This window comes from Chryseobacterium sp. UNC8MFCol (assembly GCF_000482305.1).
GTDB classification, from domain to species: domain Bacteria; phylum Bacteroidota; class Bacteroidia; order Flavobacteriales; family Weeksellaceae; genus Chryseobacterium; species Chryseobacterium indologenes.
In genome coordinates this window covers 115,343-173,013 of sequence record NZ_KI535293.1, presented here as the reverse complement: position 1 = coordinate 173,013, position 57,671 = coordinate 115,343, and the positions used below count along the sequence as shown (strand labels likewise).

At 37.8% G+C, this 57,671-nt stretch carries 47 protein-coding genes and 1 tRNA gene (2 of these 48 running past the window's edge); 14 read left to right on the top strand and 34 right to left on the bottom strand.

The genetic code is table 11. The features are described from left to right. The 3 genes from M030_RS0122690 to hutI all read right to left on the bottom strand — a co-directional run. Nucleotides 1-280: the 5' end (the start) of a BCCT family transporter gene (locus M030_RS0122690; protein WP_027375507.1), read on the bottom strand. 1,736 nt of this gene lie to the left of the window's left edge; 280 of the gene's 2,016 nt are visible here — the first part of the coding sequence; the start codon lies at nucleotides 278-280; its stop codon lies off the left edge, out of view. Between the two features lie 285 nt (nucleotides 281-565). After that, nucleotides 566-1,630 (bottom strand): DUF695 domain-containing protein, encoded by a 1,065-nt coding sequence (locus M030_RS0122685; RefSeq protein WP_027375506.1) that lies wholly within the window; start codon nucleotides 1,628-1,630, stop codon nucleotides 566-568. A gap of 13 nt (nucleotides 1,631-1,643) precedes the next feature. After that, a complete protein-coding gene (hutI, locus tag M030_RS0122680) occupies nucleotides 1,644-2,870 on the bottom strand; it encodes an imidazolonepropionase (protein WP_027375505.1) in 1,227 nt (408 codons plus the stop codon). A gap of 266 nt (nucleotides 2,871-3,136) precedes the next feature. Between hutI and ruvB the strand changes: the two genes are divergently transcribed. Genes ruvB through coaE form a run of 4 tightly spaced genes read left to right on the top strand, consistent with a single transcriptional unit; the run spans nucleotide 3,137 to nucleotide 6,327 of the window. Further along, nucleotides 3,137-4,159: a Holliday junction branch migration DNA helicase RuvB gene (gene ruvB, locus M030_RS0122675; protein WP_027375504.1), complete on the top strand. Its 1,023-nt coding sequence runs from the start codon at nucleotides 3,137-3,139 to the stop codon at nucleotides 4,157-4,159. 37 nt (nucleotides 4,160-4,196) lie between these two features. Further along, nucleotides 4,197-4,808 carry an FMN-binding negative transcriptional regulator gene (locus M030_RS0122670; protein WP_027375503.1) on the top strand — a complete coding sequence of 204 codons (612 nt, stop codon included), beginning with the start codon at nucleotides 4,197-4,199 and terminating at the stop codon, nucleotides 4,806-4,808. A 13-nt stretch (nucleotides 4,809-4,821) separates the two neighbouring features. Continuing rightward, a complete protein-coding gene (locus M030_RS0122665; protein WP_027375502.1) occupies nucleotides 4,822-5,688 on the top strand; it encodes an MBL fold metallo-hydrolase in 867 nt (288 codons plus the stop codon). 9 nt (nucleotides 5,689-5,697) lie between these two features. Further along, the gene (gene coaE, locus M030_RS0122660; protein WP_051585220.1) at nucleotides 5,698-6,327 is read left to right on the top strand and encodes a dephospho-CoA kinase; all 630 of its coding nucleotides are present in this window, start codon (nucleotides 5,698-5,700) and stop codon (nucleotides 6,325-6,327) included. 131 nt (nucleotides 6,328-6,458) lie between these two features. Here coaE and M030_RS25135 read toward each other — a convergent pair whose 3' ends face one another. The 12 genes from M030_RS25135 to lpxB all read right to left on the bottom strand — a co-directional run bounded on the left by M030_RS25135 (nucleotide 6,459) and on the right by lpxB (nucleotide 31,262). Next, entirely contained in the window at nucleotides 6,459-11,459 is a 5,001-nt protein-coding gene (locus tag M030_RS25135; RefSeq protein ID WP_081806370.1) for a GEVED domain-containing protein, read from the bottom strand. Nucleotides 11,460-11,712: 253 nt separating this feature from the next. After that, nucleotides 11,713-16,575, bottom strand: coding sequence for a fibronectin type III domain-containing protein (locus tag M030_RS0122650; RefSeq protein ID WP_081806369.1), 4,863 nt, complete (start codon nucleotides 16,573-16,575; stop codon nucleotides 11,713-11,715). A gap of 285 nt (nucleotides 16,576-16,860) precedes the next feature. Then, nucleotides 16,861-19,899, bottom strand: coding sequence for a reprolysin-like metallopeptidase (locus tag M030_RS0122645; RefSeq protein ID WP_027375499.1), 3,039 nt, complete (start codon nucleotides 19,897-19,899; stop codon nucleotides 16,861-16,863). 181 nt (nucleotides 19,900-20,080) lie between these two features. Next, a complete protein-coding gene (locus M030_RS0122640) occupies nucleotides 20,081-20,749 on the bottom strand; it encodes a DUF6048 family protein (RefSeq protein ID WP_027375498.1) in 669 nt (222 codons plus the stop codon). After that, nucleotides 20,715-21,191 (bottom strand): hypothetical protein, encoded by a 477-nt coding sequence (locus M030_RS0122635; protein ID WP_027375497.1) that lies wholly within the window; start codon nucleotides 21,189-21,191, stop codon nucleotides 20,715-20,717. Before M030_RS0122635 ends, M030_RS0122640 begins: the two co-directional genes overlap by 35 nt. Before the next feature lie 66 nt (nucleotides 21,192-21,257). Then, the gene (gene rlmD, locus M030_RS0122630) at nucleotides 21,258-22,664 is read right to left on the bottom strand and encodes a 23S rRNA (uracil(1939)-C(5))-methyltransferase RlmD (protein ID WP_027375496.1); all 1,407 of its coding nucleotides are present in this window, start codon (nucleotides 22,662-22,664) and stop codon (nucleotides 21,258-21,260) included. Between the two features lie 110 nt (nucleotides 22,665-22,774). Further along, nucleotides 22,775-24,316, bottom strand: a complete 1,542-nt coding sequence (locus tag M030_RS0122620) for a TlpA family protein disulfide reductase (RefSeq protein ID WP_034722982.1) — start codon at nucleotides 24,314-24,316, stop codon at nucleotides 22,775-22,777. A 307-nt stretch (nucleotides 24,317-24,623) separates the two neighbouring features. Further along, nucleotides 24,624-25,391 carry a succinate dehydrogenase/fumarate reductase iron-sulfur subunit gene (locus M030_RS0122615; protein ID WP_027375494.1) on the bottom strand — a complete coding sequence of 256 codons (768 nt, stop codon included), beginning with the start codon at nucleotides 25,389-25,391 and terminating at the stop codon, nucleotides 24,624-24,626. Between the two features lie 24 nt (nucleotides 25,392-25,415). Next, nucleotides 25,416-27,428, bottom strand: coding sequence for a fumarate reductase/succinate dehydrogenase flavoprotein subunit (locus tag M030_RS0122610; RefSeq protein WP_027375493.1), 2,013 nt, complete (start codon nucleotides 27,426-27,428; stop codon nucleotides 25,416-25,418). Nucleotides 27,429-27,443: 15 nt separating this feature from the next. Further along, nucleotides 27,444-28,106: a succinate dehydrogenase cytochrome b subunit gene (locus M030_RS0122605; RefSeq protein WP_027375492.1), complete on the bottom strand. Its 663-nt coding sequence runs from the start codon at nucleotides 28,104-28,106 to the stop codon at nucleotides 27,444-27,446. Nucleotides 28,107-28,249: 143 nt separating this feature from the next. Beyond that, nucleotides 28,250-30,022 carry a ComEC/Rec2 family competence protein gene (locus M030_RS0122600; RefSeq protein WP_027375491.1) on the bottom strand — a complete coding sequence of 591 codons (1,773 nt, stop codon included), beginning with the start codon at nucleotides 30,020-30,022 and terminating at the stop codon, nucleotides 28,250-28,252. Between the two features lie 136 nt (nucleotides 30,023-30,158). Beyond that, the gene (gene lpxB / locus M030_RS0122595) at nucleotides 30,159-31,262 is read right to left on the bottom strand and encodes a lipid-A-disaccharide synthase (protein ID WP_027375490.1); all 1,104 of its coding nucleotides are present in this window, start codon (nucleotides 31,260-31,262) and stop codon (nucleotides 30,159-30,161) included. 78 nt (nucleotides 31,263-31,340) lie between these two features. Between lpxB and M030_RS0122590 the strand changes: the two genes are divergently transcribed. Further along, the gene (locus M030_RS0122590) at nucleotides 31,341-31,850 is read left to right on the top strand and encodes a DUF2480 family protein (protein WP_027375489.1); all 510 of its coding nucleotides are present in this window, start codon (nucleotides 31,341-31,343) and stop codon (nucleotides 31,848-31,850) included. 102 nt (nucleotides 31,851-31,952) lie between these two features. Beyond that, nucleotides 31,953-32,612, top strand: coding sequence for a DUF937 domain-containing protein (locus M030_RS0122585; RefSeq protein ID WP_027375488.1), 660 nt, complete (start codon nucleotides 31,953-31,955; stop codon nucleotides 32,610-32,612). A 58-nt stretch (nucleotides 32,613-32,670) separates the two neighbouring features. On the opposite strand, the gene M030_RS25340 is transcribed toward M030_RS0122585, so the two are convergent. Both M030_RS25340 and M030_RS0122575 read right to left on the bottom strand, forming a co-directional pair. Further along, the gene (locus tag M030_RS25340) at nucleotides 32,671-32,790 is read right to left on the bottom strand and encodes a 30S ribosomal protein THX (RefSeq protein ID WP_081806368.1); all 120 of its coding nucleotides are present in this window, start codon (nucleotides 32,788-32,790) and stop codon (nucleotides 32,671-32,673) included. Nucleotides 32,791-33,004: 214 nt separating this feature from the next. Then, nucleotides 33,005-34,399 (bottom strand): MATE family efflux transporter, encoded by a 1,395-nt coding sequence (locus tag M030_RS0122575; protein WP_027375487.1) that lies wholly within the window; start codon nucleotides 34,397-34,399, stop codon nucleotides 33,005-33,007. Between the two features lie 112 nt (nucleotides 34,400-34,511). Here M030_RS0122575 and M030_RS0122570 point away from each other — a divergent pair, with 112 nt between their 5' ends. The 3 genes from M030_RS0122570 to M030_RS0122560 all read left to right on the top strand — a co-directional run bounded on the left by M030_RS0122570 (nucleotide 34,512) and on the right by M030_RS0122560 (nucleotide 37,332). Then, nucleotides 34,512-34,871 carry an ankyrin repeat domain-containing protein gene (locus M030_RS0122570; protein ID WP_027375486.1) on the top strand — a complete coding sequence of 120 codons (360 nt, stop codon included), beginning with the start codon at nucleotides 34,512-34,514 and terminating at the stop codon, nucleotides 34,869-34,871. 137 nt (nucleotides 34,872-35,008) lie between these two features. Continuing rightward, nucleotides 35,009-36,763 (top strand): aspartate--tRNA ligase, encoded by a 1,755-nt coding sequence (gene aspS, locus M030_RS0122565; protein WP_027375485.1) that lies wholly within the window; start codon nucleotides 35,009-35,011, stop codon nucleotides 36,761-36,763. Between the two features lie 35 nt (nucleotides 36,764-36,798). After that, complete coding sequence (locus tag M030_RS0122560) at nucleotides 36,799-37,332, top strand: hypothetical protein (RefSeq protein WP_027375484.1); 534 nt, start codon at nucleotides 36,799-36,801, stop codon at nucleotides 37,330-37,332. Between the two features lie 14 nt (nucleotides 37,333-37,346). Here M030_RS0122560 and M030_RS0122555 read toward each other — a convergent pair whose 3' ends face one another. Both M030_RS0122555 and M030_RS0122545 read right to left on the bottom strand, forming a co-directional pair. Next, a complete protein-coding gene (locus tag M030_RS0122555; RefSeq protein ID WP_027375483.1) occupies nucleotides 37,347-38,615 on the bottom strand; it encodes an adenylosuccinate synthase in 1,269 nt (422 codons plus the stop codon). A 293-nt stretch (nucleotides 38,616-38,908) separates the two neighbouring features. Further along, entirely contained in the window at nucleotides 38,909-39,481 is a 573-nt protein-coding gene (locus tag M030_RS0122545; protein WP_027375482.1) for a Crp/Fnr family transcriptional regulator, read from the bottom strand. 142 nt (nucleotides 39,482-39,623) lie between these two features. On the opposite strand from M030_RS0122545, the gene M030_RS0122540 reads away from it, so the two are divergent. From M030_RS0122540 to ligD, 3 genes are all read left to right on the top strand, one after another. Then, nucleotides 39,624-40,409 (top strand): Ku protein, encoded by a 786-nt coding sequence (locus tag M030_RS0122540; protein WP_027375481.1) that lies wholly within the window; start codon nucleotides 39,624-39,626, stop codon nucleotides 40,407-40,409. Beyond that, nucleotides 40,409-41,014: a DNA polymerase ligase N-terminal domain-containing protein gene (locus M030_RS0122535; protein ID WP_027375480.1), complete on the top strand. Its 606-nt coding sequence runs from the start codon at nucleotides 40,409-40,411 to the stop codon at nucleotides 41,012-41,014. The genes M030_RS0122540 and M030_RS0122535 overlap by 1 nt, the downstream gene beginning before the upstream one ends. A 71-nt stretch (nucleotides 41,015-41,085) precedes the next feature. Next, nucleotides 41,086-42,963, top strand: coding sequence for a DNA ligase D (gene ligD, locus M030_RS0122530; RefSeq protein ID WP_027375479.1), 1,878 nt, complete (start codon nucleotides 41,086-41,088; stop codon nucleotides 42,961-42,963). A 99-nt stretch (nucleotides 42,964-43,062) separates the two neighbouring features. Here ligD and M030_RS0122525 read toward each other — a convergent pair whose 3' ends face one another. The 5 genes from M030_RS0122525 to M030_RS0122505 form a co-directional block, all read right to left on the bottom strand. Further along, nucleotides 43,063-43,908: a mechanosensitive ion channel family protein gene (locus tag M030_RS0122525; RefSeq protein ID WP_027375478.1), complete on the bottom strand. Its 846-nt coding sequence runs from the start codon at nucleotides 43,906-43,908 to the stop codon at nucleotides 43,063-43,065. A gap of 354 nt (nucleotides 43,909-44,262) precedes the next feature. Continuing rightward, nucleotides 44,263-44,997 (bottom strand): SDR family NAD(P)-dependent oxidoreductase, encoded by a 735-nt coding sequence (locus M030_RS0122520; protein ID WP_027375477.1) that lies wholly within the window; start codon nucleotides 44,995-44,997, stop codon nucleotides 44,263-44,265. Nucleotides 44,998-45,189: 192 nt separating this feature from the next. Next, a complete protein-coding gene (gene yajC, locus M030_RS0122515) occupies nucleotides 45,190-45,543 on the bottom strand; it encodes a preprotein translocase subunit YajC (protein ID WP_027375476.1) in 354 nt (117 codons plus the stop codon). 10 nt (nucleotides 45,544-45,553) lie between these two features. Further along, the gene (locus tag M030_RS0122510) at nucleotides 45,554-46,060 is read right to left on the bottom strand and encodes a DUF1573 domain-containing protein (protein ID WP_027375475.1); all 507 of its coding nucleotides are present in this window, start codon (nucleotides 46,058-46,060) and stop codon (nucleotides 45,554-45,556) included. 1 nt (nucleotide 46,061) lies between these two features. Continuing rightward, on the bottom strand, nucleotides 46,062-46,967 hold the full coding sequence (locus M030_RS0122505) for a transcription antitermination protein NusB (RefSeq protein ID WP_027375474.1): 906 nt from the start codon (nucleotides 46,965-46,967) through the stop codon (nucleotides 46,062-46,064). Nucleotides 46,968-47,058: 91 nt separating this feature from the next. On the opposite strand from M030_RS0122505, the gene M030_RS0122500 reads away from it, so the two are divergent. Next, nucleotides 47,059-48,720, top strand: a complete 1,662-nt coding sequence (locus tag M030_RS0122500) for an ABC transporter ATP-binding protein (protein ID WP_027375473.1) — start codon at nucleotides 47,059-47,061, stop codon at nucleotides 48,718-48,720. A 99-nt stretch (nucleotides 48,721-48,819) separates the two neighbouring features. Then, nucleotides 48,820-49,155, top strand: a complete 336-nt coding sequence (locus tag M030_RS0122495) for a DUF3276 family protein (protein WP_027375472.1) — start codon at nucleotides 48,820-48,822, stop codon at nucleotides 49,153-49,155. A gap of 413 nt (nucleotides 49,156-49,568) precedes the next feature. Here the strand turns inward: M030_RS0122495 and M030_RS0122490 are convergent. From M030_RS0122490 to leuS, 10 genes are all read right to left on the bottom strand, one after another. Continuing rightward, nucleotides 49,569-49,644: transfer RNA gene (locus M030_RS0122490), tRNA-His, on the bottom strand. Nucleotides 49,645-49,679: 35 nt separating this feature from the next. Next, entirely contained in the window at nucleotides 49,680-50,399 is a 720-nt protein-coding gene (gene bshB1, locus M030_RS0122485; protein WP_027375471.1) for a bacillithiol biosynthesis deacetylase BshB1, read from the bottom strand. Between the two features lie 81 nt (nucleotides 50,400-50,480). Further along, complete coding sequence (locus M030_RS0122480; protein ID WP_027375470.1) at nucleotides 50,481-52,133, bottom strand: tetratricopeptide repeat protein; 1,653 nt, start codon at nucleotides 52,131-52,133, stop codon at nucleotides 50,481-50,483. A 90-nt stretch (nucleotides 52,134-52,223) separates the two neighbouring features. Next, nucleotides 52,224-53,099 (bottom strand): PstS family phosphate ABC transporter substrate-binding protein, encoded by an 876-nt coding sequence (locus M030_RS0122475; protein ID WP_027375469.1) that lies wholly within the window; start codon nucleotides 53,097-53,099, stop codon nucleotides 52,224-52,226. Further along, nucleotides 53,089-53,283, bottom strand: coding sequence for a DUF308 domain-containing protein (locus M030_RS0122470; protein ID WP_027375468.1), 195 nt, complete (start codon nucleotides 53,281-53,283; stop codon nucleotides 53,089-53,091). Before M030_RS0122470 ends, M030_RS0122475 begins: the two co-directional genes overlap by 11 nt. A 78-nt stretch (nucleotides 53,284-53,361) precedes the next feature. Continuing rightward, nucleotides 53,362-54,201 (bottom strand): energy transducer TonB, encoded by an 840-nt coding sequence (locus M030_RS0122465; RefSeq protein WP_027375467.1) that lies wholly within the window; start codon nucleotides 54,199-54,201, stop codon nucleotides 53,362-53,364. A gap of 28 nt (nucleotides 54,202-54,229) precedes the next feature. Then, a complete protein-coding gene (locus tag M030_RS0122460; protein ID WP_027375466.1) occupies nucleotides 54,230-54,796 on the bottom strand; it encodes an ExbD/TolR family protein in 567 nt (188 codons plus the stop codon). Between the two features lie 11 nt (nucleotides 54,797-54,807). Then, a complete protein-coding gene (locus M030_RS0122455; RefSeq protein WP_027375465.1) occupies nucleotides 54,808-55,416 on the bottom strand; it encodes an ExbD/TolR family protein in 609 nt (202 codons plus the stop codon). A 62-nt stretch (nucleotides 55,417-55,478) separates the two neighbouring features. After that, nucleotides 55,479-56,342 carry a MotA/TolQ/ExbB proton channel family protein gene (locus M030_RS0122450; protein WP_027375464.1) on the bottom strand — a complete coding sequence of 288 codons (864 nt, stop codon included), beginning with the start codon at nucleotides 56,340-56,342 and terminating at the stop codon, nucleotides 55,479-55,481. 240 nt (nucleotides 56,343-56,582) lie between these two features. Then, on the bottom strand, nucleotides 56,583-57,671 hold the 3' end of the coding sequence (leuS, locus tag M030_RS0122445; protein ID WP_027375463.1) for a leucine--tRNA ligase. Its footprint extends 1,725 nt past the window's final position; the window shows 1,089 of its 2,814 coding nt (coding positions 1,726-2,814); its start codon lies beyond the right edge, outside the window; its stop codon occupies nucleotides 56,583-56,585.

The following is a 57,671-nucleotide window of genomic DNA, read 5'->3' as shown; positions in this document are numbered from 1 at the left end:
ATGAGAAAAAAGAATACTCCGGCTTACTATCGTTGGCACCGAGTTTTATATTGGCATATTTACTAAAGAGCAGATACACTAAAAATATGACAAACAGAGTGACCGACCATACATATACCCAGTTTAAATTGACAAATATGAATTGTTTAATTTCATTCAGAATACTCTCTGTCTTTATGGGATAGAGTGCAGAAAGAAAACAGGTTCCTATAATAAAGATTAAACTTGGAACGGTAACTCCTTTGTTAAAAGTAGATTTAACATTTTTAAAATTCATCATTTTTATTTTCGCGTTTATTGTGTAGACAAGTTCACCTGGTAAAGTGTATAGCTGTACTGAAAGCACTGAGAATGGAGAAAATATCCAGGTTTTCCCCTATCTGAAGCGTACTTAAGAACTATAGAGCATCGTCATTTTTGAAAAAATCAACGGCAATCGCAGCACAATATAAGGAAACTTCCATAAATATAAAAAAGGCAGGAGACTTTTATGGTTTCCACCTGTTGCCTCCTGCCTTTTAGTATTAATTGTTGGATAAATACCTATTCACTGCAAAACATGCTTTTAGTGACCGGTATAATATTTAAAATACTGCCAGTACTTATCTTTAAAAATTCTGACAGAGACTTTGTACTCAGGATTATTCAGTTGGATGGCGTTGAAGACTTTTGAAATTTTTCTAAAATCCTTGCCTGCAAAATAACTTTCTTTAACATTATCTGCAGTCTCGCGTCCGATATACAAGTATCCGTATCCTTTTAATTCTTCAATGGCCTGATCTTCTATAGCACCAAGTTTTTCAAAATCCCCTTTATCAGGAAGCCCGTCATTGAGCTCTCCGTTGAAATGAAAAGTAAGCACTGAGATCCATGGATATGATGCTTTTGCGTCATATTCCAACAGATGCATATTCATACAGGCAATGAGAGGTCTCCCGTTTTCGAGATCAGCCCTGAGAATGGAGAATTCGTCTTCGGCATCATCCCTTTTTACACTTTTATACTTTTCTATGAATTCCCTTTCTCTCCATAACAAAAAGTCCTGTAATTTTTCAATGGGAACAAGTTCTTTCTGTGCCTGATCTATTCCTATGACTGTAAAAGTATCAATCTGTGTGGCGAAGTTTAATTCTCCCAAAAAGTTATCTAAGAATATACAAACTCCTGTAGTAACAGCATCTTTATTCTCAACTTTATCATGATACACGAAAACAAGATCAATCTCATCCCGGAAATCTTTCAGTTCATTGGAATAAAAAGAAATATTATCTTTCGAGAACTCATAATCGCCCATATTCACCCTCACCTTTTGTATATCCATTGAAGGTTTCAAAGCGGTAAATTTCCAATGATCAAGCTTACGAGCGAGCTCAACAAGCTCTTCCGCAAAGACAATATTCGTAATTTCCCCATCTACAGTGATAATCAGTTCTGCAGTATGCTCATCGGCCATTCCGGTCAGGAAATAATATCCGTCTTTTATCTGGTTAAGCACAGGTGTCATAACGTCAAAAAAATCTTTTTCGATAGAATCCTGTCCGCCTTTTTTAACAACGTTATAAAATTTCTTTTCCATTGTTAAAAACCAGTCCCAGAAATCTCTATACTGCTTTTCCTCTGTTCTCTGCATTTAGTAGTTTTAATTAATCTACAATATTTCCGTCAATGTAAACATGTTCAGCTTTGAGGCTCCCTTGATTATAAAGTACATTTTGAAAATTATTGGTTTTAAAAGTCACAAAATCTGCTTTTTTACCAGCCTCTAATATTCCTCTGTCTTCGAGATTAAGGGCATAAGCAGCCCGGAAAGTCATTCCTGCTAAAACCTCAGCAGTCGTAAGTTTTTGAAAAGTAGCCAAAACAGAAGCCTGTGTAATTAAATTGCCCATTGGAGCTGACCCGGGATTCCAGTCACTTGCAATGGCCAGAATTGCTCCTGCATCTAATAATTTTCTTGCAGGAGTAAATTTTTCTCCCAGTCCTAAACTCGCTCCGGGAAGTGCGGTAGCCACAGTATCTGATTGTGCTAAAAATTCGATATCCTCATCAATGGTTGCTTCCAAATGATCTGCAGATTTTGCTCCGACTTCTACTGCAATCCTTGAGCTTCCCGGCGTAAACTGATCTGCATGAACGGTAATTTCAAAACCTAAATCTTTAGTTTTAAGAAGAAACTCCTTACTTTCTTCCGGCTGGAACGCTGATTTCTCAATAAATATATCCACACGATTCGCAAGGTTTTCTTCTTTTACTTTTGGTAAAATCTGAGTAAGGATATACTCCAAATATTCAGGATTGCTTCCTTCAAAATCTTTTGGTTTCAAATGGGCAGAAAGGCATGTAGGAACTAATGTCGCTTTGGTGGATCCTTGTGCTTTTTTAATAATTCTAAGCATTTTAAGCTCATTTTCCACATCTAAGCCATAACCGCTTTTTACTTCAATAGTGGTAATTCCCAAACCAACAAGGAAATTAATTCTCTCGAGTAACGTTTTTAATAATTCCTCTTCTGAAGCATTTCTGGTATGTTGTACCGAACTCCATATTCCGCCTCCGCTTTCGGCAATTTCAAGATATGTCTTTCCGGCATTACGCATTGCGAAATCATTAGCACGGTTTCCTCCAAAACAAATATGGGTGTGGGCATCTACAAATGCAGGAAGAACGATCTGTTCACCTTGTACCTGTTGGATTTCTATTGCCGGATTTTCTGTTTTTAAGGTTTCAAAAATTCCGATTTTTTGGATCATATTGTTATCAACTACAATTCCTCCGTCAATAATAATTTCAAGTTGCTCATCGGTTAATTTTCCTCTCAGTGGTAAATTGGCAAGTGTCACGACCTGCTTAAATGGTCCTATTAATTTCATGTATTTAGGCTAAGGGTTAGAAGATGAACTGTTTTTATAATGTATGACATCCGGTTATACAGAATATCTGTTATTCTGAGGCATAATACATTCATTGTTCAAACTTTGATTTTCCTCTCAAAAATACTTAAAATATCTCAATTGATTCATCTTCTCCCCGTTATTCTCAGCTTTAGCATAAACCTAAACCTTAAATTAACCTTTTCACAATCCTCCCTGAAATCTTAGTCTAAATTTCCTATCTTTGAGGTAAATGAAATGAATTAATGCCAGATTTTTTACATCCAGATAAGGAAAACTACTCAGATGAGGAATTGATGCAGGAAGAGCAAATCCGTCCCCAGAGCTTTAAAGATTTTGCGGGACAGAGAAAAACGCTGGAAAACCTTGAAGTTTTTGTATCCGCTGCCAAAAGGCGTGGCGGAGCACTTGATCATGTACTATTGCATGGTCCTCCGGGTCTGGGAAAAACAACCCTGGCCAATATTATTGCCAATGAGCTGGGAGTCAATTGTAAAATCACTTCAGGGCCTGTTTTGGATAAACCGGGAAGTTTAGCGGGATTATTAACAAACCTGGAAGAAAATGATGTACTCTTCATTGATGAGATTCACCGTCTTTCTCCAGTGGTGGAAGAATATCTGTATTCTGCCATGGAAGACTATAAAATCGATATTATGCTGGAGACCGGTCCAAATGCACGAAGTGTTCAGATCGGGCTTAATCCTTTTACGCTGGTAGGGGCCACTACAAGAAGTGGTATGCTGACTAAACCCATGCTTGCAAGATTTGGTATTCAAAGCAGGCTTGAATATTATTCCATCGAGCTTTTATCTATGATTATTCAAAGAAGTGCAAGAGTTTTGGGGGTTACTATTTATGAAGATGCCGCTATAGAAATTGCCAGAAGAAGCCGTGGAACTCCAAGAATCGCCAACGCCCTGTTAAGAAGGGTCCGCGACTTCGCTGAAATTAAAGGAAATGGAGAGATCGAGATCAATATTTCTCAATATGCTTTAAATTCTCTTAACGTAGATGAATTCGGCTTGGATGAAATGGATAATAAGATCATGCGGGTCATGATTGAAAATTTCAGAGGCAAACCCGTAGGGATTTCTGCACTGGCGACTTCTATCGGAGAAAATCCTGAAACCCTGGAGGAAGTGTATGAGCCATTTCTGATTCAGGAAGGTTTTATCATCAGAACTCCAAGAGGAAGAGAAGTGACTGAAAAAGCTTATCAGCATCTGAATATCGCAAGACCTAAAAATCCGGGAGAGCTTTTCTGATGAATGATTAGTATGTTCAATTAATGACCAAGAAAACATGTTTGTACCCAAATTATACAAAAGCGAAGATGTACATGTGATGAGAGAAATTATCAGTGAAAATTCATTTGCTTTATTGATTTCTTCTGTTGATAAAATCCGTGCGACACATTCTATGATGATGTTGAATGAAAATGATCCGGAAAATGTTTATATTGAAACCCATATTTCGAGAGCTAATCCACAGGCGAAAATCCTGAAAAACGGAGATGAAGTGCTTTGTGATTTTTTAGGGGCACACACCTATATTTCGAGCAGCTGGTATGATCACATCAACGTTTCGACTTGGAATTATGAAGCGGTGCAAATCTATGGCAAGGTGGAGCTTATGACTCATGAAGACCTTTATATTCACTTAGAAAAATTAACCTCGAAGTATGAAAACTTTCAGCAGTGCCCGATGATGGTGAAAGATATGGGAAAGGAATTTGTGGAAAAGGAGATGAAGGGAGCTTTCGGAATTAAAATTATTCCAACCGAGATATTCATCAAGCAAAAGCTTTCTCAGAACAGGAAGGAAAATGATTTTCAAAATATCATTTCACAACTTGAACATTCGGATGACAATGCCCGGAAAATTGCTGAGAAAATGAAATTAATAAAAAAATAATCAAAATATACATATGAAGTTATATCCAATACAATGTGGAAAATTTAAACTGGACGGCGGTGCTATGTTCGGCGTCGTCCCAAAGAGTCTGTGGGAAAAAACTAATCCGGCAGACGAAAAAAACCTGATCGAGCTGGGAACCCGTTCCCTGCTTATTGAAGACGGCAAGAAACTGATTCTGGTTGACTGCGGTCTTGGAAATAAACAAGATGATAAATTCTTTGGCCACTACTCTCTTTGGGGAGATGATAACCTGGATAAAAATTTAAAAAAATATGGTTTTGTAAAGGAAGATATTACTGATGTCTTTCTTACTCACCTTCACTTTGACCACTGTGGTGGTGCCATTGAATGGAACGACGACAGAACCGGATACAGACCTGCTTTTAAAAACGCACAATTCTGGACCAATGAAAATCACTGGCAATGGGCAACAGAGCCTAACGCGCGCGAGAAAGCAAGCTTCCTGAAAGAAAATATTCTTCCGATGCAGGAAAGCGGACAACTGAGTTTTTTACCACTGCCAACAACAGGAAATTACGGATTTGCCCCTGATCTTAAGATGGATGTTATTTTCGTAGACGGTCATACAGAAAAGCAAATGCTTCCGGTGATTCAATATCAGGAGAAAACAGTTGTTTTTGCTGCAGACCTTATCCCTACTGCCGGGCATATTAATCCGGTCTACGTAATGGGGTATGATACCAGACCTCTTTTAACCATGGAAGAAAAAGGAAAATTTCTTAAACAGTGCATCGATAACGAATATTTATTGTTCTTTGAACATGATGCCCATCATGAGCTGGCAAGCCTTAAAATGACAGAAAAAGGAGTGAGATTGGACGAGACGTTTAGTTTTAATGATGTTTTTGGATATTAATTTTTAAGTATGGAAGAATTACGTTCAGAAACACAACAACCGGAACCGGAACCAGCGCCCAAGATCATCGGATTAACAGGAGGAATCGGGTCCGGAAAAACTACCGTAGCCCGTTTTATTGAAGAATTTGGATTTCCTGTTTATTATTCTGATGACAGAGCAAAAACCATTGTCAATGACGATGAAGAGTTGAAAGTAAAAATTAAAGAATTACTAGGCAATCAATCTTATGACGAAAACGGATTTTATGACAGAAAATTTGTTGCCGATAAAGTTTTCAACAACAGAGATCTTCTCCAGCAATTAAATGAAATTATTCATCCTGCTGTACGTATTGATTTTGAAAACTGGGTGAAAAAACAAAGTAAATATCTTGTTTTTAAGGAGACCGCATTACTTTTTGAGCTTAGACTCAACAGACAATGTTATAAGTCTCTTTTGGTGACTGCAGAAGATAACATCAGGATCAAAAGGGTAATGGACAGAGACGGTAAAACATATCGTGAGGTAGAGGCTGTTATGGAAAAACAAATGCCCGAAAGAGATAAAATAAAAATGGCAGATTGTATTATCTATAACAATACCAATTTGGAAGAATTAAAAGAACAGACTGAAAAGGTAGTTTTTACTATTGAATAAACCTGTTACTGCATAAAAAATAAGCCCTCATATCAGAGGGCTTATTTTTTATGATTAAGTGTATTGTTGTGCTGTCTATTTTGAGAATACAGTCTTCTCTTATATCATTTTTTCAGCGTTCAGAAATTGTTTCATTCCTTGATAAATTTCTTTTGTGCAGTTTTACCGTTATCATCAATATCAAGCACATAAACTCCGCTAACCAGTTTACTCACATTGATCTGATTATTTAAGAGAATACCATCAGCTATTATCTGTCCGGCTGCATTATAAATTTTATACTTCGCTTTCTTACTGATGTTCTTCACATACAGTACTGAGCTTACCGGATTAGGATAAATCAATATATCAGTCTGATTAATTGGGTTAGGCCCCAGATTCCTGGATATTCTTACCGCGTAATCTTCCACTTCTCCGTCAGCGAAATTAAGGCAATTCACAGGAATATCTCCTCTTTGCATTGCTACTCTCATCGTGACATATTTATAGTCTGTCATACTTACAAAAGCATCAGTCGGCACACTGAATTTCCCGGAAACAGGGGTTGTTGTATTCGGTGGGGAAGCAAGGACCCTTTCATTGATATCAAATGCACCATCTCTGTTAAAATCAATCCATACTGCAATCCCTTCGTTGTAGGTAGCTCCTGTCCATCTTTTCTCAATGATAATTTCATTATCCGTAGATCCTTGTATAAGTTCTATTATTTTTTTAGAGTCTCCTGAATAATTTGTGTACGTAGAAGCACCTGAAGCATTTTCCATAAGAGGTTTACCATTCGGCTTAACCGTTACCTTTGATATATGTTCAACTGTAGCACTTCCCGAAGACATGGTACAATATGTTACCGTAGGCGTTGTGAAATAATAAGGAGGAGTGAAAGCACCCGGTGTTCCGTTACAAACATTAGCGACCTGCATTTCATATTTTGTCAACTCCATTAAGCCGGTTAATATATAGTGATTTGTATTCACCGGAACATGAGTCCAGCTCGGAATCCCCACTTTTCTATATTTTAAAATATAAGTGGCCCCAGGGAAAGGATCCCATTTTATTTCTGCCGATGTAGGCAGCAACTGAGTAATGGTTAATCCCGGAGGAGGAAGTTCACATGTTCTCTCAGTCGTGAAGACCATCGGATTTGAATAAGGATTCCATGAATTTTCATTAGCACACTTATTGGCAATCTGTACTTCATATGTGGTATATGGATCTAAACCGCCAAGCGTATAAATATTGGCTGGTGCAGCTGGTAAAGGAATATCAGGATTCGGCCATCCCGCAGTCCCTACTTTTCTCCATCGCATTTTATATGATACACCGGCTATAGTCGGATTCCATGTAATCAAGGCAGAATTGGTTGTAATAGTACTTACTGTAATGCCCGGAGGAGTAGGATCACATCTTGTTGTGAATGTTTCCACAGGAGTAAATGTTCCTGTTGTAGCCCCACAGTTGGCTGCGACCTGAACTTCATATGCAGTGGACGGAATCAGATTATTTAGCGTATACGGAATACTTGACACATATACATTTGTCCATGCCGTTGTTCCTGCTACTCTGTACTGTAAAAGGTAAGTCAGGTTATCTGTCGCACCTGTCCAGTTGATAATGGCAGAGGTATGGGTTATGGTATTAAATGATAATCCGGTAGGCGTAGCAGTACTACACGGTTTTAATTTTACAACATAATCTTCCACTTCACCATTGACTGCGTTTTGACACATTGTCGGAGAACTTGAACGTTGTAATACCACTCTCATGGTTGTCGTTAACGGTCCCGAATAGGCTCCAGCCGGAACTGAGAATAAACTGGTAACCGGAGTGGTGGTACTTGCTGCAGAATTAATAATCCTCTCCGAATTACTAAATTGCCCATCTCTGTTAAAATCGATCCATGCTGCAACAGCTACGTTACCTGTCGCACCTGTCCAGCCTTTTCCTACCGAAATTTTGTTATCTGCCGAACCAATCTCCAATGTGATCAGTGTTGCAGGTGTAGTATAGCTGATGTAATTCGTTTGTACAGAATTATTACTCATTACCGGCAATGCAGGATTCACAGAAGTAACCGTCACATTTGTAATATGATCATTGGTTCCTGTTCCCGTCATCGGGCAGTATGATAATGCAGGTGTTGTAAACTGCTGCATTGTTGAATATGTTCCGGGTGCACCTCCGTTACATCTGGTTGCGATCTGAAATTGGTACTGAGTCTGTTCTACCAAACCTGAGATGGTGTAATTATTCCCGACAGGCGGCACAGGATCAATTATTGTCCATGCTGCAGCACCTACACTTCTCCATCTCAAAACATATACTGCTCCGGCAGTTGCCGACCATGATATATTCGCCGAGTTCGGTGTAATATTGGTAACTGTAATATTAGATGGTGCAGCATTGGTACATTGTGGCATATCAATAAGTTTTACCGCATAATCTTCTACTTCACCGTTCGTAAATGTACCACATTGATTAGGATTATTGGTATCTCTTAAAACTACCCGCATACGGGTGGTAAGAGGCCCGCTATAAGCTGTTGCCGGAACCTGGAATGTACCCGTTACCGGAGTAGTCGTATTATTTGAGTTGTTTAAAATCCTTTCTGAGGTATCAAAAGTACCGTTTTTGTCAAAATCAATCCAGACGCTTACTGCCTTACTACTGGTGGAAGCGGGCCACGATTTGGAAACAGATATACTGTTATTAGATGTTCCCCTGACCAGAGTGATGAGTTTTGCAGCATCTGCCGAATAATCAGTATAATTATTCGCTGCTGAAGTATTGCTCATCGTATATGAATTGGTAGCAACGACCGTTACATTGGAAATATATCCGTTGTTGGTATTGGTAGATGTGGCTGTACAATAAGGCGTCATGAAAACTGTAATTGCCGAAAAACTACCTTGCACTCCCGAGCATATATTTGCGATCTGAACCTCATAATAGGTACCTGCCGTAAGACCTGTAAGTGTTACAGTGTTTGTAGTAGGTGCAGGAGTCACTGTTGTCCATGCTGTAGTTCCTGCGACACGATATTGTACGACATAGGTTGCATTGAATGAAGCATTCCAGGTGATGGTGGCATTATTCTGGGTAGTTGCTGTAACCTGAACACCACCCGGCGGATTTGAAGTACATATGGGTAAGGTCTCTATCGGCGCATTTCCAATAGCATAAAAGACGTTATTGATAGCACTTACCCTTATTTTTGCCGTTCCTCCTACCGTAAGTGGAAAACCGCTGAAATCCAGAACCTCAGTTCCATCGTTTGGTGTGGAAGCAGATACTACATTCCAGGTGGCACCGTTATTGGTTGTAAAATCTATTTTAACATTCGCGGCATTATACGGCGCGGCATTGGTATTTACCACATTCCAGGTCACTGTTGTCGGGCCGTTATTATAAATAGTTGCCGGATTGACTATAAAAGGGCCGTTATTACCTACTATTATGGTTTGAACTGCGGTTTGTGTTTGCTGTTGGCTCGGGTTCGGATTATTGTCCCGTACAGTAATCCCAAATCTTGATGTTCTGGCAACCGTAGATACCGCTTCCCACAGATTGTTTGAATTATTTAAAACTCCCGCCAGTACAGAAGACAGCCTTGGAAAATAGCGGCTGGGACTTGTGGTTGGCATCAAAGATCTAAAGGAGGGACCTTCTACGGTTGTCCCCAGATTAACTGCATTAATCTGCCCTGTCATCAGATCTGCTTCTTCCCAGGCATATGTCATAGGATCATTTTCTGCATCTGTAGCTGAAGCAGTCAGGACGAAAGCAGTTCCCTTCGGAATAGTATACGTAGGAAGAGGCCCAATTACCGGCGGATTATTGGTTACATTGGTTTCTATATCACACGTTCTTTGTGCCAGTATAGCCTGAATATCATCAATGCTTTTCTTAAAAAAGTAAGCATCACTGTTTAGCTGTACATTGAAAGTCGTTCCTGCCGGAGGGGTGACACCCTGGCTATCCGCAACACCGGCGTACGCCATAATTGTAGATCCGGAACCGGGCTCCATTTGTGCAGAATTTCCTTGATTTTGATAGGTAAATGTATGATATCCTCCTAATTGATGCCCCATTTCATGGGCTACAAAATCAATATCAAAAGTATCTCCCTGCGGACTTCCGTTGGATGGTGAGGTATATGCCGATCCTTTACCCTGGCCGGTAGAAGGATTAGAACTGCCCGGGTCCAGACAGATACACCCTATGCATCCTGCATTTCCGCCACCCCCTGAAGCTCCGAATAAATGCCCTATGTCGTAATTGGCATTTCCTACATTCGCTGTCAATGTATTTTGTAATTCCAAATTCCAATTATTCATTTGGCTTGATGGAGAATATGGATCTGTAGTAGGATTGGTGTAAATTACATTAGGATAATTTTGTACAATCAAGTGAAGAGCCAAATCTTTTTCAAAAACTCCATTTACTCTCGTAAGGGTCGCATTAATTGCTGTCAGAGCACCAGCCACAGTACCACCATGAAATTGGGTATATTCTCCTGTCACAGACATTGCCAATCGTAAAGTCCTGTATTTTCGGTCAGAGGACCTGGCAAAATTTGTAGGCTGATTCTGAAATGCTTGTCCCTGCTGAAAGAGTTCCTCTATTTCCTTTTTTTCGCTGTCTCTCTCTTCGGTAGAACAGACAAATCCATTTTTACTACCCTGAGTTTTGGGATGAACTTCATAAATTGTTTTATCAGAATTGGCGGGCTCAATAAATTCATACCCTTCGTTGGTAAAAATCATCGACTGGAAATCGTTGGGAGCCAAACTGAACCTTACATATTTGGAAGGATCATCCAACCCCACCCCTACATAAGATCCCAGCTGATACTGATCTGCCAGTTCCTTTACTACAACCGGCAGGCTATAGACTGCAAACCTTTCAATTTTACCCCCTAAAGTTGGTAAAGAGATGGTAACTGGTTTTGCATTTTTTCCTGCTTCCTGTGCTTTTTCAAGCTGAGATTTTAGCGATGAAATATTTAAAGAATAATAACTCTTAGCCTTTGAGTCATTGTTAGTTTCTTTTCCACTGAATGTTGTGGGCATCCATTGTGCGTGCACTACTACAAACAAACATAGGAAAAAAAGAGAAGTAAAGATTTTCTTCATAATTTTCTCTTAATTTTATATTAATCTCACAAATCTAATTATTTATTTGACATAAAACAAAGATAAATAACCAATCAATGAAATATCATTAATAAAAAGGCAGTGATATTAAAAATTTAAATATTTAATTGCATTTAAATGAAAAAAATTCAACAAATAATGAATTATTGATTAAAAACAATAAAAAATTCTTATAATACCAAAAAAATAGGCCTCCATTTCTGGAGGCCTATTCTATGTGAAGGTTACTTTATTATTCTTTAATAAATTTCTTCTGAGCTGTATTTCCGTTATCATCAATATCCAAAACATACACTCCATTAATCAATCTACTCACATTGATCTGATTGTTTAACAGAATACCGTCTGCTATTACCTGTCCTGCAGCATTGTAAATTTTATACTTCGCTTTTTTGCTGATATTTTTCACAAACAATACTGAGCTCACAGGATTAGGATAAATCATGATTTCGGTCTGATCTAACGGGTTTGGAACTCCTTTTTTAGAGATTCTCACCGTGTAATCCTCTACTTCACCATTGTTAAAGTTGGTACAGCTTACAGGAATACCATCTCTTGACATTGCCACTCTCATTACCACATATTTATAGTCTGTCATGCTTACAAAAGCATCAACAGGTACATCAAACTTCCCTGAAACAGGAGATGTAGTATTTGGAGATGAGGTAAATACTCTTTCATTGATATCAAATTCTCCATTTCTGTTGAAATCGATCCAGACTGCAATTCCTTCATTATAGGTATTACCTGTCCATTTTTTCTCAATGATAATTTCGTTATCGGTAGATCCCTGAATAAGTTCAATAAACGTTTTAGGAACTCCTGTGTAATCCGTGTACGTAGATGCTCCGGAAGCGTTAGCCATTGATGGTTTACCATTAGGATTAACCGTTACCTTAGAAATATGCTCACCTGTAGCACTGCCTGATCCCATTTTACAATAAATTACCGTTGGCGTTGTAAAATAGTAAGGAGGTGTATAATTTCCAGGTGTACCATTACAGATATTTACTACCTGCATTTCATATTTTGTAAGTTCTACAAGACCATTTAGTACGATATTATTAACCGCTGTAGGTACTTCTGTCCAGCTTGGAATACCTACTTTTCTATATCTCAGAACATATGTGGCTCCAGGGAAAGGATCCCATTTAACCTCTGCAGATGTTGGTAATAACTGTGTAATTGTTAATCCCGGCGGAGGAATTTCACATATTCTTTCGGTTGTAAATACTTTTGGATTTGAATATGGATTTAAAGTAGTTTCTCCGTTACACATATTAGCAATCTGAACCTCATAAGTCGTAAACGGCTCCAAAGGAATAACACTACCTAATACATAAGTATTTGCAGGAGCAGCAGGCAGAGAAATATCGGCATTTGGCCATCCTGTAGTTCCTACTTTTCTCCATCTCATTGTATAGCTGGAACTCGCAGCAAGAGGAGCCCAGGTTACAAGAGCAGTGGTTGGAGTAATATTACCAATAGTAACAGTTGGAGGCGTAGGATCACATCTCGTCGTGAATGTCTTAATAGCCGTAGCTGTTCCAATAGTAGTTCCGCAGATTGCTGCAATCTCAACCTCATATGTTGTCGCCGGTGTAAGTCCGGTAACGGTTAGAGGCATATTTCCTAATAATGTAGAGGCAAATACTTCCGTCCAGGTTGTAGTTCCCTGCACTCTGTATCTTACTACGTAACTTACATTACTTGCTGCTCCCGTCCATGTAATAACCGCAGAGTTATGAGTAGGTGCAGGCGTAGTAAATGTAGGTGCATTTGGAGTAGTTGTACTACATGGTCTGATCATAACTTTATAATCTTCCACTTCCCCGTTCACAGCATTCTGGCACATTGTAGGAGAACTGGTACGTTTCAGCACGACTCTCATCGTAGTACCCAATGCTCCTGTATAAGCAGTAGCAGGAACATTAAACAAAGCAGTAACAGGTGTAGTAGTACTTGCTGCTGAATTCATAATTCGTTCAGTAGTTTCAAACTGACCATTTCTGTTGAAATCAATCCAAACTGAAACGGCATCATTACCTGTAGAACCCGTCCATCCTTTTCCTACCGAAATTTTATTATTCACAGAATTTACATCCAGAGTAATTAAAGTTGCCGGTGTTGTATAGCTGATATAGTTAGTCTGAACAGAGTTATTACTCATAGGAAGTACTCCCAGGTTAGCAGATGAAACAGTTACATTAGCAATGTGGTCGTTGTCTCCGCTACCTATCATCTGACAGTACTGTATTGGCAACGTTGTAAATTGTGTAGATGCAGAGAATGCTCCGAAAGCACCGGTTCCGCATTTTGTAGCCACCTGCACTTCATATAAAGTCTCTTCCGTCAAAGGAGTTGTAGGGTCTACAGTGTACACGTTACCAGGAGCCGGCACCGGATTAACTGTCGTCCATGCTGTCGTTCCCACTTTTCTATATCTCAATTGATATGTGGCATTTGCTGCAGCTATCCATGAGAAGGTAGCACTGATATCAGTAAGATTGGAAACAGTAATATTGGTAATAGGAGTTGAAGAACATACCGGCTGATCAATAAGTTTCACTGCATAATCTTCCACCTCACCTGTATCAAATGTTCCAAATGTTCCACAGGCACCAGGCACTGAATATGATTTCATAGCCACACGCATACGGGTAACAAGCGGACCTGAATAAATCGCAGGGTTTGGAGGAAGTGCAATTGTGAAGTTATTATTTGAAACAGGAGTCGTTGTACTGCTTGAAGAATTAAGTACCTGTTCACTTGCTTCAAAAACACCATTCCTGTTAAAGTCTATCCATACAGAAATACCATAGCTGGAGGTCGCACCCGGCCAAAATTTACTAATGCTTATTTTGTTATTCGTTGTGCCACGTACCAAGGTAACCAATCTTGTTGGATCTGCTGAATAATCTTTATATCCGTCATATCCGGAATTACTTACCATCAATGGTCCATTCGTTGGGGTAACAGTCACTTTGTTGATGTAACCATCTGAAGTAGTAGCAGTAGGAACATTCGGGCAGTACGTAAGAGCAGGCGTTGTAAAGGTTCCGATAGGAGAATAAGTTCCCTGAGTTCCGTTACACTTAGTTGCTATTTGATATTCATACTGAGTTCCGTCTACTAAATTATAAAGAGTCACACTTCCTGTCAGTGCTGTATTAATATTTATTGTCTGCCAACCTGTAGCTCCTGATCCGAATACCCTGTACTGTACAACATATGTTGCTCCTACTGCGGGCATCCAGCTAAGGTTTGCGGAACTTGGGGTAATATTACTCACCGCAATATTGGTAGGAGGTGCTGTTGAACATGGTTGTAAATCAACTCCTGTAAGCATCAGTCTCGGGATATCAGAATATCTGCTTGATGCAGTTGGAGGAGAAGCCGGATCCGGATTTGTAGAATCATTGTAATATAATATTCCTTTGTTTGATCCTGCATTATATGATCCCCATGAAGCAGCACTTGTGCTGTATCCTGGTGAATTTTCATCTACTGCAACAACAAGATTACTGACACCATCCCATACAAACGGTGTTGATAAAGGAATTGTAACCCACGTACCTGCTGTCATCGTAGGAAGTGTTCCTGCATAAACCTGAGTCATGGCAGCTGATGGCACCCAGTCTGTAGTATTTGCAAAGTTCGTTTTGGTGGTATTTCCTAAATAAACTACCCAGTCATTATATGAAGTCTGAGGAGTTTGAGGAGTTGCCACATAAAACTTTACAGCGGTAATCAAAAGAGAAGTTCCTAATACAGCCCCTACTTCTGCAGCTGTATAAAGCTGTTGAGAATAGTTATATCCATAATAAGAATATACCGGCAGATTACTGGTTGTTCCTGTTCCGTTACCGATTTGTCCCGGAGTGAATGAAGCCCCGGCAACCCATGGCGTTTTATCAGTAGCTGAACATACTGCTCTTACCCACCAGTAATACGTAGTTCCTGAAGTTAAAGGAGATAAAGTAGTGGAAGTTCCTGAAGTAACAGGTGTTCCCACTGTAGCTGCTGTCGGAGCAGTATTGGTAGTACTGTAATATACTTCATATCCTCCGGCGGGTGCAGGAGAAGGTGCAGTCCAATTAACCACAGCACTTGTTAAAGTTACGGTACCTACTGATAATGCAGAGCCACCAGCCATTGGTATACAAGTAGGCGGTGTTGTAAATGAGATAGGTCCACTCCATGGACTTTGATCTGCTGCACTACATCTTGCTCTTACCCATACATAATAAGTAGAGTTGGGAGTCAGCGGAGATAAATTAGCTGTAAGACCTGCCACACCTGATTGAGAAGGCACTGTAGCAGCTGTAGGTGCTGTATTGGTAGTACTATAATATATATCATAGCCTCCTGCCGGCACAGGGCTATAAGCAGTCCAGTTGAGTACTGCGCTTGTTGCCGTTATCGTACCTGTAGATATCGATCCTCCTGGAGGCATTGGCAGACATGTCGGGGCTGTACCGAATGTTAACTGAACATTGGGTCTGTTAGCATTTACAGTACCATTTCCTGTAGGAGCAGTGGTATCAGTCTCAAAATACATGTGGCTTGCAGTAGCCGTAGAGTATTTAAAACCGGCACCATTCGTTCCGGAACCTCCTCCGGAGCCTCCGTAATTGGTTTCAACCAAAACCATAAGGTTATCCGTTCCATTATAATTATAAGGAAGCTGGAGTTGGAAAGTATTCCATCCCACAGCTAAACTGCTTATGCTTCCACTGTACACCAGAGTAGCTCCGGTGGTGGTTGCATTCCAGTTTTGTTGTGTAATAGCTGTGGTAGAAGCCGGTACGGATTTCAAATAAATTTTAACCGGAAAGGTAATGCTCATGGTTGATGTAGCTTCCCATCCGACAGATAAGATAGTACCCCCGGCGGGAGTATTTACTTCTGCTGCAGTATACAATGATGCAGACCTTTGAAATCCATAATATGGCGTCAAAGGGTATCTTTGAGTACTTGTCCCGTTACCGATAGTAACAATTTGTGCCTGCATGAGCAGTCCGAAGACCATACAGAACAATGTTATGAGCCCCCGTATAGGTCGGCCCATTTTACAGAGTAAAAGTCCACTCATATTTTAAAAAATTTAATAATGATAACAATAAGTAATTCTAAGTGTTCAAATTTTGTTGTCACGGCGATTCTTGAAATACCGCCTTTTACAGATAAACTGTAATAAAAAGAATAATTCTATACCATACGCAAATATTTTTACATTTACACAAATCTAATGATTTTTTCATTGTGAACTATTTACTTAACGTAATTTTTTTGAAAAAATTTCACGATAATCACATAAATGATCAAAAATAAAAAATCCCCGAACAACTCCGGGGATTTAACATTATTTACGATTATGTTATTTTTTGATAAATTTAGATTTGAACAGCTCCTGTCCTTTTTCATCAATGGTAATAATATATCCGCCTTTAATTAAAGATGAAATATTGATCTTTCCATTGTTAACATTTCCGCTGTTGATCAACTGACCTGTAGCTCCGAAAATCTTATAGGTAGCTTTATCTGAAACCTTAGTTATATTAAGAACATCAGTAGCCGGGTTTGGATATAACTGAATTCCTCCATTTTTAAGATTCGTTTCAGAAGTAGCCAGGTTACTTGTAATATATACGTTATAATCTTCAACCTCTCCATAACCAATATTAACTCCACATAAGAAGTCTGGAGGTAATGATAATCCTACATAAGTGTTATTAGGACCAGCTCCCATCCAGCCACCTAGAACTCTCATTCTTAAAGCCTCTCCTTCTACTGCATTAGCCGGGATATTAAATGTTCCGCTAACGACAGTTCCGGGTTGGGTTAATGCAATAGGATAATCCAACACTCTTTCCGTCTCAGAGAAAACTCCGTCTTTGTTAAAGTCAATAAATGCCACTACAGTATCATAATCAGCAACTCCAGCATTACCTAATGTAACAGAAATAGGCTGAGGTGTTCCTTTTGTTAAGTTAATATGAAGTGCCGTATTTGTAGTATAGTTTGTATATGTGCTGTTTGCAGAAGTATTGTTTATATTTCCAATGGTCACATTTTGAATATACTCATAATCCTGATCATCTGTAGCAGTAGTGCAATAACGTAATGCCGGTGTTGTAAAGTTTACAGATGCGGAGTAAGTACCTACTGTTCCTCCACATACTAAAGCCACCTGAACTTCATATGTTGTATCATCTATCAAACCAGCTATATTAATAGAAGGAATAGTACTATCTACATCTATCCAGTTTGATGCACCTACTTTTCTATAGCGTGCTTTGTACGTTGCTCCTGTATAAGACATCCATGATGCACTTGCTGTAGTCATAGTAATATTGCTTATCACTACATTTGTTGGTGCAGCAGAACTACATGCAGCCAAAGGTGCTATGGTAACAGATCCTAACGCATAGAAAACATTTCCGATTGCAGAAATTCTCACCTTAATAGTCTGTCCGTTCAGTGTAGAAGGGAAAGTAAAGTTCTCAGATCCGTCATTAGGAGTTGACGCTGACAATACTGTCCAGTTAGTTCCATTATCAGTAGTATAGTCAATCTTTACATTGGCAACATTATAAGGAGCAGTATTCGTATTGGCCACCACCCATTGAACCGGAGTCGGGGTATTGACATCAGCATATTGATTAGCTACTCTGAAAGGTCCGCTTTCACCTACAATAATCGTCTGAGTTTTAACAGAAGACTGTTGTTGCTGTACATTGCTATTATTATCTCTTACCGTTACGGCAAATTTACTTGTTCTCCCTACCGTTGATACAGATTCCCAGGTATTATTTGAGTTAGTTAATGCTCCAGTCAATACACTTTGCCATTTCGGAAAGTATCTTGTTGGGCTAGCCGATGGAGAAACGGATCTGAACGAAGCTCCGGTAGTGGTAAGTCCTAAATTAAATCGATCAATAGGTAATTCAGCATCGTCAAGTTCCTCCCAAGAATACGTCATTGGATCATTTTCAGGATCAGTTGCGGTAGCTGTTAGTACGAAAGCAGTTCCTTTAGGAATACTAAATGTTGGTAAATCGGCAATTACCGGCGGATTATTATTGATTGTTGTCTCTACATCACACGTTTTGTCAACTAAGTTAGCCTGAATCTGCCCAATACTTGCCGCATGGAAGTAAGGATTGGAGTTCGCCTGAACGTCTGTATCAGGACCTGTAATTCCGGCATATCCCATGATGGTAGACCCAGATCCTGGTTCCACATTCACACCGCTTCCTTCAAGATTATGAGAGAAAGTATGATTACCTCCTAACTGATGTCCCATTTCATGAGCAACATAATCTATATCGAAAGCATCTCCTTGCGGCACGCCATTAGCCGGAGAAGTAAATCCTGAACCTTTTCCTTTAGCAACAGCCGGCGTAGGATCCACACATACACACCCGATACATCCTGCATTACCTCCACCTCCGGATCTACCGAATAAATGGCCGATATCATAGTTGGCATCTCCTACATTATTTATATTAGACAATGTATTCTGCAATTCAGTATTCCAAGCTCCCTTAACTCCTACTGAAGCAGCTGAATATGGGTCTGTGGCAGAATTTATATAAATTACGTTTGGATAATTCTGCAAATTCAAATGCAATGCAAAATCTTTTTCAAAAACTCCGTTTACACGACTTAAAGTAGCATTAATTGCAGCTAGTGCAGGCGCTCTTTTTTCATCATCAGTGGCAGTGGCAGGTACTCCTGCCTGGGTCATAAAATACTGAGTATATTCTCCTGTAACAGAAACTACCAATCTCATGGTTCTGAATTTTTTATCAGAACTTTTCGCAAAAGTTGTCGTCTGATTAGAGAAAGACTGACCTTTCTTCAACAGATCATTTATCTGCTTTTTAGCAGCAGGAGATTCTTCTGTAGAACATAAGAAGGAGTCACGATTCTTTCTTGTCTTTGGATGAATCGCATAGACTGTTTTATCAGCTGAAGCAGGTTCGATAAATTCATAATTATCTCCATCAATCACCATAGACTGGAAATCATTTGGAGCTAAACTAAATCTCAAGTACTTTGTAGGATCATCAACACTTGCTCCCACATAAGATCCTAAATTATACTTATCTGCCAGTTCTTTTACAACAACCGGAAAACTGTACACATTAAATCTTTCAATCTTCCCATTCATTGTAGGAAGAGAGATCACAACAGGAACGGAATTAGCTCCCATTTCCTGAGCATTCTTCAGCTGCGATCTTAGCAAGTCCAGGTCTAATTTATAGTACCCGTTACTTCTTACACTAGATCCATCTACTTTAAATCCTGTACTTCTTTTATTACTGTCACCTCTAAAGGTAGTTGGCGTCCATTGACCGAACGCTGCCCCTCCCACAAAAGTAAACAATAAGGCAGTAAATAGTCTTTTCATAAATTAAAACATAATTATAATTCCGCCAAATATAATTATTTTATGAATAAAATTATCAAAACAATAGGGTTATTTTTAATAACATACATAAAAATATAGTATTTATTAAAAAAAATACAAACTTTAAAATATTTTAAAGTTTGTATTTTATATGACTTAGAGGCTAAATCGTTGCTTTTTTTTAAAATTTATAAGCAATATTCCATGCAAATCCCATATTGAATTTTGAAGAACTGCGTCCAAAGCCGGGAACAATCATGGGAGAAATATCATCCTGCTTTGACGTATACACCATATATCTTGGCTGAAGATTCACATCAATATAAAAATTTGAATCAAACAACTGCACTCTGCCTCCTAAAGTACCCTCGAGCCAAAAAGAAGTCTGTGATGATGAAGGAAATGCTACAGAAGAAGAACTTCCTCCAAATCCACGGACCGGGATCGCCATATACTCCTGATTGTAGAACGAGCCTGCTACTTTTCCTCCAGCATAAAATCCGTTAAATTCATTTTCTGCATCCTTTGCCAGCATATAGAATGCCCCCAATTTCACGAAAGGACCATTCGCTTTAGCATCATACCCGTTCTTCTGATATATATTTTTTTCAAAACCCGCTTCTGCTATGACGTGAACATTCCCGTTCAGTTTAGAAGAAACAAATCCCTGATATACTTTTCTGTCAGAGAAAAAAGAAATTCCTGCATTAAGGGCATCAAAACCAACCATAAAATTGGGTTCATATTTCCAGTGCTCCTTTTTCTCTTTTTTCACTTCTTTTTTTTCCTGTGACCAGACCAGTAGACTTATGATGCTAAAAAAAAAGGAATAGATTAGTCTTGTTTTCATTCTCTATTTGGTTTAAACCGTTTTCCAGTTTTGTTACCGGAGTAGGAGTTAATAATTCTGAACTCACATTTTCGTAAGTTTTTTTAATACCACATCCGGGTGAAACGTAGGCAGATTTTGTCGTATAACTCACCCTTACCTTTGATTGTGGCCCTTTAATTCTGGTTTTAAAGTAAAGATCTGTATAGGGTGATTCATCAACACGCAGCGGAATCAGCCTAAAGGTATTATTTGCTGTTTTACCAAGGTCTACAAGAGCTCCTGTACCATAATCTGCAGTTACATATAATGAGTCTACGGTCATTTCTTTACCGTCAGCATTTTTAAAAGCAATCCTAAGTCTGGGAGTACCTTCGCCGCTTTCACAGATATCATCATCTCCACCACAGGAAGAAAGAGTTCCCAAAAAGCAGATCAGCAGGAAAAATTTAAAATACTTCATCTGTATATTTTTATTTTTTATTTGTCAGATGGAACTGGCGTTTCGCAAATTCAAATTTAATTAAATTTATTTTTTAACCAACAAGGCAATGTTCTCAACATGGTGTGTTTGCGGAAACATATCTACGGGTAATATTTTCACTAAAGTATAATCGTCTTTCATCAGAGCAAGATCTCGTGCCTGGGTTGCAGAATTACAGCTTACGTAAACTACTTTTTCCGGAGCCAGTTTCAATATTTGTTCAACGACTTTCTGGTGCATTCCGTCCCTTGGCGGGTCAGTAATCAATACATCTGCTTTTGGATGGTTTTCCATGAATTCATCGTTAAAGACATTTTTCATATCTCCACAATAAAAAGTTGTATTGGTAAGACCGTTCAATTCGGCATGTTCAATTGCTGCATCAATTGCTTCCTGCACAGATTCAATACCAATTACCTGTTTTGCATTTCTTGCCACATATTGGGCAATAGTTCCGGTTCCCGTATACAGATCATACACTACTTCATCTCCTTTCAGATCAGCAAACTCCAATGTTTTTCTGTATAATTCCAATGCCTGTTTGTAGTTGGTTTGAAAGAATGATTTGGGACCTATTTTGAACTGCAGTCCATCCATTTCCTCCATCAGGTATCCGTCACCAAAATATACATTGATATCCAAGTCATAGATTGAGTCATTCGCTTTTGGATTAATGGCATACACCAGAGTTTTTATCTGAGGAAATTTCTCTAATAAGAATTGGAAAAGCTTTTCCCTGTTTTCTTTTTCTTCCCTGAAAAGCTGGAAAAGAACCATCCACTCACCTTTAGAATTCTGTCTCATCATTAAGGTTCTTAAAAATCCTTCATGATTTCTTACATCAAAAAAGTCCAGCCCATTGTCAACAGCATATTCTTTTACGGCAAGTCTTATGGCATTGGAAGGATCTTCCTGAAGAAAACATTCTTTAAGGTCAAGAATCTTACTCCACATTCCCGGAATATGGAATCCTAAGGCATCTTTACTTCCAAAATTTTCTTCAGAGCTGATTTCATATTGAGTCAGCCATCTGGCATTAGAGAAAGAAAACTCCATTTTATTTCTATAAAAATACTGTTCTTCAGATCCCAGAATAGATACGGTTTCAAAATCTTCAATCCCCCCGATTCTCTTAATATTGTTATAAACTTCTTCCTGTTTAAAATCAAGCTGCTTCTCGTAGGTCATGTTTTGCCATTTGCATCCTCCACAAGTTCCAAAGTGTATGCACTTAGGTTCTGTTCTGTAAGGAGATTTTTCCAATACATCGGTCGCTTCACCTTCATAATATTTGGATTTCGCTTTTTTGACTCTGACATTTACCAAATCTCCGGGAATGGCACCCGAAACCAGTACTGTTTTCCCCTCCTCTGTTCTACCAATAGCAACTCCTTTTGCACCGGCAGCTACCAGTCTGATATTTTCAAGAATAATATTTTTCTTCTTTCTCATTCTACAAATTCTATTTTTTCTGTATACGAAAACCTTCCGGTTTCATTTTGCAAAAATACAATAAAAAAAACCTTATCCACGGATAAGGTTTTCAAGTATATAAAAGTTTATTATTTCGTCTGAGCCGGTTGCGGGTTTGCAGGCTGTGGAGCCCCCGGTTGTGCAGAAGGATCAATCTGCAGCTGTGGCTGCATTTGTGCATTCGGATCTACTTTTGGGGCAGCAAGACCTGTCAGTTTATCCAAAATAGTTACAAGTTCCTGCTCACCCAGGTTCACGAAAGATCTGCTGGCAATTTTCCCGTCCTTATCAATGATTACATAGCAAGGTAATTTAAATCCGTAAACACCGTATTTTTTAGCGATTTCAGATTCCATTCCTTTTTCACCATATACATTTACTCCCTGAATTCCTTTCAGTAAAGAGTTGCTCGTTTTTACAAACTGATCTTTTGTATCATCTACGTTCACAAATACAAAGTTCATTTTAGACTTGTAAAAGTTGACCACCTCTTTCAGAACCGGTACTGTAGCTTCAGCAATATAAGGGTTCCAAGAAGCATAGAAAAATAGCATATACGGTTTTCCTTTGTTTTCAGAAAGGTTATAAGATTTACCGTCCTGCTTTACCAATGGAGCTTCAGGTGCAGCTTCACCGATTTTAAGTCCTGTGATAGCCACCTGCATTTTTAACAGGTCACTTTTGATGGTAGCATCTTTAATATCTGTATCGATCAGCTTTTTAATTTTGTCGATATTTTTAGCAGGAGAAGTAGGATGAATATCAGCCTGAGCCATTACAAATGCCAAAAGATAGTCTTTTGCAGTCTGAGAAATGTCTTTTTTAGTTTTCAGGTATTGAGCAAACATTTCAGAAGTTGTAATATCAGTTTTTCCTTTGCTGTTTGCTTCAGCATACTTCTGGAAATCAGGAGTCATTTTCACCAATAGATACTGTCTGTAAAGCGGAATGGTCTTCACCATAGCTTCTTTATCATTATCTAATGCCGTTTCATAGTCTTTGAATGCTTTAGAAGCTTTGTATGAAGGATTTCCGGACATTGGACCGTGAGACATCTCGTAGTTGGCAAGAAGGTTAAGAATCGTTACTTTAACATCATTTTTCTTCCATTCTAAAAGTCCTTTGCTAGGATTGTTCTTTTTTGCAAGCTCATCAACATTTTTATTGATGTCTGCTTCTACTTTGTGCATTCCTTTCAAAAAGGCAGCTTCGTCACCACCCATTAATGCTCCTAAGTTAACTTTACCTGCATAGGTGGCCAAAAATTTCTGGCTGGCGGAAAGAAAGTCATTGTTTTTTTTAGCGTCACCTGTAATAACGTATTCATTAGGGAAAGTAGCTCCATTCCCTGAGATCGTAACACTTTGTCCTTTTTCAAGGTAAATCAGATTTTGTCTGGTCGCATAGTTGATTACATACATTCCATCTTTAGGAGCTTCAAAGCTTCCGGAAAAATTCCCATCTTTATCAAGACCTATATTAACCAAAGGAAGGGTCCCTACTCCTGAAGCTTCCACAAATTCAATTCTGTCTAATGGTGAGCCTCCGGTGATTTTTCCTTTTACTTCTACTTTTTTTGAACAAGACATCACGAAAACCGCGATGATAAACAATAAAAGATATTTTTTCATTTCAATTTTTAATATTACACAAAAATACGCTTTTTAGGGCTTCTTACTTAACACTGGTTATTTTTTTTGAAAATTTTATTATAGTCGATTATCAGGTATTCTGAAACACTTTATTATTCAATTTTTTAGAAATAAAAAAACTTTAAAATGTATTTCAAAATGGCGCTCAACTACCCTTCAAATATATACTTATTAAATAAAGAATACCTAAAGTACATCAATAAGTTAACAAACTTTAACAGGAAATTACAGCATATAAAAAAATCGCCTCCAAAATGGAGGCGATTTTCACATATTTGAATCAATTCTATCCTTGATCTACTAAAGCAGCCATGTATTCTCTGTTCATTCTTGCGATATTCTCAAGAGAAATACCTTTAGGACACTCAATCTCACAAGCTCCTGTGTTGGAACAGTTTCCGAATCCTTCTTCGTCCATCGCTTTCACCATGTTCAGAACTCTTCGCTTCGCTTCTACTCTACCTTGTGGTAATAAAGCAAACTGAGAAACTTTAGCTCCAACGAATAGCATAGCGGAACCGTTTTTACATGTAGCTACACAAGCACCACATCCGATACAAGCAGCAGCATCCATTGCTCTGTCTGCATCTTCTTTAGGAACAGGAATTGCGTTAGCATCCAATGTGTTTCCTGAAGTGTTTACAGAAATAAAACCACCTGCAGCCATTACTCTGTCGAATGCGCTTCTGTCTACCATTAAGTCTTTAATAACAGGGAAAGCGGCACTTCTCCATGGCTCAATAACGATTGTTTCACCATCTTTGAACATTCTCATGTGAAGCTGGCAAGTTGTGATACCTGTATCCGGACCGTGTGCTCTACCGTTGATGTATAGAGAACACATTCCACAGATTCCTTCACGACAGTCGTGGTCAAAAGCGATTGGTTCCTTTCCTTCGTTAATTAAATTTTCGTTCAGGATGTCCAGCATCTCCAGGAATGAAGAGTCTGTAGAAACATCTGATATTTTATAGGTCTCAAACTGACCTTTAGTTTTACTATTTTTTTGTCTCCAAATTTTCAGCGTAAGATGTAAGCCTTTTTTTGCACTCATAATGTTATATTTATAGGTTGGAGATTATTTATAACTTCTAGTTTTAACCTCGATGTTGTCATATATCAGTTCTTCTTTATGCAACACTTCCGCGTTGATATCTGCTCCCTGATATTCCCAAGCTCCGACGTATTTGTAGTTTACGTCATCTCTTTCCGCTTCACCATCCGGAGTGGAGTGATCTTCACGGAAATGTCCACCACAAGATTCATTTCTGTGTAGTGCATCGATAGCCATTAATTGACCTAGTTCAAGGAAGTCTGCTACTCTGAATGCTTTTTCAAGCTCAGTGTTCATTCCTTCTCCTTCTCCAGGAACTTTTACATTTTTCCAGAAGTTGTTTCTTACTTCTTCTATTTCTTTGATCGCTTCTCTTAATCCTTCAGGAGTTCTTCCCATACCTACTTTATTCCACATGATGTGTCCTAATTGTTTATGGAAGTGGTCTACTGAATGTGTTCCTTTATTATTCAGGAAGAAATTAATTTTTTCTTTAATTCCTTTCTCAGCCTCGTCAAATGCTCCTGAATTGGTAGGAATGGCTCCTGTTCTGATATCTGCAGAAAGGTAATCTGCGATAGTATAAGGAAGTACGAAATATCCGTCTGCAAGACCCTGCATCAATGCAGATGCTCCCAATCTGTTGGCACCGTGGTCAGAGAAGTTAGCTTCACCGATTACGAAACATCCAGGAATTGTAGACTGAAGGTTATAATCAACCCATACACCACCCATTGTATAGTGTACCGCAGGATAAATCTTCATTGGAGTTTTGTAAGGATCATCAGCAGTAATTTTTTCGTACATTACGAATAGGTTACCGTATTTCTCCTCAACCCAGCTCTTACCTAAATCATAAATCTGCTGATCTGTTGGGTTATGAATATGTTTTTCGATAGCGGCTTCTCTACCTTTTTTTATGATCTCTGTTGAGAAATCAAGGTAAACACCTTCCTGCGTATCATTATTTTCAATACCGAATCCGGCATCACATCTTTCCTTAGCAGCTCTAGATGCAACGTCTCTAGGTACAAGGTTACCGAATGCAGGATATCTTCTTTCCAGATAATAATCTCTATCTTCTTCTTTAATGTTTTCAGGTCTTAATTTACCTTCTCTGATCGCTACTGAATCTTCAATCTTTTTAGGAACCCAGATTCTTCCTGAGTTTCTTAATGATTCAGACATCAAAGTCAGTTTAGACTGCTGAGTTCCGTGAACAGGAATACAAGTCGGGTGAATCTGTACGTAGCAAGGGTTTGCGAAGTAAGCTCCTTTCTTGTGAATTTTCCATGCTGCAGAAACGTTTGATCCCATTGCATTGGTAGAAAGGAAATATACGTTTCCGTATCCTCCGGATGCAATAACTACTGCGTGAGCAGAATGTCTTTCGATTTCACCTGTCACCAGGTTTCTAGCGATGATTCCTCTTGCTTTTCCGTCAACAATAACAAGGTCAAGCATCTCATGACGGTTATACATTTTGATTCTTCCTTTACCGATCTGACGGCTCATTGCAGAGTATGCACCTAATAATAACTGCTGTCCTGTCTGTCCTTTTGCATAGAAAGTTCTTTTTACCTGAACCCCACCAAATGAACGGTTATCCAGCTGACCTCCGTAGTCTCTACCAAAAGGAACACCCTGAGAAACACACTGGTCAATAATATTTGCTGAAACTTCAGCTAATCTGTAAACGTTAGCCTCTCTTGCTCTATAGTCACCACCTTTGATGGTATCATAGAACAGTCTGTACGTAGAGTCACCGTCACCCTGATAGTTTTTAGCTGCGTTGATCCCTCCTTGGGCTGCAATAGAGTGCGCTCTTCTTGGAGAATCCTGGTAGCAGAATGCTTTTACGTTATATCCCTGCTCAGCTAAAGTTGCTGCTGCAGAACCTCCTGCCAAACCTGTACCTACAACAATAATATCAATCTTATCTCTGTTGTTTGGTGCAACAAGGTTCATATGGTCTTTATGATTTTTCCACTTGTCTTTTAGAGGACCCGCCGGAATTTTTGAATCTAATTTACTCATACTAGTATATTGATATTATTGAGTTATAAAATGAAAAACTGCAACGATGATAAATCCTGCAGGGATTAGGATCGAATACCATTTCCCGAAAGCTTTGATCACCGGCGTATATTTTGGATGTCTTGCTCCGATAGACTGGAATGAAGACTGGAATCCGTGAGCTAAGTGTAAGCCTAATAGAACAAAAGAAATCACATATAAAGCTACTCTCCAAAGATCGGCAAACTTCTCATGAAGCTCCGGCCAGAAACGTTCTGCATCAGGAGCGATTCCTTCTACATATTTGTAATTGATTTCATGCAACCAGAAATCATACAAGTGGAGCGCCAGAAAAGCTAAAACAACAGCTCCGGAAATAATCATATTTCTGGACATCCATGAAGAATTCATAGAAGCATTGTTTGATTCATACTTTACCGGACGCGCTTTGTTATTCTTAATTTCCAGTACAAATCCCATTACAAAATGGAAAATTACTGCAAAACCAAGAATCGGCTGCATTAAGAACTGCACAAAAGGATTATAGCCCATAAAGTCAGATGCTGTATTAAAAGCATCTTTGTTCAGGACTGATAACAAATTGGTTGTCAAATGCAGTATAAGAAAAACCAGCAAAAACATAGCTGATAATGCCATAGCGTATTTTCTACCTATCGTAGAACTCGTTAAACCTGCCATATAAGTTTAAATTTGAATTTCCACAAAATTAAGAAATGTTAACAATATCGAAAAGTGAGAAATCTCACAATTAGGCAGTTTGTAATGTTTCTAAATAAGAATTAACATGTTATAAATACAGGAAAACAGAATGAGAAAAACGGCTATTTCAACTCATATATTTTATCCTTAAAAACTACTTTTTGAGCGGAAGAAGGAAACGTTTTTATGTCAAAATGCCTGATTCTCCTGGAAGAACAATATGGGCTGATAACAAACTTCACAACCTTTTCAGAAGCTTTTATATCCGAAATCCAAAAGCGCGCTTTATCTCCCTTCTTCATCAGAAATACCTTAGTTTTCCCCAGGTTGAGAAATAATATTTCATTCTTTTTATTTTCATAAATCTGATACCCGGTCTTTATCATTAAAAAAATAAAAAAACACATAACAAATCTCACACTGTTTTTTAAGTTGGGCCTGACAATGACAAATCTGAGCATATATACGATCACCAGTATAGCGAAAACCTCGGTAAGGCTCATGGGTATATGTTCTATGAACAGGACATCTGCTTCAGCAAACCAATGAATAACCTTCAGCAAAACTCTGATAACAAAATCATATACATTGCTGATCATATAAAAATCAATTCTCAGCGCAATAAAAATGGTCATGACGAGTGAAAACACAATGATTACTTCTGAAAAGGGTACAATCAGAAAATTAGCAATAATTGAAACCCATGAAAACTGATGAAAATAATATAAAACCAAGGGCAGTGTCGCCAACTGTGCTGACAGAGAGATGGTAATCGTGTTAAACATCAGCTTCTTAAAATAATTATCCTGATTAGGAAAATATTTCAAAAGAGGCTGATTGAGCCAAAAAATCCCTAAAACGGCCAGGTAACTAAGCTGAAATCCCACATCAAAAAAATGTTGCGTATCCGGAATGAGAATAACAAATGCGGATAATGCGAGTGAGTGAAGCAGATCAGGCTTGCGCTGTAACAATACAAATGTAAAATACACGCTCAGCATAATGCAGGCCCTCAAAACAGAATTTCCGAAACCAATAAAAGCGGCAAACAGCCAAATAAAAACAAGACTTAGTATAACCACATATCTCCTGAACCTTAAGGGAATAAACCGTCCTGCCAAAAAGTAAAATATTCCGAAAATAACTACGATATGGGTTCCTGAAATAGCCAATAAATGAACCAGTCCGGATTTATTAAAGTCCTCTACGGTACCGGGATCTATTTCTGTTCTGTCTGCCAGAATAATTCCTTTCAGAAATTCCCTGGTCCTGGCCGACATTCCGGATTGATCTATTTTTTGCAAAACTTCAAGCCTGCGCTGCCTGATCCTGTCTGTAAGGCCTATATCTTTTCTTTCAACAGATGATATCCCTTTTGAAATAAAAACCTGATAGTCAACATCCCTGCGCTTCAGATACCGGGCATAATCGAACTGAAAATCATATTGCGGAGATTGTGGCTGGATAATAAATGCTTCAGCCTTGTAGTAATGGGTAAAATCAAGCTCCGGATTATTCCTTGGGATATAAAGAATCGATTGAAAATTTTCATTACCGGCTTTTATAATACCAGTATATTTCTTATATTTTTCTATTGAGTTTAATTCCTGAGAGATTCTGAAAACAATAGTTTCCTTACCCTTGATGACAGTTTCTTTTCCGGATAATGACGTATTACAAAAATGAAGTATCATTCCTGTTCCAAAAAATAACAATCCCAGAAAAACGCTCCGGGCTTTATGTAAAAAATAAGACTGAAAAAATAATACAATTAAAATTCCAAAAGCAACTGCAGCTATAGGGTAACACCAGGTAATATCAAGCAACATCAAGTCCTGGAAGATAATTCCCAGAATAAAACATATGACCAGGATGAGAAGCGGCTGTTTATTCAATTTCAGTCAATTACCTCAACAAATTAGGAAAATTACCCCATCGATTGTACTTCTGTAATTACTGAATAAGGAAATTACACCGCTTTAAAAATGTCAACAAAGCGCTTAAATTTTTGCTATAAAAACAAACAGAGAATTAAACTTTTAAAATAACATCGGCGGCATGGTCACTGGCTCCTTTACCACCCAGTTTTTCTCTTAATAACTTATAATCATGCAGTACCTGCTCTCTTTTATCTCCGGCAAGGACCTTATTAAGTTCTTCTATAAGATTATTTGTATTTAAATCGTTCTGGATCAGCTCTTTTACCACCTCCCTGTCCATGATCAGATTAACAAGGGAGATATAATTGATATTTTTAACAAGTCTTTTGGCTATAGCATAGGAAATTTTGCTGCCACGGTAGCATACTACTTCAGGAATATTCAGCAATGCAGTTTCCAGGGTAGCAGTTCCCGATGTAACGAGGGCTGCTTTCGAGCATCTCAATAAATCATAGGTTTTATTGGACACAAAATGCACGTTATCATCTACATATTTCTGATAAAATTCTTTTGGAAGGCTCGGTGCACCGGCGATTACAAACTGGTAGTTTTTAAAATGAGGGCGTACGGAAAGCATTATCTCCAGCATTTTTTCAACCTCCTGTTTTCTGGAGCCCGGTAAAAGAGCGATAATCTCTTTTTCGTTCAATCCGTTCTCCTTTTTGAAATCCCCGATATTGATTTCCTGAAGATCAGAAATGGCATCCAGTAAAGGATGTCCTACAAAATGGGAATGGACCCCGTGTTTTCTGTAAAAATCTTCTTCAAAAGGAAGAATGACCATCATTTCATCTACATATTTTTTGATAATCTCTACCCTTCCTTCTTTCCAGGCCCAAAGCTGCGGAGAAATATAGTAAACAACCTTGATTCCCAATTCTTTGGCAAACCTTGCAATTCTGAGATTAAATCCCGGATAATCTACCAGAACTAAAACATCAGGTTTATTGTTCTGAATATCTTCCTTACATAATTTTATATTATTTAAAATGGTCCGGAGGTTCATTACTACTTCCAAAAAACCCATAAAAGCAAGATCCCGGTAATGTTTCACCAACGTTCCTCCCTGAGCTTTCATCAGGTCTCCACCCCAAAATCTAAATTCCGCTTCAGGGTCTTTGTGCTTTAAGGCTTTCATCAGGTTACTTCCATGCAAATCACCGGAAGCTTCACCCGCAATAATGTAATATTTCATGTCTATTGTAAGGATAGAGAACAAATTAAAATATATCCGATCTTAATTTGTAAATTTGCTCAAAGATAATGATAAAAAATGTCAGAAGAATTTGAAATCCGGAATAAAGTTGCTGAAAGCGGCCTTATCAATTTTGACCTTACCACTTTACTTCCAAAAGGGGAGAGAAAAGGCATTGACCTCAAAGATTTTCTTTTTCAGGAAATTATTCTTAAGGAAAAGGATTTCCGCGAGAAAGTAGAGGCCATCAATATCGAAGAATATAAAGACACTTATATTTACATTTACAATTCCGTGGATACAATCATCCCGTTATGGGCTTATTTTGTTTTAACGGCAAAGCTTACCGACGTAGCCAGGAAAATTGTTTTTGGCAGTCGTGAAGATCTGGAGGTTATCCTCATGCATAATGCAATCCAGACCTATGATTTTGAAGAGATGAGAGGAAAACGGGTTTTGGTAAAAGGATGTTCTGATAAAGAGATTCCTGAAAATGCTTACATCGAATTGGTTGAACAGCTGAAGCCTATGGTAAAGTCCCTGATGTTTGGAGAGGCTTGTTCCAATGTACCCATTATAAAAAACTAAAAAGAGGACTTAAAAAATTTAACAATAATTATGAAGTCTTAGTATTTTGTGAGGCATATTTTTTGATAACTTTGATTCACTTAATACAAACAAACACAAACAATGAGTTTAATTGACCTACTTACAGGGAATACCAGCAACCAGGTTGCAGAACAGGCTGAAAACAAATTCGGAATCAGCAAAAATCAGGTAATTGCCCTATTGGCAGTAGCTACACCTCTTATCATTTCTTATCTTAGAAATAAATCTCAGGATGCGAAAGAAGCAGAGGCCTTAAATAATGCTTTAGATAAAGATCATAATGGAAGTATTCTGAATGATCCGTCACAAATCGAAGCAAGACAAGCTGAAGGAGGTTCAATTCTTGACCATGTTTTTGGCGGACAAAAAAGTAATGTTGAAAACCAGCTGTCACAAAATACAGGAATTTCAATTGATAAGATTGGCCCTGTTATGGCGATGCTAGCGCCTTTAGTAATGGGCTATATCGGTCAGCAAAAACAACAGAGCAATGTTGGTGCCGGTGGTCTGGGAGATCTGTTAGGAGGAATCCTTGGAAATGCTTCTAATCAGGCTCAATCACAACAGTCTAATCCTTTAAATGACATTTTAGGAAGTGTCTTGGGAGGCGGTGCAGGACAATCTCAGTCTTCAGGAAATCCTTTGAATGATATCTTAGGAAGCGTACTGGGCGGAGGCGGAAACCAACAGCAGCAAGGAGGTGGCTTAGGCGGCATTCTTGGAAATATTTTTGGAAAATAATTAGTTTAATTTGTTATAAAAAAAGACCTGGGAAATTTCTCAGGTCTTTTTATTTCTTTTACTTTTTAGATTTTTCTTCGGATGCAGCAAACGATTTTGAAGATTTTCTAGGTCTTCTTTTTCCGTAGCTTCCGGCATTGATTTTTCCTCTTCTTGATTTTTTATCTCCTTTTCCCATAGTAATATGTATTTTGTTGTTCTTACGAATTTAAAAAATATGCTTTTAAAATCCAAAAAATGAAGCTGTTAAAATTTTATAAATTGAGGAGGAAGATGGAAGTTCCGTCAGTCGTTAATTGGATATTGTTTAATAAAGCTCTTGCAATAAAAATGCTTATCCTTTATTTCACCCTTATTTTCCCACGCTGCCATTTTCCTGTTCCCTTTTTCTTTTACACTTTAATCGTCTTCCATTTTCCTTTTTTAAACAAAATAAAAGCTATTATCGTGATTAATGTCTCCGCAGCAGGTATAGAGATAAATACCCCTTTTGGCCCCATCCCCAAATATTTAGAAAGGAAATAAGCCAATGGAATCTGAAACAACCAGAATCCAAAGAGGTTCACCCATGTCGGGGTCCACGTATCTCCGGCTCCGTTGAATGCATTGATCATAACCATTCCTATTCCATAGAAAATAAATCCCGTACTCATAATATAAAGAGCACTTTTGGCAAAATCCTTGATCTCCGCTTCCTGAGTAAAGAAACTTACCAAAAAATTACCCATAAAAATAAATATCAAGCTGACAATCAACATAAAAATCACATTATACTTCACTGTTTTCATTACAGACTGCTCTGCACGAAACATTTCGTTAGCTCCCATATTTTGGCCTACCAGCGTAGACGCAGCATTACTTAGCCCCCATGCCGGGAGCATAAAGAACATCATCAACCGTAAAGCCGTTTGATAGCCGGCAGAAGCATTTTCTCCTCCGGTAGTAGCCACCAGTTCTGCAAGAAAGATCCAGCTGCATGACGCTATCACAAACTGAAAAATTCCCGGAGTGGCAATCTTTACAATAGATTTTATTAAGCTGAAATAAGGCTTAAAATAATCGGGTTTCATACGAATCTGTGTATCCGCTATCAGGAGATGATACAGTTGATAGATCACTCCTACACTTCTTCCTATTGTAGTAGCCAATGCAGCTCCCGTAAGTCCCAGAGCCGGAACCGGGCCAAGTCCTTTGAGCAGAACCGGACACAGAATGATATTGGCTATATTGGCAATCCATAAGCTCTTCATTGCAATCATGGCATTTCCTGCTCCTCTGAAAATCCCGTTAATTAAAAACAAAAGCATAATAATCGTGCTGCTTCCCATCATAATTCTCGTAAAGTTCTTTCCATAAGCAGCCGCTTCCGGTCTTGATCCCATGAGAATCAAAATTTCTTCTGCATACAATACGCCCAGTAAACTCAATATAAAAGTGATAGCAAACGAAACCAATAACACCTGGGCAGCACTCCGGGAAGCCTGTTCCGGATTTTTCTCACCAATTCTCCGGGCAACCAAAGCGGTAGCTGCCATACTCATCCCAATGGCGATTGAATACATAATAGAAAGAACAGATTCTGTAAGCCCAACGGTCTGAATAGCAAAACCGCTCTCTTTTAAATGCCCTACAAAATACAGGTCTACCAATGCAAATACCGACTCCATTGCCATTTCCAGCATCATAGGAATAGCTAAAAGAAGAACTGCACTTCTGATATTTACTTTCGTAAAATCGGTTTCTTCCCCACTAAATGCTTTTTTTAAAAAATCAATATATTTTGACATTCTTTTCTCAATAATTTATATAATCCCAAAAATACAAATCCAATTATTATAAAAACTTAGCAATTGATAATAAAATTTAATTTAGATTTGTATATTCTTAAAAGTAATTCTTATGAAAAAAATAACCTCTACAATTTTTCTATTTGGAATTTTAGCATCTGCCAACATGCTTTCTGCTCAGAAACTGACTCAGGAAAAGTTGAAGGCTATTGCCACTGATAATATCGCAACATTTAAAAAGCATTTTGCACCCGGCGATTACAACAAATGTTTTAGTCTCGGATATGAATCGTTCACTCCGCTTGCCTACAGTGCTTTAAACGGAAAAAAGACGATTGTCAATTTTTTACTGAATAGCAAAGTCGACATTAATAAAAAATGTCAGACGGATACCGCACTCAAAATCGCAGAGGATTCAAAAAGAGTTGAAATAGCTCAATTACTTATTGAAAAAGGCGCTAAAAGAGATTAAAAACTCACAAAATACAATTTATCAACTTCCGAAAGGAAGTTTTTTTGTTTATAAAACCTCTAAAAATCTTATCTTTGCCAACGAAAAAATAAAGGCTTGAAGCAGAGCCTTAAATATTGAATTTTAAACAAATAATTATGTTTCGATCACACACCAACGGAGAATTATCTCTAAAGAATCTGAATGAAGAAGTTACACTATCAGGATGGGTACAGACTATCCGTGATAAAGGATTTATGATTTGGGTAGATCTTCGAGATCGTTACGGAATTACCCAACTGGTGTTTGACCAGGACCGTTCTTCTGCTCAGTTGATGGAAGAAGCAAAGAAATTAGGCCGTGAGTTTGTGATTCAGGCTACCGGAAAAGTCATTGAAAGAGTAAGCAAGAATCCCAATATTCCAACGGGAGAAATTGAGCTTTTAGTAGAAAAATTAACGATTCTGAATGAGTCACAATTGCCTCCTTTCACTATTGAAGATGAAACAGATGGTGGTGAAGAATTAAGAATGAAGTACCGTTATCTGGATATCAGAAGAAATCCGGTAAAAGATAAACTGATTTTCCGTCACAAAATGGCACAGAAAGTAAGAAACTACTTATCTGAAGAAGGATTTATTGAAGTGGAAACTCCTGTTCTGATCAAATCTACTCCGGAAGGGGCAAGGGACTTTGTGGTTCCAAGCAGAATGAACCCGGGACAGTTTTATGCACTGCCACAATCTCCACAAACCTTCAAACAGCTCTTGATGGTAGGCGGTATGGATAAGTATTTCCAGATTGTAAAATGTTTCCGTGATGAAGATTTAAGAGCCGACAGACAGCCGGAATTTACACAGATCGACTGTGAAATGGCTTTTGTAGAGCAGGAAGATATCATGAACGTTTTTGAAGGAATGACCCAAACTCTTTTAAAGGATATTACAGGTCAGGAATTCGGTGCTTTCCCAAGAATGACTTTCGCAGATGCGATGAGGAAATACGGAAACGACAAACCGGATATCCGTTTCGGAATGGAGTTTGTGGAACTTAATGAACTGGTAAAAGGAAAAGACTTCAAAATATTTGATGATGCAGAATTAGTAGTGGGAATCAATGTGGAAGGATGTGCAGACTATACGAGAAAGCAGATTGACGAACTTGTAGACTGGGTAAAACGTCCACAGGTTGGTGCTTCAGGATTGATTTGGGCAAAATTCCAGAATGATGGAGTGAAAACCTCATCAGTAAACAAATTCTACAACGAGGAGGATCTGGCAAAAATCATCGAAAAATTTGGGGCCAAAGAAGGCGACTTAATGTTGATTCTTTCCGGAAATGAAAATAAAGTAAGAGCTCAGCTTTCTGCGTTAAGAATGGAGCTTGGAAACCGTTTAGGATTGAGAAAAGGAAATGAATTTGCACCACTTTGGGTCATTGACTTCCCTCTATTGGAATGGGATGAAGATACTGAAAGATACCATGCAATGCACCATCCTTTCACCTCTCCAAAACCGGAAGATATCCATTTATTGGAAACTGATCCGGGTAAAGTAAGAGCCAACGCTTACGATATGGTTCTTAACGGAAACGAAATCGGGGGCGGATCGATCAGAATTTTTGACAAAGACCTTCAGTCTAAAATGTTTGACCTGTTAGGATTCTCAAAAGAAGAAGCGGAAGCTCAGTTTGGATTCTTAATGAATGCCTTTAAGTACGGAGCACCTCCACATGGTGGTTTAGCATTCGGATTTGACCGTCTGGTAGCGATTCTGGATGGCAATGAAGTAATCAGAGACTATATCGCATTCCCTAAGAACAATTCCGGACGTGATGTCATGATTGATGCACCTGCTTCCATTGCTGATACACAGCTTGATGAGCTGGAATTAAAATTAGATTTAAAAGCATAAATATAAAGCGGGGCCAACACCCCGCTTTTTATATTATGAAAACCTTCATTCAGCTTCTTTCTTTCATTAGCTATGCATCAGCTTTGGGAATTGCTGTATATGTACTACGGGAACTATTAAAAAAAGTACTATACTATCCTCCTAACACAATAAATAGCGCTAAAGAAAAGCTTTCAAAACACCAATCCATACTTGGACTATGTTTTCCATTAAGTATTGCTTGTATTATGGGCAACAAAGCACTTATAAAACATGATTTCCAAAAAATGCTGAAAGAAAACAAGATTATTCTGGTAGAAGTCAACGGATTTCCCTTCGCTCAGGAAGATGGTGCCGACCTTTTCACAAAATTTGAAGAAGATCCCGGACGTTTTCATTGTGAATCGTATTCCGGAAATATTACTTTTGAAAATAATGAGTCAATTCCTATTGAAGTTATTCAACATTGTTATGAGGAAAATAAATACATTATTGTTTCAAAGAAGTATTCAACCGATGCTACCATTGGAATTATTACAACTTCAAAATTCCAGTATATAAAAAATAAAATTCCATCTGAAGATCAGTGATAATCCTCAGCAGATCATTTCATTTTCAACATCTGCTCTCTTCCCGGGCCTGTGGACAAATACGATACAGGAATACCCAGCTCAGCTTCCAGGAAAGATAAAAACTCAGTGAGTTCAACCGGCAGTTCCGAAGAATTCTTCATATTAGAAAAATCGGCTTCCCATCCATTCATCCACTTCAGCACAGGGCGGGTATTTTCAGAAAGAGTACCGGAAACCGTTTCAAGTGTTCCGTCCTCCGATTCGTAATGAGTGCAGACAGCAACAGATTTTAAACCACTTAACACATCAGCTTTTGTTAAAACCAGTTGAGTTACACCATTAATCATTATAGCATATTTTAACGCCGGTAAATCTAACCAGCCTGTCCTTCTCGGCCGGCCGGTATTGGAACCGAATTCATTTCCTTTCGTTCTGATCTCATCTCCTAACTCGTCAAAAAGTTCAGTTGGGAATGCTCCGTTTCCTACTCTAGTACAATATGCTTTTGCTATCCCATAGATTTCTCCCATTTTTTTCGGTGAAATCCCCAGTCCGCTGCATGCACCAGCTGCGGTGGTAGAAGAAGAGGTTACATAAGGATAAGTCCCGTGATCGATATCCAGCATAGCGGCCTGTGAACCTTCGGCTAATATTGTTTTTCCTTCTGATAAAGCATTATTCAGATAGATTTCCGTTTCCGTACACCTGAATCTTTTCAGGAAATCTACTGCATCCAGAAATTCCTCTGTAATTTCTTCCAATATTGGTAAAGTCATCTTTCCGGCAGCCAGCATCTTATAATCTCTTTCGATGATGTATCGGGCCCTGCTTTTAAAATCGGGAGCATACATATCCTCTATTCTCAGGTTCTGTCTTAAAATTTTATTGGAATACGCCTGTGCAATTCCATTTTTTGTAGTTCCTATAGTAGTAAAATCGGGATTTTCCTCCATGAAAACATCAAGAAGCTTGTGTGTTGGCAATACAAAATGTGCCTTTCTGGAAATAATGATATTGTTTTCCGGTTGTAGGGAGGCATCAAATAATTGAAGGTTGAGTATTTCCTTTTTAAAGCTTACAGGATCCAGAACAGTTCCCGTACCGATCACATTCTGTACTCTGTTCATAAAAATCCCGGAAGGGATCATTTTAAGGGTAATTCTCTTTCCGTTTCGTTCTATGCTGTGCCCTGCATTCGATCCTCCGTTGAAACGGGCTGTAATGTCATAGTTTTCACTGATCAGGTCAATAAATTTCCCTTTTCCTTCATCACCCCACTGCAATCCTAATACGATATCCATATTTTAAATTTTATGAGACAAAGCTATGACTCTTTGAAACGAAGGCCATTGTCAATTGACAAAAACGTATTGCTAAAAATGCATCATATAGATATTAATCAGATATTAATCAATCTAAAGCCAATTTTCACCCTAGAGACATTGTTTTAAGTTTTAAAAGACACAACGGTCTAAAGCCCGTTCCTATTGCATTTTTTTTATTTAATATAGATCTATTTTTTACTGCGCCTCTTGCCTCTTGACTCTTGGCTCTTGACTCTTGACTCTTGACTCTTGCCTCTTGCCTCTTTATTCTACTCATTAATATTTCTTCTGATCCTGCTCAGTGATGAAGGTGTCACTCCAAGATAGGAAGCCAGCATCGATTGCGGAACTCTGTTTGCCAATCCGGGGTAATGATTTAAAAAGTGAATATACCGTGCTTTTGCATCCTGATTGAGCATAATGCTCGCTACCTTGAGTTTATTCTCTGCGACAAACGCATGAATTCTCGCAAAAAGTACCGGCCATACACTAATTTTTTCTTCCAAAACTTTGAAATGTTTAAGATCAATCACGAGTAAAACAGCATCGGTAATCGCCTCTATATCCTCATGAGCCGGCAGCTGATCGGTAAACCCCTGAAAATCCCCGATAAAGCGACCTTCATAGATAAAATAGCGGGTAAAGTCATCTCCCTGCTTGTTATAATATAGTGAACGGAATACTCCATCTTTTACAAAAGCAATCCTTTGGCTGGGTTTTCCGGCTTCTACAAAAGTCTCGCCCTTCCGTATTTTGATTTCCTGAATTCCTGCTGCAATCAGGAGCTGATCACTTTCATTCAGTAATCCGAATTTTTTGATGTAACTAAAAAGTTCTTCCATATTATTTTACCCGTGAATCCGATATATAAAGGTATAAAACTCGCTGACAAAAACAATTGTCATTTGACAACAAAGCCTGCTAAAGATACCACAAAAACCTGTCACGGCATATTAATTGATTGATTTTTAAAAACGTAAGACAATGAAAGCAATATGGAATGGCGCCATTGGCTTCGGTTTAGTAAATATTCCCGTGAAGATTTACTCTGCTACTGAAACCACAAAACTGGACCTAGACATGCTTGATAAATCCGATTTTTCCAATATCCGGTTCAAGCGTGTAAACGAGAATACGGGAAAAGAAGTAAAATGGGAAAATATTGTCAAAGGTTTTCTTATGGATGATAAATATATCGTCCTTGATGAAGAGGATTATGCAGCTGCAAGCCCTGAAAAAACAAAAATACTTTCTATCGATCAGTTTGTAAAAGAATCGGAAGTAGACAGCGTCTATTTTGAAACACCTTATTATCTGGAGCCTCAGAAAAATGGGGAAAACGCTTACAGACTCCTGTTAAAAGCTCTTGAAGAAACCCAAATGGTAGGAATCGGAACTTTTGTACTCCGGGAAACGGAAACCATCGGTATGATTCGACCATATAAAGATAATATCCTGGTTCTGAATCGTCTCAGATTTGATCAGGAAATCAGAGATTACACAGATTTAAAGCTACCCGCACAGAAAGCACCTAAACCGGCAGAGCTCAAAATGGCAGTCAGTCTTATCAAACAACTTTCTCAGGAATTTGATCCTGCCCTATATAAAGATACTTATTCTGATGAACTGATGAAAATCATTAAACAGAAAGCGAAAGGTAAAAATGTAAAAGCTAAAAAAGCAGAGCCTGCAAAAGAGGGTAAAGTAATTGACCTGATGGCGCAACTGAAGGCCAGCTTAAGCAGTTCCAAATCTAAATCCGCATCATAATGGCTCTGAAAGATTATCAACAGAAACGGAAGTTCGATGAAACTTCTGAACCTAAAGGAAAAACAAAGAAGAGCAAAAATAAACTGATTTTTGTGATTCAAAGGCATGCTGCTACCCGACTTCATTATGATTTCAGACTGGAAATGGAAGGAGTACTGAAAAGCTGGGCGGTTCCCAAAGGCCCATCATTAGATCCAAACGATAAACGTCTTGCCATGATGGTAGAAGATCATCCTTATGATTATAAAGATTTTGAAGGAAATATTCCCGAAGGAAACTATGGTGCCGGCCAGGTAGAAGTATGGGATAGCGGAACTTACGAACCTTTAGATGAAAATTCTAAACTCTCTGATGAAAAAGAGCTGTTGAAAGAATTGCATGCGGGATCTTTAAAGTTTGTTCTCCATGGCAAAAAGCTCAAAGGTGAATTTGCTCTGGTTAAAATGAAAAACAGTGAAAATAATGCCTGGCTGCTTATCAAACATAAGGATGAGTTTGCAGAAAGTCCGTATGATGCAGAAGAAAACACTTCACCAAAATCATTGGTCACAAAATTTCTGGAGGAAAAAAAAAGCCTAAAAACAAGCAAAAAAAAGAAGTTGTAGTATCTGAGAAAAAATTCAGGAAATTCAATGATTTAGGCAGTGAAAAAAAAGTAACAAACTATATTCAGCCTATGCTGGCTAAACTTTCCGGCGAAGCCTTTAATGATAAAGACTGGGTTTTCGAAATAAAATGGGATGGTTACCGTGCCATTGCAGACTTAAGCCACAAACAACCACTCTTCTACTCCCGCAACGGCATTTCGTTTTTATCAAAATTTAAAATCATTACCACTGATTTTGACCGGCAGAAATATCAAATGATCCTTGATGGTGAGGTGGTGGCCTATGATCATGAAGGGCGACCAAATTTCCAGCTTTTACAGCAAATTGGGGATAATCCCGGCCTGGCACTTGTTTACCAGGTTTTTGATATTTTATGGCTAAACGGCCATTCTACGGAAGAACTTCCTTTACTTCAACGTAAAGAATTATTGAAAGAAGCACTGGTGGAAACCGATGTTATTAAATATTGTGATCATATTCCTGAAAAAGGGATTGACTTCTTTGAACAAATGAAAAAAATGCAACTGGAAGGAATGATTGCCAAGCGTGCAGACAGCCTGTATGTAGAAAACCATAGAACCAGTGACTGGCTTAAAATTAAATTTACCAATACGGAGGAAGCCATTATTTGTGGATTTACCGAGCCACGAGGTTCAAGAAAAAGCTTTGGTGCGTTGATCCTGGGGAATTATATTGATGGCAGACTGACCTATTGCGGACATACCGGAACAGGATTCAACAACAATTCGCTTCAGGAACTTTATGAGAGGCTTCATCCACTCATCATGAAAACTTCACCTTTTGAAACCATTCCGAAAACCAATATGCCTGTTACGTGGATTAAACCGGAACTGGTTTGCGAAATAAAATACTCTGAAATTACAAAAGACGGTATCTACAGACATCCTGTTTTTATAGCGATACGAGAGGACAAAGAACCGGAGGATATTGTAAATACTGTACATGAACACACCGAAAAATTTAAAAATATGAAAGCTAAAACTTCTTCAAAAAAAGCAGAAACTCATGAAAAAGAGAAGGAAATCACTTTAAACAAACATATCGTCAAACTGACCAATCAGGATAAAGTTTATTTCCCAAAAGACGGTATTACAAAAGGAGATGTAATTGCCTATTATCAATCGGTTGCTACCTATATTTTACCACATTTGAAAAACAGACCACTTTCTCTCAATCGTTTTCCTAATGGAATTGAAGAACAAAGCTTTTATCAAAAAGATGCGGGTGAGCATATTCCTGACTGGATCAAAACGACTCAGGTGTATTCCGAATCGAATGACAAATACATTGATTATATATATTGTAATGATAAGGCTACTTTGGCCTATCTGAATAACCTTGGATGTATTGATCTTAACCCCTGGAACAGCTCGTTGCCTGATCTGGAGCACCCTGATTATCTCGTTTTAGATTTGGATCCGTCGAAAAAAAACACATTTGATAATGTGATTGAAACAGCTCTCCAGGTCAACGAAGTATTAAATTCTATAAAAATAAAGGGATACTGCAAAACTTCCGGAAGCACAGGAATTCACATCTATATCCCGATGGGAGGGAATTATGACTTTGATCAGGTAAAAGATTTTGCACACATTCTCATGAAACAGGTGAATGAAAGACTTCCGAAAATTACAACACTTGAAAGGAGTTTACAGAAAAGAGACTCCAATAAAATATACCTTGACTACCTCCAAAACAGGACAGGACAGACATTAGCCAGTGCTTACAGTCTAAGACCCAAAGAAGGGGCTTCGGTTTCCATGCCTTTAGATTGGGAAGAACTTAAGCCGGGTATCAGACCTGCAGACTATAATATTCATAACAGCCTGGAAAGAATTAAAGAGAAAGGAGATTTATTCAAACCTGTGCTGGGAAAGGGGATTGATATGATGAAAGCATTGGAACTGCTTCAGAACATTGATTAACGTTCAGTACTATCAAAGCATTAATAATCTATGAAATAAGTAATAAAAAAATCCTGCATGATCTCAATGCAGGATTTTTATGATCATATTAAAATACCGTTACTGGTTGTAAACGTGCACATCTCTTTGTGGAAAAGGAATTCCGATTCCGGCCTGATCAAGGGCTTCTTTACAACTGATAATCAGTTCTTCATTCATTGTCCAGAAATCAGCAGCTGTAGCACTTACTCTTATTGATAAATTTACGGCACTGTCCCCAAGCTCAGTCACTACTACCTGCGGTGCCGGTGTAGCAAGGGCATATTGATTATTTTTTATAACATCCAATAAAAGGTCCTTTGTTTTTCTAAGGTCTGCATCGTAAGCAACCCCTATATCAAGTGCTGTTCTTCGTATTCCCAGTTGTGTAAAGTTGGTAATGCTGTTATTTGAAACGACTCCGTTAGGAATAACAATTAAATGATTCTGGGGAGTAATCAGTTTGGTATGGAAGATATCAATTGCCTGTACCGTTCCTGATACTCCGGAATTAGTAGAAATAAAATCTCCGATCTTAAATGGTTTTAGTAAAAGAATAAGTATTCCCCCTGCAAAATTTGTCAGTGATCCCTGTAAAGCAAGACCTACGGCCAGACCGGCAGCACCAATCATCGCTACGAATGCTGAAGTCTGTACTCCCAATTGCGTAACTACCACGATGAAAAGCAGAATATTAAGTCCCCAGTTGATAATATTTAAAAGGAAAAGCTGTAAAGAAGCTTCCATATTACGCTTTTTAAAAGCTTTTTCAACAAGTTTTTTAATCATTCTGATCATCCACGAACCTATCAGGTAAATCAATACCGCAGAAACTACTGCCGTAAAAATTCGTGGAGCCCATGAAATGGCAGAAGCGATTAAAGTGTCCCAATGTTGCTGAATGTTGTTCAATTGCAGATTGTCCATTTGTATTGTACTATTTAAGTGTTTTTAATTTGAATTTCAGACTCTTCACCATGTATGAATTCCCAATGAAATTGTGTAAAATGATCTATACCCAAAAGAAACGATGCCTTACCTGCCCGGAGGTAAAGTAAAATGTTTTAAAAACACAGAAATAGATTGATTGCTAAACAGAAGGGTTCAACATTACTCAATGATCATTCGGAATTACATCTTACGTAAAGAAATAATTTCGGTTCTGACTATTACAAAAAAGGTACCGAACTTTCGTTTTATCGGAACTTATACACATAAAAGTGATAATTAACCAGATGTGTTCAAAATATTTTTTACAAAAGTATTTAATTAGGGTACAAACTATGGGAGTTTTGCGACCAGACTTTCAGGTAAAAGCCTTAAAATATGGTAAATGATCTTCCATTTAAAATTTGGAACAATGGTAAAAGAATTTCCCGCATTGACGATAAATTTTGCCACGTAATCAGGTTCCATAATCAGGGACTCGTTCAGTTGCAGTCCGTCATTAATTTTTGTTCTGATATACCCAATTACCAGAGCATTGACAATTATTTTCCGGGCTGAAAGTTCCTGTCTCAATCCGGCAAGATATTGTGTAAAAGCGGCCTTTGTGCTTCCATACACAAAATTACTTTTCCTTCCTCTTACTCCGGATAATGAAGAGAGCCCTACAATCCTTTCGAGATTTTTATTGCTTTCATCCATGGCAATAATATTCAGGACAGATACTGCGCCCATATAATTGACTTCCATCATTTGTTTTGCTCCTCGGAAATCGGTTAATGCACTGTGATTATCTACTAAAAAACCTGCTGCATAGACAACAATATGAGGTTTTACAGGAAGATCAGCATACAATTTCCGATGTGAATCAAAATCCGCAGCATCAAAATATAAAACCATTACTTTATCCTGATTCAGATTATCTGACACCATAAAATCCTCGAGTGATGTTGTATTTCTGGAAGCAGCGATCACAGAAAAGCCCTTTTCAAGGTATTGGATGATACATTGTTTTGCTACGTCTGAATTAGCTCCTAAAATGAGAACCGTTTTGCCTGTGTTTTGATTCATACGGCAAAGATAATTTTTATTACCGCTAATTTCACTAATGTTTTCTCAAATAAGCACAAATGATTTCGAGCACTACCCAATCAGGAATTGATAGGTTATCCGTATTTTTATTAATTATGGAGCAAAGCATATAAAAAGGTTGCGGCGGGTGAACTTCGTTCACCCGCCGCAACTCAATATTTTCAAACCGAATTATTTTTTTTCTTCAGTTTCTGTTTCTTTTTTATCAGCAGCTTTTGTTTTATCTCCAAAACGCGATTCTGTCATTTCTCTTGAAACCGCTGCTTTTTCAAATTTCAGTTTTCCTGATAATGTTTCAATTACGAAACCATCATCCTGAACCTGAGCTATTCTTCCGTGAAGACCTGATGTAAGGACTACTCTCGTGCCTACTTTAAGGTTCTCCTGAAAGTTTTTTTCCTGCTTTTGTTTTCTCATCTGAGGTCTGATCATCAGGAAATAAAACCCTACAAACATTACCCCCATCATGATCAGCATCATAGATGAAGATCCTCCTGGCTGGGCTTGTAAAAATAATGTCAACATATTTTTAAAATTATGGTTGAATGTTCGCAGTGAACGTTAATTTAATAGGAGCCTTTTCTACATTGGCAAAAACATCTGCATATTTCTGAACATTACCGTCGAAGTTTGTAGAATCAAAATGTAAAGTGATTTTACCTTTTTTACCAGGCATGATCGGCTCTTTTGTAAAGTCAGGGGCAGTACATCCGCATCCAGGTTTTACTTCAGAAATTACTAAAGGATTCTTACCTGTGTTGGTTACTTCATACACGTGCTGAACTTTATCTCCTTTTTTAATTTTTCCAAAATCGAAATTGCTTTCCGATAAAGCGATAGAAGTAGATGGTTCGTTAGAAACCGGTGCAGCGGCAGTCTCCCCTGCTACTGGTGCGGCTGCAGAATCTGTAATTGCCGGAGCGGCAGCTGTAGAATCTGTAGCGATAGCTTCAGCACTTTGAGTTTCTTTGTTTTCTTTTTTACATGAAACTAAACCAAAGCCTATGATAGATAAGGCGATAATTGATAACGTCTTTTTCATTTTATATTCTATTTTGATCTTTACAATATTTATCTAAAATACCATTAATGAAAATATTGGAACGGTCTGTAGCAAATACTTTTGCAATTTCAATATATTCATTAATAATAACTCTTGAAGGGGTAAACGCAAAGTTATCAAGTTCTGCAATGGCAGTAGACAAAATAACTTTATCCATGAGAGAAACTCTTTCAAGATCCCAGTTTTCAAGTCTTTCTTCCAGCTTTTTCTCATTGTTTTCCCAATTGTTCAAAGTATCTTTCAACAATTTTGCTGCGAAAGTTTTATCCTCTTCATCTTTAATCATTTTGATTAAAGTTCTGCTTTCTTCATCTTCTCTCAAGAAACCGATTGTTTTCTGTACCATGGAATTGGCAATGTGGATATCATCATACCATGAAAGTTCTTTATCTCCAAGATAATCATGAAAATCTTCGTTCTCAGCAATATATCTTAAAAATAGTTTTCCGATAAATTTCTGATCTTCTTCAAAAGAATAGCCTTCTTCTTTCATGAAATCCTGATAACGCTTTCCAGCAGTGATTCTTTGGAAAGTTTTCACCAATAAATCATCGTGCATATCCCATTTCAATTGTTTATGCTGACCTGTGAAAAATAATCTCTCCGGATTTTCTTCCAGTTTTCGCAATACCTGATTGTTGATGAATTTTTGGTTAGGATTAATATCAGCATCGGTTTTAAGATATTTATTCTTCCCGATTTCAATCTGGTGTTCCGCCAGATCTTTCAGGCCCACCAAAAAATTAAGCTGATAAATATAGAGATAATAGATTTTCTCTATACCAGAGAACATATTTTTCTCTAAAACATCAAACTTTACAGGATTCTGATAGTAAGAATACACTGTTTGTACTACTTTTTCACGGATTTGTCGTCTTCCTAACATTCAAAGAGCTTTTTTATGAGTGCAAAGATACAAAATTTAAAATTGATGAAATTCGTAGTGTGATGACATTTTTGTAATTTTGTCAAACTATATGAAAGCTCTAAAAACCTTAAACCCTTATTTTTGGAAACACAAAATATTATTGTTTTGGGGAGTACTATTTATCATTGCCAGTAATTTTTTTAATATTTATAAAGTTCAGTTTGTAGGTAAATCTGTTGATGAGCTTACAAAAAGCGGAAATCTTGGTTTCAATCAGCAGGTACTTATTTATGTTGCGATCATTGTGGGATGCTCACTTCTCACGGGATTCTTTACTTTTATGATGAGACAAACGATCATTGTAGCTTCAAGAAGAATTGAATATGAACTGAAAAACAAGATTTACAGGCACTATCAGGATTTATCTTTGACGGATTATAAACAAACCACTATCGGTGATCTGATGAACAGGCTCAGTGAAGATGTAGTGGCGGTAAGAATGTATCTCGGACCTGGTGTCATGTATGTGGCCAACCTTATTGTTCTGGTATTGATCACAGCTATTTATATGGTGAAGACGGATGCTTCAATGACTTTATGGACATTGCTGCCACTTCCGGTTTTATCCTATGCAATATATAAAGTCAGTTCGATCATTAATAAGAAGTCGAAAATCATGCAGAAAAGTCAGTCTGCTATTTCAACTTTCGTTCAGGACAGTTTTTCCGGAATCCGTGTGGTAAAGTTTTTTGCACGTGAAAAATATATTGAGAAAAACTATGGTGTAAAAGTGACTGATTACCAGAACAAAGCTCTGGATCTTGCGAAAACAGAAGCCTATTTCTTTACCATTATTTTATTTGTAATCGGACTTTTGAACGTGGCCGTGATTTTAATAGGCGGTCAAAAATATATTGCAGGAGAATTAAGTATCGGCAAGATTGCAGATTTCTTCATGTATATCAATACATTGATTTTCCCGTTCTCCATGGTAGGCTGGGTAACTTCCGTTAACCAGAGGGCTGAAGCATCCATGCAAAGGATCAATGAGTTCATGGATAAAAAATCAGAAATTATTAATACCAATTTTGAAAATTATCCTATCCAAGGAGAAATTGAATTCAGAAACGTTTCTTATGTATACCCTAATACAGGGATCAAGGCTCTGCAAAACCTGAGTTTTAAGATCAAAGCTGGAGAATCTTTGGCTATAATGGGGAAAACCGGAAGCGGAAAGTCTACTGTAGCTTTGCTTTTATGCAGATTAATAGATCCTACAGAAGGGGAAATCTTAATTGACGGCAAAAACCTGAAAGAACATAATCTTACCAATTACAGGAACTTCATAGGATATATTCCTCAGGAAAGCTATTTATTCTCCGATTCTATTGAAAATAATATCGGATTTGCCATTGACCATCCTTCTCACGAAAAGGTAGTAGAATATGCCCGCATTGCAGATGTTCATAAAAATATTGTTGAATTTAAAGAGCAATATAAAACACTGGTAGGTGAACGCGGGGTGATGCTTTCGGGAGGTCAAAAGCAAAGAATTTGTATTGCAAGGGCCTTAATTAAAGACCCGAATATCATAATTTTTGATGATTCTTTGTCTGCTTTAGATACCGAGACAGAACAGAATATTCTTGAAAATATAGACCGGAAAATCAGCAATGCGACGTCCATAATTATCACACACAGAGAGTCTAGCGCTCAAAAGGCTGACCAAATCATCAACCTTACAGAAATTGCCAATTCTGTAACTGCTTAGCCGTTTCATTCTCAATTGTTAAATAAATCATAAAAAAAATTTTGTGATTAAAAGAATTCTTTTATATTTGTTCTTAACAAGATTAAAAAATATCTAACAATGAGTGAATACAAGGAACGCCATGAAAATGAGATTTTCACGAAGGTGTTAAAAGCAGGAAGAAGAACTTATTTCTTTGATGTGCGCGAGACGAAAGCAGGAGATTATTATCTTACGATTACCGAAAGTAAAAAGAATTTCGGAGAGAATGGGGAAGCCACATTCGAGAAGCATAAAATTTACCTTTATAAGGAGGATTTTAAAAGTTTCCAGGAGATGTTTAATGAGTCCACAGATTTCATCATTAACGAAAAGGGTGAGGATGTAATTTCAGAAAAACATGACAAAGACTTCAAAAGCAGATCTTTCACAATCGATTCTGACGACGAGGTTTAAAAAAGAATATCTAAAAACACAAGCATCTGAAAAAGATGCTTTTTTTATGTCTGAAAATGAAAGTCAGATTGAAGTGAACTGGTTGAACTGCTATAATAAGACTTACGAATTGACTGTGCGTAAGATTTATGATGAACAATAAAATAATGACTGTAAAAAATTTTTCATAGTAATTAGTTGTAATTCTAGATAGATTATGGAGAATTATTTCTCTTAATTTGGTAACACAATATAAAAACATTTCCTCTCCTTCCCTAAAAACTATTGAAGAAAACCATTTTTACGTGCTTATATAAAGAATCTGAATAAATAAAATGAAAAAAATTCCCGCTGGAATGTGAAAACAGAAGATTATTTTCTTTTTGAAATATTGTAAAATAAAAAAGTACACTTTCAAAAAGTGTACTTTCTTTGGGTGAATGATGGGTCTCGAACCCACGACCTTCGGAACCACAATCCGACGCTCTAACCAACTGAGCTACAATCACCGTTTTCTGAGTGCAAATATAGGACAATTTCCTCAACTACCAAACAATTCCATCAAAATTTTTCAAAGAAATTAACCTTTCTGACGTAAAGCCCTCAGCATAAGCCACTCCCGATAAACGCCCTAAATCCTGCGCACGGTAGGTTAAGCTTTCATAAAAGTCTTTTGTGGTGATTGGAGTCTCAGGTTCCGTGGAAGTCGGGTCATAAAACTGAGTTTTATATGCCATACACGAATCGATCTTCTTATCCAGAAATTCTGAGATGTCAATAACAAACTCCGGTCTGATGTCTTTCCATTGAATATAATGAAAAATATGCTTTGGACGCCAGACTTCCTGATTCTCGCCGTCCAATACTGTTTCAATTTTTCTCAATCCGGACAAAAAGCACGCATCCGATACTAATTTCGCTCCTTTTGCATGGTCCGGATGTCTATCATCAATTGCATTGGCCAAGACGATTTCCGGGCGGTATTTACGAATCATTTTTACGATCCTCATCTGGTATTCTTCAGAGTTGACAAGAAAGCCGTCTTTCATTCCAAGGTTTTCTCTTGCGGAAAGCCCCAAAATTCTGGCAGCATCAGCAGCCTCTGCTTTTCTTGTTTCATCAGTACCTCTAGTCCCGAGTTCTCCTCTTGTCAGATCTACAACAACACATTTTTTACCCTCCGAAACCATTTTGGCAATAGTTCCTCCACATCCGAGCTCTACATCGTCAGGATGTGCTCCAAAAGCAAGTATATCAGTTTTCATATAGTCAAAGATAGGATTTAAAATAAAAACTTCCCATACATTGCGAATGGGAAGTTTTACTATATATAATTTAAATTTAAATTACTTATTAATTTCTGCATTTAATTTTACAGCGTCCTGGTAAGTAGGATCCAGCTGTAAAGATTTAGCAACATAATCTTTCGCTTTTGCAATATCAGAATCTTTGCTCATGTAAGCCACTGCAAAGTAAGCATAAGCAAGAGTTTGCTTGTTGGCTTCCTGATCAGCCGGTTTTACCGTACTGATGAATTTTTCGTAAGCTATTTTCGCAGCATCGTTATTTCCTGCCTGTTGGTAAGAATATCCCTGGCTGTAATAAGCCGGAGCCCAATCAGGAAGTAATGCTGACATTTTTTGCCATGTTAGGATGGCACCATTCCAGTTTTTAACATCCTGGTAAGCTGTTGCCAGTTTAAATAAAGCATCAGAATCCTGGCTGTTGGCAGCCACTTGTTTTTTCAAAGCTTCGATAGCAGGGCTGGTAGCCCCTTTATCTACATCAGCCTGAGAAGCACCTCCGCCACCAGCGATGTTGGCTAATTCCATATCCCACTTCATTGTTTCATCTTTTGCAGCTTTTGCAATGGCAATTTTCTGCTGAGATTCAGTCATTAAAGCAGTTTTCTTAGCAGCATCTTTTTCATCTTTTGCTAATCCAGCAGCAATAAGCCCCTGAAGTCCCTGGTCAGCAGGTTGTACTCTTGTTTTCTCTGCCTGAGAAATGAAAGTGTCCATATTCTGCTTAGCACCCGTATAGTTTTTATCTGCATAATCCTGGTATGCTCTTAATTTGAACTTAATAGGATCTTCAATTTTATCAAAAATCTTATCCAGAACTGTTTTAGAATTAGCATAATCTTCGTTTGTGAAGTACAGCTTTGAAATTTCTAATTGAGTATACGGATCTTCGTCAGCGTATTTTGTATAGTTAATAAGGTCTTGTGTAGCTTTTGCATTCTGCTGATATCTGATATCATATCCAGCCATTGCTTTGTAAGCAGGAGCATATGTTGGATCTACACCAATTGCCTTATCGATATTTTGCTTAGCTTGTTGCCATTGTTGAGCTGCCATCCATAAAGTCGCCATTCTTGTATAAACAGATGCTTTATTTTTAGCTGTAGGCAGTGCTTTATCGTATGCAGACATAGCCTCACCCGGCATTCTTTTCAATCTGTAAGCATCTCCTAATGTATAATAATAATGTGCAGGAACTCCTTTTTTCTCAGCTTTTTCAATTGCTTTGGTTAAGAATTGGATAGCAAGATCCGGAGAACTGTTCTTTTCAAATAAAGTTAAAGCTTCTGCCGCTCTGAACAGAACTTCAGCATCTTTTTCTTTTGAATCAGTTACTACTTTCTGAATCTCAGCGATTGCAGCTTTGTCTCCTTTTCCTAATTTCACGGCAGCAAGACCGATTTTATTAAGAAAGCTCTTGCCGTCAGCAGCTAATCCTTTGTTGAAATTTTCAGTTGCTTTGGCATAATCAGGTTCTCCCTGTCTCAGGAAAGTGTTTCCTAAGTAGAAGTAATTCTCAGCAGTAGGTTCTTTAGCGATCATATCAGTGAAGTTGGTCTTTGCCTGAGCAAATTTATCACTGTCTATACTGTTGATACCATCCTGCAATGTTTGTGCAGTGGCAAAACCGGTAAAAAATACTACGGCTGCTCCAAAAGCAATCTTTTTTACATTCATAATCATTATATCTTTCATTTTATATTTCTAAATAATCGAGTTATATCTACACAATTTTCAGACCAAAACGGTTATTTCTTTTGTGGTAAATTGTGACTTTAATATTTTTTAACGCATTTGCACCTCTCTCTTGTAAAGGTTATAAGGCTGTAAACCTTCTTTCTGAACTATTTTTTGTCCTAAATGTGTGCAGGAAAATCTGATAAATCCATTGGCAATATTAAAATTACCTTCATTGATAAGGAAATAAAGGACTCTTGTAAACGGATATTCCATGTTGCGAAGTCCTTCATAGTCGGCTGTATATTGTTTTCCTTTCTCTACAACGGGCAGTACTTTCACCATTTCTCTAAGCTTCTCAGAAGTTTTATCATAAGGACGGCTAAAGGTATTTAATCCGATTACTCCAATCTTACCGGGATATTTTCCAAGTTCTTCAATAATTTTCTGATTCCCCGGAATAATTGAAAATTTAAGGTCTTTAGGTTGTTTTTTCAGCTTTTCAGCTACAAAATTAAGATTACTTGAGTTGGTTCCGTCGAAGATAAAATCTTTTTTATCTGAAGCCAGCCCGGCATTGATTTCTTCCATTGAAATACTTTCTTTAGGAGAATCTTTAGGAACAACAAACACCACTGCGTCAGCTGCAAATTTAGCAGGAAGAAATTTTAAATCAGTTCTTTCCTCGTATGTTTTGATCTCGTCAGCATTAAGATTTCTTGACATAACGATGACCTTTGCCTTACCTTTCAAGAGATCCAATAAGCCTAAATCTTCTTTTTGGGTAGCAACCTTAATCCTTGTTTCAGGATAATTGATCATATAGCCGTCAGCTAATGCTTCAGTAACGCTTTGAAAGGATTCGTCTGTATAAATGGTAAGATCACCTTTATTATAGGATGGGGATTTCTCCTCCTTTTTTTTGCAGCCAATGAGCAGTATACTCAAAACAAAAACGACTGCAATTTTAACACTATTCTTCATCTCTCGATTTTTTGATTCTTGAAATCGCCCTGTAAATTCTGAAAACTCCATAAATAATAAGAACCACGCCTAATGCATAAGCAACAGCAGGTTCTAAAATGGTAAAGAAGAATTTATAGACAATTACTACAATTCCCAAAACGATATAAAACAATCCCGTAACCAGGGATAACCAATTGAACATCATGTAACAAAAATACCAAAAAAAATAAAAAAGAGAAGCATATGCTTCTCTTTTTATTTATAATTTGAATAATTAGTCTTATTCAAAGTTCATCGTAAATGGTACGCTATAGTAAGATCTTACGCTTTCTCCGTTTCTCTTAGCTGGAGTCCACTTTTTAAGTTTCTTCACTACACGGATTGCTTCATTGTTGAAGTCGCTATTTGGAGATTTTTCTTCAATAGTAACTCCGGAAACAGTTCCGTCTTTTTCTACAACGAACTTAAGCTTAGCTTTAAGTGTACCTTCTCCTTCCATTCCTGAATTATCGAAGTTTTCACCTAAGAACTTTCTTAATGCTCCCATACCTCCAGGATATTCCGCAGACTGGTCTACATCTTTGTAGATTTCGTTAGGGTTATTCGCTTTCACCTCTACCGTAGCAGTTTTTGTACCTGTAGATGGTGGTGGCGGTGGTGGCGTATAAGCCGGAGCTTTTACTCCTTCCTGATTGTTCAAACCAGTTGTAGTTTCCAACTGCTTAGAAATTGGCGGTGGTGGAGTTTCGATCTTCGGAGCTTTTACAGGCTCAGGAACAACGTTCTGAATTACCTCGATTTTCTCCTCTTCTTTTGGTGGTGGAGGTGGTGGAGGTGGTTCTTCTTCTTTAGGCTGCTCAATGATCGGATCTTCTTCGATAATATCTACAAGATCTGCCTTTACTTCTTGCTTAGGCGGAGCTGTAAGATTCTTGATCGTAAGATAGATGAACGGAGATAAAGCTGCCAAAAGGAATAATGCTGTTCCGATAATAAATGACTTGGTTAAAAGTCTCGGATACTGATGTCTAAGATCATAGGCACCATATTCCTTGTTTCTATTTTCAAATACGATTTCGTCTAGGGTAAGATTCTGACCGTATACATTTTCATCTGCCATAGATTAGATATACAATTTTATGGTTAAATTACTTTGTAGCAGCCGGTGCAGCAGCACCACCTATTTTCTTTTCATAAACAGCTTTTTCAAAAGGCTTTATATCGGTAACACCGTATTGTTCGCTTTTGGTAATTGCCATTTCGTCAAGAATATCAACAAAGTTCTTATATACAGCATCGTCAGTTGGCTTAATGATCACGGTAAATTTACTTTGATCTGCAGCTTTAGATTTTGCCTGCTGAATTACTTTTCTAATTCCTTCTCTGTCAAGAGTAGTTTCCATAAGATTCTGGTCATTCAAGGAAGTTGGATCCTGCTGGTGCCAGAACACTCTGTTATCTTTTCCTAATAAGATAGAAATTGAGTTAGAAAGTTTAATTTCTGTTGGAGGAGGTTTCGGCTGATCCTTTTTAGGTTTAGCCGGAAGACCTAAGTCCATAACATTCGGTTTACTGAATGTAGTTGTGAACATAAAGAAGGTAATCAATAGAAAACCCAAGTCCACCATCGGAGTCATATCGACTCTGGTACTCTGCTTCTTGGAACGGACTTTGCCGCCCTTGCCGCCTTTTTCCTGTACTTGTACTTCTGCCATTTCTATCGATATTATTCGTTAGGTTTACCTTCTTGTGATGTAATCAACCAAAATTTAAGAAAATCAATATCTCTTAAACCTTCAAACAAGCTTTTTACTTTAGGGTACTGAGTTGTAACGTCACCTTTAATAGCTAACTTGTAGTCAGGATTAACGCTTAAACTTTCTTTTACCCAGTCGATTAATTGCTTATTTGTACTGTCCATAGGAATACCTGTAGGACTCTTATAATTTTTCTGCTCATCTGCAGGCATATCCAAGTACCCTTTTAGTTGGTTCATTGGAACTCCAATTGCCTGAACTTTCTGGAAAGCAGCTTTTTGGTTGTTGTCAAAAGTAATTCCATACTTTTGTCCCATTTTATCCAAAAGAGCAACTCTTTCTGATGCGTTTTCTACTGGCTGGAAATAGAATTTTCCGTCCGGAGTAGCGTTGATAGTCATTAAACTAGCATCAGGAAGCAATTTTTCCGAAATTGAAGATGGCGGTTTGATCTGCTCCACGTCAGGTTTTTTAAACTGAGTGGTCAAGATAAAGAACGTAAGGAGTAGGAACGCAACGTCACACATTGCAGTCATGTCCGTAATTACTCCATGTCTTTTTGGTTTGACTCTCGCCATTATTATAAAATATTTTTAATTAAACTTCTTTTTAATTGCTAATGCAAATTTCTTGCTAATTCTTAGTTGAATTCAGCGAAAGATTGTTGGATACTCATAGAGATCTCGTCGATCTTGTAAGTTAATCCGTCAATTTTAGAAGTAAAGAAGTTATAAAGGATAATAGCGATTGCTGAAGTACCAATACCTAATGCCGTGTTGATCAAGGCTTCAGAGATACCAGTAGATAGAGCAGCAGCATCCGGAGTACCACCTCCTGAACCTAATGCGAAGAACGCCTTGATCATCCCGATTACCGTTCCAAGTAGTGCTACTAACGTTGCAACAGTACCTAAAGTAGAAAGGATCATCATGTTTTTCTCAAGCATTGGCATCTCAAGAGTTGTAGCTTCTTCGATAGCTTTGTTAAGTGCTACCATTTTCTGCTCTTTATTTAATGTGTTATCATGAGAAAGTGCTTTGTAAGTAGTAAGACCTTCTTTCACTACGTTACCTACAGAACCCTGTTGTCTGTCGCACTCTTCGATAGCTTCATCAATTTTGTTTTGGTTTAGTAAGCTTCTTACTTGTACAACGAAGTTGTCTAAGTTTCCTTTTCCTGCAGCTTTACCAAGAACGAAATATCTTTCAAAAGAGAAAACGATTACAGTAATCATGAAAGTAATCAAGATTGGTACGATAACCCCTCCTTTGTAGATAATACCTAAAAACGATTCTGGGTGAATGTCTTTTCCTTCAATACTTGAAAACGCTACAGATCCGCTTCCCAGTTTGTCTGCATCTTTGAAGTTTCCTGGGCTACCAAGAACGAATAAATAAATACATACTCCTATAGCAAATAGAATAGGAATAATAACAGCTGGATTTAAACCTCCTGCTTTTCTAGCAACTACTTGCTCATCATTTTTTGAAACATTCATTTCCATATTTAACTAAATTATATTGTTTTAAAATTTTACAGGGTGTAAATTAAAGGCAAAATTAATTAAAATGCAAGAGTCTTAATTAAACATTTTGCTTTTTTTTAATAAAGAAAATTTAATACGATTTTAATATTATAATTATTCGCAGTTATTTTATTTATTTTTTTCAAATTTAACATTTGGGTTAAAAAATCAAAAAAATTAGACGTCCATTTTTTTTAATTTCCCAATGTTAATTTTTTTTTAAATTACGATATTCACAATACGGTGAGGAACTACAATGATTTTTTTAGGGGTTTTTCCTTCCAAAATCTGTTGCATTTTCTCATTTGAAATCACCAAATCTTCTACTTCCTTAGCAGAAAACTGAGCGGAAAGGGAAATTTTGAACTTCATTTTACCATTTACGCTTACCGGATATTCAATTTCATCTTCGATGAGATAATCCTCATTTAATACAGGAAACTTTTCAAATTCGATAGAGGTTTCATGTCCCAGCAGGCTCCAAAGTTCTTCACAGATGTGAGGGGCATATGGAGAGATGATTACGGCAAGAGGTTCCAGAATGCTGCGTTTGTTGCATTTTAATTTCTGAAGTTCATTCACGGCAATCATAAAGGAAGATACGGAAGTATTGAAAGAGAAGTTTTCAATGTCGTACACCACCTTTTTAATTAAGGTATGTAGAACTTTATATTCAGCTTTTGTAGGCTCTTCATCAGAAACTTCGAATACGTCTCCGTTGAAATAAAGGTTCCAGAATTTTTTAAGGAATCCGTACACTCCACTTAATCCCTGAGTATTCCAAGGTTTGGATTGCTCCAATGGCCCCAGGAACATTTCATATAATCTTAATCCGTCTGCTCCGTATTCTTCACAGATATCATCAGGATTCACGACATTATATTTGGATTTGGACATTTTTTCAACTTCACGGTCTGTGATGTATTTTCCGTCTTCCAGGATAAATTCTGCATCTGCATAATCAGGTCTCCATGCTTTAAAAGCTTCGGTATCCAATTCGTCAGAGGTTCCTTTTAATAAGGATACATCAACATGGATTTGTTGGGTCTGATAGTCTTTTGCTAAATTTTTAGATACATATTGATTGGTCCCGTCAATTCTATAAACGAATGCGCTCATTCCGAGAATCATTCCCTGATTGATCAATTTCTGGAAAGGCTCATCATGGTTGATCCAGCCTCTGTCTTTTAAGAACATATTCCAGAAACGGGAATATAATAAGTGACCGGTTGCGTGCTCGCTACCTCCGATATATAAATCTACCTGTCCCCAATAATCGGAAAGATTCTTTGCAGAAAATTCACCATC

Excerpts from the sequence above, each read along its gene's own strand:
- M030_RS0122685 (WP_027375506.1), bottom strand. The coding sequence starts at position 1,630 with ATGCAGAGAACAGAGGAAAAGCAGTATAGAGATTTCTGGGACTGGTTT.
- hutI (WP_027375505.1), bottom strand. The coding sequence starts at position 2,870 with ATGAAATTAATAGGACCATTTAAGCAGGTCGTGACACTTGCCAATTTA.
- ruvB (WP_027375504.1), top strand. The coding sequence starts at position 3,137 with ATGCCAGATTTTTTACATCCAGATAAGGAAAACTACTCAGATGAGGAA.
- M030_RS0122670 (WP_027375503.1), top strand. The coding sequence starts at position 4,197 with ATGTTTGTACCCAAATTATACAAAAGCGAAGATGTACATGTGATGAGA.
- M030_RS0122665 (WP_027375502.1), top strand. The coding sequence starts at position 4,822 with ATGAAGTTATATCCAATACAATGTGGAAAATTTAAACTGGACGGCGGT.
- coaE (WP_051585220.1), top strand. The coding sequence starts at position 5,698 with ATGGAAGAATTACGTTCAGAAACACAACAACCGGAACCGGAACCAGCG.
- M030_RS25135 (WP_081806370.1), bottom strand. The coding sequence starts at position 11,459 with ATGAAGAAAATCTTTACTTCTCTTTTTTTCCTATGTTTGTTTGTAGTA.
- M030_RS0122650 (WP_081806369.1), bottom strand. The coding sequence starts at position 16,575 with ATGAGTGGACTTTTACTCTGTAAAATGGGCCGACCTATACGGGGGCTC.
- M030_RS0122645 (WP_027375499.1), bottom strand. The coding sequence starts at position 19,899 with ATGAAAAGACTATTTACTGCCTTATTGTTTACTTTTGTGGGAGGGGCA.
- M030_RS0122640 (WP_027375498.1), bottom strand. The coding sequence starts at position 20,749 with ATGAAAACAAGACTAATCTATTCCTTTTTTTTTAGCATCATAAGTCTA.
- M030_RS0122635 (WP_027375497.1), bottom strand. The coding sequence starts at position 21,191 with ATGAAGTATTTTAAATTTTTCCTGCTGATCTGCTTTTTGGGAACTCTT.
- rlmD (WP_027375496.1), bottom strand. The coding sequence starts at position 22,664 with ATGAGAAAGAAGAAAAATATTATTCTTGAAAATATCAGACTGGTAGCT.
- M030_RS0122620 (WP_034722982.1), bottom strand. The coding sequence starts at position 24,316 with ATGAAAAAATATCTTTTATTGTTTATCATCGCGGTTTTCGTGATGTCT.
- M030_RS0122615 (WP_027375494.1), bottom strand. The coding sequence starts at position 25,391 with ATGAGTGCAAAAAAAGGCTTACATCTTACGCTGAAAATTTGGAGACAA.
- M030_RS0122610 (WP_027375493.1), bottom strand. The coding sequence starts at position 27,428 with ATGAGTAAATTAGATTCAAAAATTCCGGCGGGTCCTCTAAAAGACAAG.
- M030_RS0122605 (WP_027375492.1), bottom strand. The coding sequence starts at position 28,106 with ATGGCAGGTTTAACGAGTTCTACGATAGGTAGAAAATACGCTATGGCA.
- lpxB (WP_027375490.1), bottom strand. The coding sequence starts at position 31,262 with ATGAAATATTACATTATTGCGGGTGAAGCTTCCGGTGATTTGCATGGA.
- M030_RS0122590 (WP_027375489.1), top strand. The coding sequence starts at position 31,341 with ATGTCAGAAGAATTTGAAATCCGGAATAAAGTTGCTGAAAGCGGCCTT.
- M030_RS0122585 (WP_027375488.1), top strand. The coding sequence starts at position 31,953 with ATGAGTTTAATTGACCTACTTACAGGGAATACCAGCAACCAGGTTGCA.
- M030_RS25340 (WP_081806368.1), bottom strand. The coding sequence starts at position 32,790 with ATGGGAAAAGGAGATAAAAAATCAAGAAGAGGAAAAATCAATGCCGGA.
- M030_RS0122575 (WP_027375487.1), bottom strand. The coding sequence starts at position 34,399 with ATGTCAAAATATATTGATTTTTTAAAAAAAGCATTTAGTGGGGAAGAA.
- M030_RS0122570 (WP_027375486.1), top strand. The coding sequence starts at position 34,512 with ATGAAAAAAATAACCTCTACAATTTTTCTATTTGGAATTTTAGCATCT.
- aspS (WP_027375485.1), top strand. The coding sequence starts at position 35,009 with ATGTTTCGATCACACACCAACGGAGAATTATCTCTAAAGAATCTGAAT.
- M030_RS0122560 (WP_027375484.1), top strand. The coding sequence starts at position 36,799 with ATGAAAACCTTCATTCAGCTTCTTTCTTTCATTAGCTATGCATCAGCT.
- M030_RS0122555 (WP_027375483.1), bottom strand. The coding sequence starts at position 38,615 with ATGGATATCGTATTAGGATTGCAGTGGGGTGATGAAGGAAAAGGGAAA.
- M030_RS0122545 (WP_027375482.1), bottom strand. The coding sequence starts at position 39,481 with ATGGAAGAACTTTTTAGTTACATCAAAAAATTCGGATTACTGAATGAA.
- M030_RS0122540 (WP_027375481.1), top strand. The coding sequence starts at position 39,624 with ATGAAAGCAATATGGAATGGCGCCATTGGCTTCGGTTTAGTAAATATT.
- M030_RS0122535 (WP_027375480.1), top strand. The coding sequence starts at position 40,409 with ATGGCTCTGAAAGATTATCAACAGAAACGGAAGTTCGATGAAACTTCT.
- ligD (WP_027375479.1), top strand. The coding sequence starts at position 41,086 with ATGCTGGCTAAACTTTCCGGCGAAGCCTTTAATGATAAAGACTGGGTT.
- M030_RS0122525 (WP_027375478.1), bottom strand. The coding sequence starts at position 43,908 with ATGGACAATCTGCAATTGAACAACATTCAGCAACATTGGGACACTTTA.
- M030_RS0122520 (WP_027375477.1), bottom strand. The coding sequence starts at position 44,997 with ATGAATCAAAACACAGGCAAAACGGTTCTCATTTTAGGAGCTAATTCA.
- yajC (WP_027375476.1), bottom strand. The coding sequence starts at position 45,543 with ATGTTGACATTATTTTTACAAGCCCAGCCAGGAGGATCTTCATCTATG.
- M030_RS0122510 (WP_027375475.1), bottom strand. The coding sequence starts at position 46,060 with ATGAAAAAGACGTTATCAATTATCGCCTTATCTATCATAGGCTTTGGT.
- M030_RS0122505 (WP_027375474.1), bottom strand. The coding sequence starts at position 46,967 with ATGTTAGGAAGACGACAAATCCGTGAAAAAGTAGTACAAACAGTGTAT.
- M030_RS0122500 (WP_027375473.1), top strand. The coding sequence starts at position 47,059 with ATGAAAGCTCTAAAAACCTTAAACCCTTATTTTTGGAAACACAAAATA.
- M030_RS0122495 (WP_027375472.1), top strand. The coding sequence starts at position 48,820 with ATGAGTGAATACAAGGAACGCCATGAAAATGAGATTTTCACGAAGGTG.
- bshB1 (WP_027375471.1), bottom strand. The coding sequence starts at position 50,399 with ATGAAAACTGATATACTTGCTTTTGGAGCACATCCTGACGATGTAGAG.
- M030_RS0122480 (WP_027375470.1), bottom strand. The coding sequence starts at position 52,133 with ATGAAAGATATAATGATTATGAATGTAAAAAAGATTGCTTTTGGAGCA.
- M030_RS0122475 (WP_027375469.1), bottom strand. The coding sequence starts at position 53,099 with ATGAAGAATAGTGTTAAAATTGCAGTCGTTTTTGTTTTGAGTATACTG.
- M030_RS0122470 (WP_027375468.1), bottom strand. The coding sequence starts at position 53,283 with ATGTTCAATTGGTTATCCCTGGTTACGGGATTGTTTTATATCGTTTTG.
- M030_RS0122465 (WP_027375467.1), bottom strand. The coding sequence starts at position 54,201 with ATGGCAGATGAAAATGTATACGGTCAGAATCTTACCCTAGACGAAATC.
- M030_RS0122460 (WP_027375466.1), bottom strand. The coding sequence starts at position 54,796 with ATGGCAGAAGTACAAGTACAGGAAAAAGGCGGCAAGGGCGGCAAAGTC.
- M030_RS0122455 (WP_027375465.1), bottom strand. The coding sequence starts at position 55,416 with ATGGCGAGAGTCAAACCAAAAAGACATGGAGTAATTACGGACATGACT.
- M030_RS0122450 (WP_027375464.1), bottom strand. The coding sequence starts at position 56,342 with ATGGAAATGAATGTTTCAAAAAATGATGAGCAAGTAGTTGCTAGAAAA.